Origin of the sequence: Crenobacter caeni, from assembly GCF_010435965.1 — a bacterium.
Classification (GTDB): Bacteria; Pseudomonadota; Gammaproteobacteria; order Burkholderiales; family Chromobacteriaceae; genus Craterilacuibacter; species Craterilacuibacter caeni.
Genome location: NZ_JAAGAA010000003.1, coordinates 1 through 56,312, shown reverse-complemented (window position 1 = coordinate 56,312; position 56,312 = coordinate 1). Strand labels below are relative to the sequence as shown.

51 protein-coding genes, 1 tRNA gene and 1 rRNA gene (1 of these 53 running past the window's edge) are annotated in these 56,312 nt (G+C 68.3%); 22 read left to right on the top strand and 31 right to left on the bottom strand.

Annotated elements, in window-relative coordinates:
- On the bottom strand, positions 1-776 hold the 5' portion of the coding sequence (locus tag GZH52_RS04050; RefSeq protein ID WP_163315224.1) for a serine/threonine-protein kinase. Its footprint begins 178 nt before the window's first position; only the first 776 of its 954 coding nucleotides appear in the window; it begins with the start codon at positions 774-776; the stop codon falls past the left edge of the window.
- An 87-nt stretch (positions 777-863) separates the two neighbouring features.
- Here GZH52_RS04050 and GZH52_RS04045 point away from each other — a divergent pair, with 87 nt between their 5' ends.
- Complete coding sequence (locus GZH52_RS04045; RefSeq protein ID WP_163315223.1) at positions 864-1,730, top strand: YicC/YloC family endoribonuclease; 867 nt, start codon at positions 864-866, stop codon at positions 1,728-1,730.
- Positions 1,731-2,040: 310 nt separating this feature from the next.
- Positions 2,041-3,249, top strand: coding sequence for a hypothetical protein (locus tag GZH52_RS04040; RefSeq protein ID WP_163315222.1), 1,209 nt, complete (start codon positions 2,041-2,043; stop codon positions 3,247-3,249).
- Between the two features lie 379 nt (positions 3,250-3,628).
- Here GZH52_RS04040 and GZH52_RS04035 read toward each other — a convergent pair whose 3' ends face one another.
- From GZH52_RS04035 to GZH52_RS03975, 13 genes are all read right to left on the bottom strand, one after another.
- Positions 3,629-4,486, bottom strand: coding sequence for an NAD(P)-dependent oxidoreductase (locus tag GZH52_RS04035; RefSeq protein WP_163315221.1), 858 nt, complete (start codon positions 4,484-4,486; stop codon positions 3,629-3,631).
- A 27-nt stretch (positions 4,487-4,513) separates the two neighbouring features.
- Positions 4,514-4,801: an EscU/YscU/HrcU family type III secretion system export apparatus switch protein gene (locus tag GZH52_RS04030; RefSeq protein ID WP_163315220.1), complete on the bottom strand. Its 288-nt coding sequence runs from the start codon at positions 4,799-4,801 to the stop codon at positions 4,514-4,516.
- Positions 4,798-5,856: a flagellar hook-length control protein FliK gene (locus GZH52_RS04025; protein WP_163315219.1), complete on the bottom strand. Its 1,059-nt coding sequence runs from the start codon at positions 5,854-5,856 to the stop codon at positions 4,798-4,800. Before GZH52_RS04025 ends, GZH52_RS04030 begins: the two co-directional genes overlap by 4 nt.
- Entirely contained in the window at positions 5,853-6,248 is a 396-nt protein-coding gene (locus tag GZH52_RS04020; RefSeq protein ID WP_163315218.1) for a DUF2802 domain-containing protein, read from the bottom strand. Before GZH52_RS04020 ends, GZH52_RS04025 begins: the two co-directional genes overlap by 4 nt.
- 29 nt (positions 6,249-6,277) lie before the next feature.
- Positions 6,278-6,601: a flagellar protein FliT gene (locus tag GZH52_RS04015; protein WP_163315217.1), complete on the bottom strand. Its 324-nt coding sequence runs from the start codon at positions 6,599-6,601 to the stop codon at positions 6,278-6,280.
- On the bottom strand, positions 6,588-6,998 hold the full coding sequence (gene fliS, locus GZH52_RS04010; protein WP_349290634.1) for a flagellar export chaperone FliS: 411 nt from the start codon (positions 6,996-6,998) through the stop codon (positions 6,588-6,590). The genes GZH52_RS04015 and fliS overlap by 14 nt, the downstream gene beginning before the upstream one ends.
- 22 nt (positions 6,999-7,020) lie before the next feature.
- Complete coding sequence (gene fliD, locus GZH52_RS04005) at positions 7,021-8,997, bottom strand: flagellar filament capping protein FliD (RefSeq protein ID WP_163315216.1); 1,977 nt, start codon at positions 8,995-8,997, stop codon at positions 7,021-7,023.
- Between the two features lie 93 nt (positions 8,998-9,090).
- Positions 9,091-9,501, bottom strand: a complete 411-nt coding sequence (locus tag GZH52_RS04000) for a flagellar protein FlaG (RefSeq protein WP_203525613.1) — start codon at positions 9,499-9,501, stop codon at positions 9,091-9,093.
- Between the two features lie 83 nt (positions 9,502-9,584).
- On the bottom strand, positions 9,585-11,060 hold the full coding sequence (locus tag GZH52_RS16975; protein ID WP_163315215.1) for a flagellin N-terminal helical domain-containing protein: 1,476 nt from the start codon (positions 11,058-11,060) through the stop codon (positions 9,585-9,587).
- 194 nt (positions 11,061-11,254) lie between these two features.
- Complete coding sequence (gene fliB, locus GZH52_RS03990) at positions 11,255-12,442, bottom strand: flagellin lysine-N-methylase (RefSeq protein ID WP_163315214.1); 1,188 nt, start codon at positions 12,440-12,442, stop codon at positions 11,255-11,257.
- 15 nt (positions 12,443-12,457) lie between these two features.
- Complete coding sequence (locus GZH52_RS03985; protein WP_163315213.1) at positions 12,458-13,216, bottom strand: S-methyl-5'-thioinosine phosphorylase; 759 nt, start codon at positions 13,214-13,216, stop codon at positions 12,458-12,460.
- 145 nt (positions 13,217-13,361) lie between these two features.
- Positions 13,362-13,790, bottom strand: a complete 429-nt coding sequence (gene ruvX, locus GZH52_RS03980; RefSeq protein WP_163315212.1) for a Holliday junction resolvase RuvX — start codon at positions 13,788-13,790, stop codon at positions 13,362-13,364.
- A complete protein-coding gene (locus GZH52_RS03975) occupies positions 13,783-14,343 on the bottom strand; it encodes a YqgE/AlgH family protein (protein ID WP_136552019.1) in 561 nt (186 codons plus the stop codon). The genes ruvX and GZH52_RS03975 overlap by 8 nt, the downstream gene beginning before the upstream one ends.
- A gap of 136 nt (positions 14,344-14,479) precedes the next feature.
- Between GZH52_RS03975 and smc the strand changes: the two genes are divergently transcribed.
- The 7 genes from smc (at position 14,480) to GZH52_RS03940 (ending at position 25,465) form a co-directional block, all read left to right on the top strand.
- Positions 14,480-17,962 carry a chromosome segregation protein SMC gene (smc, locus tag GZH52_RS03970; protein WP_163315211.1) on the top strand — a complete coding sequence of 1,161 codons (3,483 nt, stop codon included), beginning with the start codon at positions 14,480-14,482 and terminating at the stop codon, positions 17,960-17,962.
- 95 nt (positions 17,963-18,057) lie between these two features.
- Entirely contained in the window at positions 18,058-19,428 is a 1,371-nt protein-coding gene (locus tag GZH52_RS03965) for an MFS transporter (RefSeq protein WP_163315210.1), read from the top strand.
- Positions 19,428-20,153 carry an energy transducer TonB gene (locus GZH52_RS16970; protein ID WP_163315209.1) on the top strand — a complete coding sequence of 242 codons (726 nt, stop codon included), beginning with the start codon at positions 19,428-19,430 and terminating at the stop codon, positions 20,151-20,153. The genes GZH52_RS03965 and GZH52_RS16970 overlap by 1 nt, the downstream gene beginning before the upstream one ends.
- A gap of 93 nt (positions 20,154-20,246) precedes the next feature.
- Positions 20,247-21,404 (top strand): cell division protein ZipA C-terminal FtsZ-binding domain-containing protein, encoded by a 1,158-nt coding sequence (locus GZH52_RS03955; RefSeq protein ID WP_163315208.1) that lies wholly within the window; start codon positions 20,247-20,249, stop codon positions 21,402-21,404.
- Positions 21,405-21,464: 60 nt separating this feature from the next.
- Entirely contained in the window at positions 21,465-23,903 is a 2,439-nt protein-coding gene (ligA, locus tag GZH52_RS03950) for an NAD-dependent DNA ligase LigA (protein WP_163315207.1), read from the top strand.
- Positions 23,904-23,993: 90 nt separating this feature from the next.
- Positions 23,994-24,869 carry a UTP--glucose-1-phosphate uridylyltransferase GalU gene (gene galU, locus GZH52_RS03945; protein ID WP_163315206.1) on the top strand — a complete coding sequence of 292 codons (876 nt, stop codon included), beginning with the start codon at positions 23,994-23,996 and terminating at the stop codon, positions 24,867-24,869.
- 53 nt (positions 24,870-24,922) lie between these two features.
- The gene (locus GZH52_RS03940) at positions 24,923-25,465 is read left to right on the top strand and encodes a hypoxanthine-guanine phosphoribosyltransferase (protein WP_163315205.1); all 543 of its coding nucleotides are present in this window, start codon (positions 24,923-24,925) and stop codon (positions 25,463-25,465) included.
- A 68-nt stretch (positions 25,466-25,533) separates the two neighbouring features.
- On the opposite strand, the gene GZH52_RS03935 is transcribed toward GZH52_RS03940, so the two are convergent.
- The 8 genes from GZH52_RS03935 to GZH52_RS03900 form a co-directional block, all read right to left on the bottom strand.
- Positions 25,534-25,995: a DUF3592 domain-containing protein gene (locus GZH52_RS03935; RefSeq protein WP_163315204.1), complete on the bottom strand. Its 462-nt coding sequence runs from the start codon at positions 25,993-25,995 to the stop codon at positions 25,534-25,536.
- 1 nt (position 25,996) lies between these two features.
- Complete coding sequence (gene ylqF, locus GZH52_RS03930) at positions 25,997-26,932, bottom strand: ribosome biogenesis GTPase YlqF (RefSeq protein WP_163315203.1); 936 nt, start codon at positions 26,930-26,932, stop codon at positions 25,997-25,999.
- Between the two features lie 2 nt (positions 26,933-26,934).
- Positions 26,935-27,147, bottom strand: a complete 213-nt coding sequence (locus GZH52_RS03925; protein WP_163315202.1) for a DUF3820 family protein — start codon at positions 27,145-27,147, stop codon at positions 26,935-26,937.
- Positions 27,148-27,363: 216 nt separating this feature from the next.
- Positions 27,364-27,702 carry a DUF4870 family protein gene (locus tag GZH52_RS03920; RefSeq protein WP_163315201.1) on the bottom strand — a complete coding sequence of 113 codons (339 nt, stop codon included), beginning with the start codon at positions 27,700-27,702 and terminating at the stop codon, positions 27,364-27,366.
- 20 nt (positions 27,703-27,722) lie between these two features.
- A complete protein-coding gene (locus GZH52_RS03915; RefSeq protein WP_163315200.1) occupies positions 27,723-28,259 on the bottom strand; it encodes a hypothetical protein in 537 nt (178 codons plus the stop codon).
- Positions 28,260-28,562: 303 nt separating this feature from the next.
- Positions 28,563-30,185 (bottom strand): electron transfer flavoprotein-ubiquinone oxidoreductase, encoded by a 1,623-nt coding sequence (locus GZH52_RS03910; RefSeq protein ID WP_163315436.1) that lies wholly within the window; start codon positions 30,183-30,185, stop codon positions 28,563-28,565.
- 123 nt (positions 30,186-30,308) lie between these two features.
- The gene (locus GZH52_RS03905) at positions 30,309-31,499 is read right to left on the bottom strand and encodes a CaiB/BaiF CoA transferase family protein (RefSeq protein ID WP_163315199.1); all 1,191 of its coding nucleotides are present in this window, start codon (positions 31,497-31,499) and stop codon (positions 30,309-30,311) included.
- 10 nt (positions 31,500-31,509) lie between these two features.
- Positions 31,510-32,697: an acyl-CoA dehydrogenase gene (locus tag GZH52_RS03900; protein WP_163315198.1), complete on the bottom strand. Its 1,188-nt coding sequence runs from the start codon at positions 32,695-32,697 to the stop codon at positions 31,510-31,512.
- A 130-nt stretch (positions 32,698-32,827) separates the two neighbouring features.
- Here GZH52_RS03900 and GZH52_RS03895 point away from each other — a divergent pair, with 130 nt between their 5' ends.
- Positions 32,828-33,595, top strand: coding sequence for an IclR family transcriptional regulator (locus GZH52_RS03895; RefSeq protein ID WP_163315197.1), 768 nt, complete (start codon positions 32,828-32,830; stop codon positions 33,593-33,595).
- Between the two features lie 4 nt (positions 33,596-33,599).
- Here GZH52_RS03895 and GZH52_RS03890 read toward each other — a convergent pair whose 3' ends face one another.
- On the bottom strand, positions 33,600-34,049 hold the full coding sequence (locus GZH52_RS03890) for a CBS domain-containing protein (protein WP_163315196.1): 450 nt from the start codon (positions 34,047-34,049) through the stop codon (positions 33,600-33,602).
- Positions 34,050-34,137: 88 nt separating this feature from the next.
- Positions 34,138-35,010, bottom strand: a complete 873-nt coding sequence (argB, locus tag GZH52_RS03885; protein WP_163315195.1) for an acetylglutamate kinase — start codon at positions 35,008-35,010, stop codon at positions 34,138-34,140.
- A 134-nt stretch (positions 35,011-35,144) separates the two neighbouring features.
- Between argB and GZH52_RS03880 the strand changes: the two genes are divergently transcribed.
- The 7 genes from GZH52_RS03880 (at position 35,145) to GZH52_RS03850 (ending at position 45,676) form a co-directional block, all read left to right on the top strand.
- On the top strand, positions 35,145-35,813 hold the full coding sequence (locus GZH52_RS03880) for a TetR/AcrR family transcriptional regulator (RefSeq protein WP_163315194.1): 669 nt from the start codon (positions 35,145-35,147) through the stop codon (positions 35,811-35,813).
- Entirely contained in the window at positions 35,810-36,877 is a 1,068-nt protein-coding gene (locus tag GZH52_RS03875; protein ID WP_163315193.1) for an efflux RND transporter periplasmic adaptor subunit, read from the top strand. Before GZH52_RS03880 ends, GZH52_RS03875 begins: the two co-directional genes overlap by 4 nt.
- A gap of 9 nt (positions 36,878-36,886) precedes the next feature.
- Complete coding sequence (locus GZH52_RS03870; protein ID WP_163315192.1) at positions 36,887-39,943, top strand: efflux RND transporter permease subunit; 3,057 nt, start codon at positions 36,887-36,889, stop codon at positions 39,941-39,943.
- A 25-nt stretch (positions 39,944-39,968) separates the two neighbouring features.
- Complete coding sequence (locus GZH52_RS03865) at positions 39,969-41,285, top strand: TolC family outer membrane protein (protein WP_163315191.1); 1,317 nt, start codon at positions 39,969-39,971, stop codon at positions 41,283-41,285.
- A 266-nt stretch (positions 41,286-41,551) separates the two neighbouring features.
- Positions 41,552-42,820, top strand: coding sequence for a 4-aminobutyrate--2-oxoglutarate transaminase (gene gabT, locus GZH52_RS03860; protein ID WP_163315190.1), 1,269 nt, complete (start codon positions 41,552-41,554; stop codon positions 42,818-42,820).
- Between the two features lie 25 nt (positions 42,821-42,845).
- On the top strand, positions 42,846-44,306 hold the full coding sequence (gene gabD / locus GZH52_RS03855; RefSeq protein WP_163315189.1) for an NADP-dependent succinate-semialdehyde dehydrogenase: 1,461 nt from the start codon (positions 42,846-42,848) through the stop codon (positions 44,304-44,306).
- A gap of 77 nt (positions 44,307-44,383) precedes the next feature.
- Positions 44,384-45,676, top strand: a complete 1,293-nt coding sequence (locus GZH52_RS03850) for an NAD(P)/FAD-dependent oxidoreductase (protein ID WP_163315188.1) — start codon at positions 44,384-44,386, stop codon at positions 45,674-45,676.
- A gap of 1 nt (position 45,677) precedes the next feature.
- Here the strand turns inward: GZH52_RS03850 and GZH52_RS03845 are convergent, their stop codons facing one another.
- The 5 genes from GZH52_RS03845 to GZH52_RS03825 form a co-directional block, all read right to left on the bottom strand.
- On the bottom strand, positions 45,678-47,993 hold the full coding sequence (locus GZH52_RS03845; protein ID WP_163315187.1) for a diguanylate cyclase domain-containing protein: 2,316 nt from the start codon (positions 47,991-47,993) through the stop codon (positions 45,678-45,680).
- 70 nt (positions 47,994-48,063) lie between these two features.
- A complete protein-coding gene (locus GZH52_RS03840) occupies positions 48,064-49,500 on the bottom strand; it encodes a hypothetical protein (protein WP_163315186.1) in 1,437 nt (478 codons plus the stop codon).
- Between the two features lie 67 nt (positions 49,501-49,567).
- Positions 49,568-50,023 carry a GNAT family N-acetyltransferase gene (locus GZH52_RS03835; protein ID WP_203525612.1) on the bottom strand — a complete coding sequence of 152 codons (456 nt, stop codon included), beginning with the start codon at positions 50,021-50,023 and terminating at the stop codon, positions 49,568-49,570.
- Positions 50,017-50,415: a rhodanese-like domain-containing protein gene (locus tag GZH52_RS03830; RefSeq protein ID WP_163315185.1), complete on the bottom strand. Its 399-nt coding sequence runs from the start codon at positions 50,413-50,415 to the stop codon at positions 50,017-50,019. The genes GZH52_RS03835 and GZH52_RS03830 overlap by 7 nt, the downstream gene beginning before the upstream one ends.
- The gene (locus GZH52_RS03825) at positions 50,412-51,050 is read right to left on the bottom strand and encodes an FMN-binding negative transcriptional regulator (RefSeq protein WP_349290633.1); all 639 of its coding nucleotides are present in this window, start codon (positions 51,048-51,050) and stop codon (positions 50,412-50,414) included. Before GZH52_RS03825 ends, GZH52_RS03830 begins: the two co-directional genes overlap by 4 nt.
- 90 nt (positions 51,051-51,140) lie before the next feature.
- On the opposite strand from GZH52_RS03825, the gene pdxR reads away from it, so the two are divergent.
- The 5 genes from pdxR to GZH52_RS03800 all read left to right on the top strand — a co-directional run bounded on the left by pdxR (position 51,141) and on the right by GZH52_RS03800 (position 55,922).
- Positions 51,141-52,598, top strand: coding sequence for a MocR-like pyridoxine biosynthesis transcription factor PdxR (pdxR, locus tag GZH52_RS03820; protein ID WP_163315183.1), 1,458 nt, complete (start codon positions 51,141-51,143; stop codon positions 52,596-52,598).
- 111 nt (positions 52,599-52,709) lie between these two features.
- Positions 52,710-53,543 (top strand): phosphate ABC transporter substrate-binding protein, encoded by an 834-nt coding sequence (locus tag GZH52_RS03815; protein WP_163315182.1) that lies wholly within the window; start codon positions 52,710-52,712, stop codon positions 53,541-53,543.
- On the top strand, positions 53,543-54,379 hold the full coding sequence (locus tag GZH52_RS03810) for a PstC family ABC transporter permease (protein ID WP_163315181.1): 837 nt from the start codon (positions 53,543-53,545) through the stop codon (positions 54,377-54,379). The genes GZH52_RS03815 and GZH52_RS03810 overlap by 1 nt, the downstream gene beginning before the upstream one ends.
- Positions 54,376-55,236 (top strand): ABC transporter permease subunit, encoded by an 861-nt coding sequence (locus tag GZH52_RS03805; protein ID WP_163315180.1) that lies wholly within the window; start codon positions 54,376-54,378, stop codon positions 55,234-55,236. Before GZH52_RS03810 ends, GZH52_RS03805 begins: the two co-directional genes overlap by 4 nt.
- Positions 55,233-55,922: a phosphate ABC transporter ATP-binding protein gene (locus GZH52_RS03800; RefSeq protein ID WP_163315179.1), complete on the top strand. Its 690-nt coding sequence runs from the start codon at positions 55,233-55,235 to the stop codon at positions 55,920-55,922. The genes GZH52_RS03805 and GZH52_RS03800 overlap by 4 nt, the downstream gene beginning before the upstream one ends.
- Positions 55,923-56,072: 150 nt before the next feature.
- On the opposite strand, the gene GZH52_RS03795 is transcribed toward GZH52_RS03800, so the two are convergent.
- Positions 56,073-56,148: transfer RNA gene (locus GZH52_RS03795), tRNA-His, on the bottom strand.
- 42 nt (positions 56,149-56,190) lie between these two features.
- Positions 56,191-56,305 (bottom strand): 5S ribosomal RNA (gene rrf, locus GZH52_RS03790).
- Positions 56,306-56,312: the final 7 nt, after the last annotated feature.

Here is a 56,312-nt window from a genome sequence, read left to right as displayed (position 1 = left end):
AAGGAGTAGCGGGCCGCCGCCTCCGCCAGTGCGGGCGGCGCCGCGCCCGGCTCGCGCTGCTTCGCGGGCGGCGGCGCACCGATGCCCAGGCACGCGTACAGGCAGGCGCCGAGGCTGTAGATGTCGGTCCACGGGCCGAGCCGCGCGTCCGCTCGCGTCTGCTCGGGCGGCGCAAACGCCGGCGTGTACATCGACACTGCCTGGCCTTGCTGGCGCTGTGCGTTCTGCCGCGCCGCGCCGAAGTCGAGCAATACCGGCGAGCCGTTCCTGCGCAGGTAGATATTGGCGGGCTTGAGGTCCAGGTGCAGCAGGCGGCGGCTATGCACCTCGCGCAGGCCGCCGACCAGCTCGACGAACAGGCGGCGCAGGCGGGCCTCTTCGAGCGCGCCGCCGGCAAGTTCGATCTCGCGGGAGAGCGGCCGCCCTTCCGTGTAGTCCATCACCATGTACACGGTCTGGTTCGCGGCGAAAAAGTTGCGCACGCGCACCACATTGGGGTGCTGGATGTCGGCGAGCACCCTCGCCTCCTCGAAGAAGCACTTCTTGCCGACCCGGAAGGGCTCTGCGTCGAGCTCGCTGATGACCTCGACCTGCAGGTCGGCGTTGTGGCGGGCCATCGAGCCGGGCAGGTATTCCTTGATCGCCAGCTTGCGGTCGGCGTCGTCCAGTGCGAGGTAGACGCGACTGAATCCCCCCTGGCTCAGCTCGCGGACAATGGTGTACGCATCCAGCCGGTGTCCGGCCGGCAGTCCTGTCGTTTGCTTGGTTTGCGTCATCGCTGTTGTTATAGTGTGTTGGGCCCGGAGGCAGCCCAAGCCCTCCGGACCCGGTTCCTCTTTGTCACCCTAACCGGGAGCTCCCCCATGATTCTCAGCATGACCGGATTTGCGTCCGCCACCCGTGAATTCACCGGAGGTATGCTGGCGATGGAAATCCGCGCCGTCAACCACCGTTACCTCGACGTACAGATGCGCCTGCCGGAAGAGCTGCGCGTGATCGAGCCGCAACTGCGCGAAAAGATCGCCGCGCGCGCTTCGCGCGGCAAGCTCGAATGCCGGGTCAGCCTCAACCAGGCCGCCGACCAGGCGCCGACCCTCGAGCTCAACCGCGAACTCCTGCAGGGCCTGCTCGCGCTCAGCGCCGAGGCGCGCACGCTGGCGCCCAACGCCAAGGACCTGAGCCTGGGCGAGCTGATGCGCTGGCCGGGCGTGCTCAAGAGCAACGAGCTGCCGCCGGCCGTGCTGCAGCAGCTGTGCAGCGAATGCCTGGACAGCGTGCTCGCCGACTTCAACGCGAGCCGCCAGCGCGAAGGCGCCAAGCTCGCGCAGATCCTGACCGAACGGCTGGACGCGATGGAAAAGATCGTACGCGAGATCAAGCCGCGCCTGCCGCTGATCCTCGACGGCTACCTCGCCCGCCTCTCCGCGCGCCTCGCGGACGCGCTGGGCAGCGTCGACGACGACCGCATCAAGCAGGAGTTCGCCCTGTTCGCGCAGAAGATCGACGTCGACGAGGAGCTGACCCGCCTCACCACCCATATCGCCGAGGTGCGCCGCATTCTCAAGGCCGGCGGCCAGACCGGCAAGCGGCTGGACTTCCTGATGCAGGAACTCAACCGCGAAGCCAACACGCTGGGTTCCAAGTCGGTCTCCACCGAAACCACGCAGGCGTCGGTCGAGCTGAAGGTGCTGATCGAACAGATGCGCGAGCAGATCCAGAACATCGAGTAAACACCCCAGTTGCCACGATCTGCAAAGCCCCGTTCAACGGGGCTTTATTTTTTCAGCAATTACCTGAGGTCCCCGCCTGAGCGTAAACAGACGCACAGAAAATCGATCAGCCGGCACAGCATCCATGTGGGTGCTTGACCCTGTTGCCTGTTTTACACAAGAAAATAAAAAGACTTCGCTCCTGCAAATATCCACTCTATCGTTATGCCAAACGATTTTTTAGTACTACAAAAACCATCAAACCGCCCGCTGCCCAGCCAGTCCATCGTGACCGGCGCAGGCATCCGTGGACCAACAGTCAGGAGCCTCCATGAACCTTAAAGTCAAACCGCTCATTCCCCTGCTTGCCCTCACCCTCGCCGCCAGCCCCGCCTTGGCTGATCCAAACGCAGAACAAGTGCAGTTGCTGCAACTGCTGCAGGCCCTTAGCAAGCAGCAACAAATTGCGCCAGCCGCCATCCCTGCGAGCCCGGCCTCGGTCGAACTGCCGCCGATGTCGGAGCAGCAGCAGGCTAAACTGTACGCCTCATGGCCCAAAAGCCAGTCGGTGATGTTCTTCAAACGCTACCGGGACGGCTTCGCGTTCAATGGCACCCGGCATATCGACCCCGACGGCCAGATAGTCGCCTACCAGTTTGATTCGGTTACCGGCGACGTGGGTTACGTCGTTAAAAACGGAGACGATAGCGCACTGATCAAGGTGATGCGCGCCGGGGGCGAACCGGTTTCGCTGGCCTCCGGCGTACTCAGCGGCGACATCTGGAAATTCAAGACGGTCTCCGGCAAAACACTGGCCGGCGACAAAATCATTCCCCTGTCGCGCGGCTTCATGCTGGGACGGGAAAGTACCGGCTTCAGCTACCTGTTTGGCGAAGGGCTCAGAAGCATCGCCGCGCCGGACGGCTTTGATTTTGCCCGCTTCCAGAATGGCGACATGGCGTCGACCGGCTACCTGCTGCTGGAGCGGCGCCAGGATGACCAGCGCATCACCGGCGATCAGGATATCGACAGCCTGATCGGCACGGTCAAGTCGCTGGGCAGCCTGTTGGGCGTTACCAAAAAAGAAGACTACCTGCTGCTCAATACGCGGAACAACACGACGCTGCCGATCAATGTATCGATCGAGGACAAGAACGCCCATTTCTACAGCGGCTGTACGCCCAGCAAAATCAAGTATGTCAACCAGTGCAGGAATATGGCGAGTTTCGATTCGCTGTTCGATCAAAATGGCCGCCCCAACCAGACCCATTATTTCTGGCGCATCCAGTGGATGAATACGGCGGATGGCCCGCTGCTGGTGGCTCAGGAAAACGGCCTGCGCGACATCACGGTCACCCACCTCAAGACCACCCAGCGCGCCACCGTCCTCAACCGCACGCTGGGTATCGCCAGTTTCGAGACGAACATGAGCGAAAACGGCAAACTGCGCATTTCGGCACAAATGGGCTTCAGCCGAGAGACGGTCGACGACGCGTTCGCGAGCATGCAGGGCAAACTGACCGAGCAGCAGAAGATCTGACGCTGCGCTCATTGGCATTAAGCGAGCAGAGCCTCAGCCGCGCGAATCTCCGCAGCGGCACCTGCCACTGCCGGCAAGCCCCGCAGCGACTGAGCCGCCAAACAGAACGCCCGGCTGAGCCGGGCGGTTTGCTGAAGCGCCAAAGACCGGTGCTTGGCCGGGCTTGGAGCCCTAATCCCCACTGTACTGCTGTTGCAGGTAAGAGCCCGATTTGTGACTTTGGCCGGAGGTTGAACACCCGACCAGCGCGGTGAGAACCAGTGCGGCTGCCGTAATCGACAGCACGCGGCGCAGGGTAGACACGATGACTCCTTCTGTGTCTGCGGCCACACATGCGGCCTCGCTGAATATAGCCCCCCTTGCCGGCAGGGCTACGCGCTCAGCGCTCCTGCCACACCAGCCGCGCGATGGCAGAGGAATCGAGCTCGCCGTCGCCCGCTTGCACCAGCTCGTCGATCAGCGCCTTGACGCGGGTTGCCTCGGGCAGGGTGACGCCCAGTTCGCGCGCGGTGTCGAGCACGATGCCCATGTCCTTTTGGTGCAGCACCGCCTTGAAACCGGGCGCGTAGTTATCGTCTATCATGCGCTGCCCGTGCACCTCGAGCGCGCGGCTCTGCGCGAAGCCGCCGAGCAGCGCCTCGCGCACCGGTGCCGGGTCGACGCCGCAGGCGCGGGCAAGCTTGACGATCTCGGCCACCGCCGCGATGCCGGCGCCGACCGCGATCTGGTTGCACGCTTTGGCGACCTGTCCGGCGCCACTGTCGCCGATACGGGTGATGGTCTTGCCCATCGCCGCGAGCGCCGGGCGCGCGGTTTCCAGCGCATCCTCGCGGCCGCCGACCATGATGGTGAGGGTGCCGGCGATGGCGCCGGCCTCGCCGCCGGAGACTGGGCAGTCAAGAAACAGGACGCCACGTGCGGCCAGCTTGGCGGCGACGCGGCGCGCGCCGATCGGCGAGATGGTACTCATGTCGACGCACACCAAGCCCTCGCGGCCGTGTTCGGCAACGATGTCGGTGATGGCCTCGACGTCGGGGGTATCCGACACGTTGCTGACCAGCACGTCGACGCTGGCGGCGAGTTCGGCGACGCTGCCTGCCCAGTGGGCGCCGACGTCCAACAGCGGCTGCGCCGACTCGGGCCGCCGCGCCCATACCGTCACCTCGAAGCCTGCCTGCAGCAGATTCAGCACGCACGGCCGGCCCATGATGCCGAGCCCGATATATCCAACTTTCATTTCACCCCCAGCAAAGCAAAAACCACATCATACCTTGCCGCCCGCTGCGGCGGCCTGCTGCTCGAGGAAGTAGACGAAGGCTAAGAGTTCGGCGACGGCGCGGTAGAGGTCGGCCGGGATCTGCTCGTCGAGGTCGACCCGCATCAGCAGGCCGACCAGCTCGGGGGAATCGTGCACGAACACGCCGGCTTCGCGCGCGCGCTCGATGATACGCTCAGCCATCTGGCCGTATCCCTTGGCGACCACCTTGGGCGCGGCTGCGCCGTCGCGGTAGGTCAGCGCGACGGCCGAATTGCGCGGGCCGCGCGCGCTCACGGCGTGCCCTCCGCCGGCGCCGGACCATCCTGTGCCTGACTCTCGGCCTGATCCCCGGGCACCGCTTCGCGCAGGTTCAGCGCGGCCAATTGCAGGCCGGCGGCCGCCAGTGCCTCTTCCAGCCGCGCGCGGTGTTCGCTCGCCAGTTGCAGGGTCGCCGCGTCGGCGGCGAGCGACAGTTGCACCTGCTTGCCGACCAGGCGTAGGCGCGCACCCAGTTCGCCCAGCGCCGGCAGTTCGAGGTTGAGGCGGGTCGACCACGCTTGCTGTTCGTCGCTGCCGTCCGCCTCGCGCTCGGGGTCGGCCTCGCGCTCGATCTGCCACTGCGCCGGCTGCCCCGGCCATGCGTTGACCTGCACGTTGACGGTGCGCGTCTCCAGCGTGTCGAGCTGGCGGGCGACCAGCGCGCCCAGCTCGGCCGCCGCCTCGGCGCGGCCGGCCGGTTGCGCCTTCAGTTGTTCGCCCAGCTGCGCCTGCGGCTGCGACTGCAGCTTCTCCAGCGGCAGGCGCCCCTCAACCCACGCCTTCTGCGACGCCTCATAAAACACGCCGCTGTCCTTGACCGTCTGCGCGAGCTGCTCGCCGCGGCTGCCGGCTGCCGCCTGCGGGTCGGCGAGCAGGGTCGGCACGGCACGCGAGGCCCCGGCCTGCGGCGCCGCGCGCAATAGCGCGTTCATGTAGTGGGTCGCGTCGCTCAGGCGTACCGCAACCGAGGTGTTGGCGCTGCCTTCTTTCGCCTCGCCCGCCAGCGCGAAGGTGAGCTGCGGCGTAAGGGACGCCACGCGCAGTTGCAGCGTCTCGCCCTTGGCCGACAGTTGCGGCGGCAGCTGCAGGGTAAACAGGCCGTTCTTGATCAGTGCGAGCATGCGGCCTTCCGGTTGGCGCTCGAGCACACGCGCGCTGACCGTCTCGCCCAGCAGCAAGGGCGGCAACTTGGCCGGCACCTTGTCGACGCCGATTAACAGCCGGCTGGTATCTTTGAGCAGTTTGGCGTTGTCGACGCCGGACAGGGACGAGAGCGCGCGGCCGACCTGCGCGCCTAAGGCTGGAATCATGCGGTGGGGCTATTGCGGTAAAGGGAGACGATCAGCTCGGCCTCGCTGCGCGAAATGCCGCAGCGCTCGGCCACCTCGCCGGCCGACAGGCCGTGGCGGGCCAGCTCGATCGCCTGATTGTAGGGGGAACCGCCGCCCGACGGCTCGATGGGTGCCGGTACGTCGGCACGGCGCCGGGCCGGCGCGGGCGCCTGGCTAACCGCAGAGGGCTGGGCGCCCGCCTGCGCGTGCAGGTCTTTTTGCAGGCGGCTGATCTGCGCCTGCATCTGGTCGAAACGGTGTTCGTCGAGCGCGCGCAGGCTTTGCTGGCGGCGCAGCCAGAACACGCAAGGCAGCGCAAGCGCCGCGGTCCACAGCGCGAGCACGACAACCAGTTCAAGCCAACCCAACATGCTGCCCTCCTGCGCGCGCCGGTGCCGGGTCAGGCTCCCTTGCTGTAGGCGTCGAGCACCCGGTTTTGCGTACGCAACAATTGCATTTCAGCGGAAAGGACGTCCCGCTCGGCACGCAGCAGGCGGGAGGCTTCCATGATATTAGCCTGAACGGCCGACACTGTCTCACGCAGCGCCAGCCGCTCTTGCGCATCCAGTGCCAGCGTGGCCACCGGAGGCAGGCGCTCCTGCATGGCGGAGAGGCGCGCACCCAGCGAGAGCGCCTCGTCCCAGTACTGCGCACGCGCCGCCTGGCACGCCGCCTCGGACAGTGCCAGGCAATCGAGCCAGGCCTGTTGTTCAGCGCCCTGCATGCGCGGCCACCGGCTGCGGCTGGCCGATGCCGACCCACGCCTCGCGGATCTCGCCGAGCAAGGCCTCGACCTCGTCCAGCGCCGCCGCGTCGTTGTTCAGGTTGGCGTGCAAGAGGCGCGCCGTACAGTACTCGTAGAGCGCCGACAAATTGGCCGCCAGATCTCCCTGCTGCATGTCCAGCGCGTTGCGCAAGCCCTCGTCGACGATGGCGATCGCCTTGCCGATCAGGCGCCCCTTCTCGGCGACCTTGCCCTGCGCCATCTGCAGGCGCGCCAGCCGGATCGCCTGCAAGGCGCCGTCGAGCAGCATCTGCACCAGCTTGTGCGGGCTGGCCGACGCCACCTCGGTTTCCAGCGCCGAACTGCCGTACGCCTGCTGCATTCTGCGGCTAATCACTGCTTGCTCCTCGACTTCTTCGTTAATTGCCACCCGACAGGCCAGCCAGCTGCTGGGTCAGGAAATTGCTCATATTGTTGTACTGCGCCAAGAGCGCGTCCATCGCCGAGAACTGCGCGCGGTAGCGCTTCTCGGTCTCGATGAGCCGCCGCTCCAGTTGCTCCTGCTGGGTAGTCAAGCCCTTGGCCGATTCGCTCAGGCCGTTGCTGAACGCGTCGATCGCGCCGTCCTTCTTGACCAGGCCTTCCAGCGTCTGGTCGAGGTCGAACGCGAAGCCCTTGCTGAACGAGATGGTACCGCGGTTGCCGGTCATCCCGCCGCTGACGGAAATGGTCAGCCCTTCGACCGGGGAGCCGACCGCACCGGTAAGCTTGTTGCCGTCGCCCTTGGCCGGGTGGCCGCCGATGGTGCCGGCCACGCTGTCGCCGCCGGGGATGCCGGCGCCGGGCTTGAAACCGGCAAAGCCAAGGCCGGAGACCAGCTCGACCGACGATTCCTTGCCGGTCTTGGCCGACTGGATCGCCAGCTTGCCGCTATCCGGGTCGACGATCACCGACACCTTGCCGTCCTTGCCCAGCTTCTCGTTGATACCGGATTCGATCGCGTGCGCCAGTTCGGCTGCCGAGCCGTAAGTCTTCTCGGCCAGAGAAACCTTCACTTCCTTGCCGTCGACCTTGATCGTGAAGTCCTTGTTGCTCGCGTCCACCGTCAGCGAAGGCTTGCCTTCCGCCTCCTTGGTGCCGTTGAGCAACTGGGTGATCACCACCTCATAGTCACCCGGCTGCGTCTTGCTGCTGCCACCCACGTAGCTGATGCCGGCGTCCGTGGTCACCGCGTCGGTCGCGAAGAACTTGGCGATATCGTCGGCGTTCTTCTCCAGCGCCTTGTCGAGCACCTTTTCGTCGAGCTTCATGGTGCCATCGGCGTTGAAGGTCAGCCCGAACTCGGACGCCAGCGTAAACGCGCCGCCGTTGTCCGAGCTCTGGTTGAACGCCGTACGCACCTGGCTCTGGATGGCGCGGATGATGCTCGCGCCGTTGAGGATGCCGGCCGGGCGCGCCTCGCCCGGCTTGACCGTCGCGTCGAGGTTCACGCCGGACACGTCCTTCAGAGTCTTCATCAGGTCGTTGTAACCCTTGACCAGCCCTGCGAGCGACTCTTTGATGCCCGAGGTATCCTTGCTCACGCTCAGACGAGCGGGTTCCTCATCCTTGTGCAGCTTCTTGATGGTCAGCGTCACGCCGTCGATGGCGTCCGTCACCGTGTTGCTCTGCTTGGTCACCTCGATGCCGTCGAGCAGGAACCTGGCGTCCTTGGCCGCCTGCACCTCGGCCAGCATCGGCTTGCCGTCGGCAGCGAGCAGAGGTTTGCCGTCCTTGCCGTGCGTCGAAAGCTGGTTGAGTGCGTCGTCGCTCGCCTGCACCTTGATCGTGTTCTGCGTACCGGTATTTTTCGACGAATACACCAGCTTGTAGCCCGAGCCGTCGTTGACGATGCTGGCGTTCACGCCGACGTCCGCCTTGTTCACCGCGTCGCGGATATCCTCCAGCGTCGCGTTGGGCGGGATGGTCACGCTCTTGGGCGGCTTGCTGGGGTCGGCTGCGGACGAAAAGGTCAGCTTGCTTTCCGTGCCGCCGGTGATCGCCGACTTGGCACTGGTAAAGTTGCCCGACGCCAGCTTCTGCTCTTGCGCGAGCTGCAACACCTTCACCGAGAACGAGCCGGTCGGCGCCTTGCTGGACGCGGAAATGCCGACATGGTCTTCCGAACTGGTGGTGCCCTTGTACGACACGAACTTGCCGGCGTCCTGCAGCGCCTTCACCGCGCCCTGAAAGGCGGTCACCGCGCTCTTGACCTGGCCGACCGCCGAGATCTTCTGCTGCAGCAGCGCTTCCTTCTGCTGCAGTTGCAACAGCGGGCGTGACTCGATCGCCATCAGGTTCTTGATCAGCCCGTCGATATCCATCCCCGAGCCCAGTCCCCCCACGCTCAACGCCATACCCGCTCCTTCCACATCCGTTAACCGGCGCACCCTAGCACAAAATGGCGCGCCATCGCCTTGCGCGTCGGCAAGGCGGTGTGATTACCACGCCTACGCCTTGTCCCTGAACAGCACGCCGACGATCTTGTCCAGGCTCTGCGCGATTTTCAGCATTTCCTCCGACGGCATCTGGCGGATCACCTCGTCGGTAGACTTGTCGATCACCTTCACGACATCAATGCCGGTCTCCTCGTCGACGCTGAATTTCAGCTCGCTCGAGTAAGCGCTCACCAGCTTGTTCACCTTCTCGAGCGCCCCCTTCAGGTCGCGCTCTTCGGCGCCGCCCTTCAACTGGCGCCCAGCCTCGCCGCTACCCAGCGCCTGCACCGCCTGCGTCGGCACCGCGACAGTCGGCGCGCTGCTTTGCTGCGAGGGCAGCGCCTGCGCACGGCCACTGTTTTCCTGCTGCACCGGCGGCGCGTAACCGCCGCCTGCCGGACTAACCGGACCCATCGTCGTCATGGTGTTCTCCCTTACCAACAAAAACCCGGCGGGGTCGCCGCCGGGTCGTGGTCTGACTTATTGCTTCACCCCGCCGGCGGCGCTTAGCGCAGCAGCTGCAGCACCTGCTGCGGCAGCTGGTTGGCCTGCGCCAGCATGGCGGTACCGGCCTGCTGCAGCACCTGGTTGCGCGACATCTTGGCGGTTTCCGCCGCGAAGTCGGTGTCCAGAATGCGGCCGCGCGACGCGTTCAGGTTCTCCGCGCTCGACTGCAGGTTGGAGATGGTGCTGCTGAAGCGGTTTTGCACGGCACCGAGGTCGGCACGGCGGGCGTTCACGGTCGACAAGGCGGCGTCGAGCACCTTCAGGGCATTGTTGGCGCCGTCTGCCGTACTGAGATCGACGGCGTCCACTGCAGTCAGCTTGGCGTTGGCCGGAGCCACCACACCGGCCGTGGTACCCGCACCGGCGGCCAAGGTGAATGCCGAGGTCGAATCGAAGGAGATGGTGCCGCTGATCGTGGTCGAATCAGTAGCCGCACCTGAGGTCAGATCAATACCGGTCGAGTCGTTCGGGGTCTTGACCTTCACCGTCTTGGTGGTGGCGTCGGTGGTAAAGTTGTCGATCTTGATGTCGGCACCGTTCTTGTTCGACAGTTCCAGCTCGCCAGTCTTGCCAACCGTAGCAGAAATGCCGGTGGTCGCAGTCTGCGCGTTTACCGCCTCGGCCAACGCCTTGTAATCGCCGCCCACGGTGGCGGAAATGGTCACGGCCGTCGCGTTGTCACCCTTGAGTTCGAACGACACAGTACCCGCAGCGATGCCGGACAGCGATGCCTTGGTTTCCGCCGTCGCCGACACCCCGGTCGAGCCACTCGTAGCGTTGACCTTGGCCGCGATCGCCTTAGCGCTGTCGCCAGCGGCCACATCGATAGCAGCAGTCTGACCGTTACCGGACACCGCAAATTTGTCGGTAGCCAGTACGCCATTACCGCCGGTGGAGTCAGCTGCCGGAGCAGCGGCTTTACCCAGCTTGCTGGCTGCTGCGGTATTGGTGGTTGCCTGATAGTTGCCGATATCGGTACCGCGGATGCTGCCGACCGACACGTTGATGGTCTGCTGGGCATTGGCGCCGACCTGGAACTGGGCGTTGCTCATCGAACCATCAAGGATGTTCTTGCCGTTGAACTGGGTGGTATCGACCAGACGGTTCAGTTCTTCCTTCAACTGGTTCACTTCGGACTGGATTGCCTTGCGGTCGGACGCCGAGTTGGTGTCGTTGGCCGACTGCACCGCCAGTTCGCGCATGCGCTGCAGCATGTCGGACGCGGAGGTCATGCCGCCTTCGGCGGTCTGCGCCAGCGAGATGCCGTCGTTGGCGTTGCGGCGCGCCTGGTCGAGGCCACGGATCTGGCTGCTCATGCGCTCGGAGATGGCGAGGCCGGCGGCGTCGTCCTTGGCGCTGTTGATGCGCATGCCCGAAGAGAGTCGCTGCAGGGAAGTCGACAGGGCAGACTGGGAACCGGACAGGTTGCGCTGGGCGTTGAGCGAAGCGACGTTGGTGTTGATGGTCATCGACATGATGATGCTCCTTGACTAGGTTATCCATCAGGCCCGCCACCCCGACCCCATGCCGGTGTGCAGCCTTCACCAGCTTTATCGTCACCCCTTATCAACCCTTTAGGGCTTTTTTATATTTTTTTGCCCGACGCTGCTCGAGCGAGTGCCCACCGCCACCAAAGCCCTCCCCGGCAGCATCCCGTTCCCCGCATGGTTCAGGCCGGCAGCACCCGCAACCAGTGCTCGGGCTTGGCAAAGCCAACCTCCTCCAGCACGCGCACGCACCCGGTCAGGTAGGCCGGGTTATGCATCACCTCGCGGTAGTAATTGGCGAGCAGCTCGGCCTGTTCTGGCGCAACCAGTGCGCGGCCGCGCGCCAGCGCGAGCCCGGCCCACCAGAAACGCAGGCTCAGGTACTGGGTACACAGCAGCACGGTATTGGCGACCAGTGACGGCTCCGGCGCCAGCGGCGCGTAGCTGCCCAGCGCGTGGTTGTACAGCACCCGCGCCAGCACCTCGTCCATCTGCTCGTCCGCCAACGCGGATGCGGCCGGCACGCCGCTATCCCAACCGGCCGCGGCTTCGTCGACCAGTTCGCAATAGCGGCGCCGCGTCAGCGCCCAGCGCGTGCGCAGGCGACTGAGCGCGGCCAATAGTTGCAGGTGCAAGTCGTCGTCACGCTGCCACAAGGCAACCGCCTGCATGGCGTCGCCCGACGCCAGCAAGTGCTGCCACTCATCCAGCACGCGCTGGATCCCGACCTCGCGTGTGACACCCGCGGCCAAAGGAGCAAGCCGCGCCGCGTCGATCGCCTCGGCGATCAGCAGCAGCAAGCCCAGCCGCTGCCAGAGCGGGATGTCCTGACTGCCCAGCACGCCAAGGTAGAGCACCCTTGCATTTTCATTCAACGCATTTCCGGGGAGAGCATTCACCATATGCGGCCTTGCAATGCACGGCATGATGGTCAACTCCACCGCGCCGGCATCCTCGACCAGCAAGCGCGCCACCTCGGGGCACGACGGCGACGCGGTCTGCACGTACTGTCCGGCCGCTTCGATGGTGGTGCGCGGGTAGGTCGCACAGACAGCGGGCAACATCGCCTCGCCGCAGCGGGCGTGCAGCCGGCACAGCCCATCGTTACTAAAGAGCGGACAGCGCCCGTCGGCGCCGCCGACGGCCAGAAAGCCGAAATCGGCGCTGCCACTTTTGCCCTGGCCGCGCTTGAGCGCCTGCGCGATCAGCGGTTTCAGCTCTCGGTCAGGCAGGTTCTTCAGGCGCTGGTAGCTATCGTGTTCGACCGCGATATTCCAGCCGTAACAACAGGTATCCGGGCACGCCGGGCCCAGGCAGGAAAAACGGCTCAGGTAGGCGGGCACCAGCATATCGGCGTGCAGGTTTTGCATCGGGCTCTCCAATATTCAAGCGGTCGGGCAAGGCGCGGCGCTGGGACCCCGGCACACCGCCTCGATCAGCTGGCCGACGGTGTCCATGCCGGCCGACAGGCGCACCAGGTCAAAGGCGACGCTCTCCTGCGACGCGCCCTTGCCCGCCGCGTCGTTGACGACCAGGCACAGGTGCGCGTACGGCAGCTTCAGTTCGCGCGCGAGCGCGGCTTCGGGCATGCCGGTCATGCCGACCACGTCGCAACCGTCGCGCTCGAGGCGCGCGATCTCGGCGCGGGTCTCCAGCCGCGGGCCCTGGGTGACGCCGTAGGTGGCGCCGGTGGCGAGCGGCACGCCGAGCGCTTCAGCTGCGGCCAGCAAGCGCGCGCGCAGTTGCGGGCAGTACGGGCGGGTGAAGTCGGCGTGCACCACCGGCTGGTCGGGGCCGTCGAAGTAGGTGTGCTTGCGGCCCCAGGTGTAGTCGATGATGTCGTCCGGCAGCACCAGCGTGCCCGGCGCGAGGTCGGCGCGGATGCAGCCGACCGCGCCGACGGCGAGCACGCCCTGCACGCCTTGCGAATGCAGCGCCCACAGGTTGGCGCGGTAGTTGATCTCGTGCGGCGCGAACGAGTGGCCGTAGCCGTGGCGCGCCATGAACACCACGCCGGTGCCGCCGATGCGCCCGTAGGTCAGCGGGCACGACGGATCGCCGTACGGGGTGCGGATCACCTGACGGTGGGTGACTTCGAGGTTGGGCAGGTGGTTGAGCCCCCTGCCGCCGATAATGGCGAGCATCTGGCCTCCTGGCCGGCGAGCGGCGCTGCACGCGGGCCTAGCCCGCGCCGGATTTGAAACAGCCCCTATTGAAACACAGCAGCCACCCTCGGGTGGCTGCTATAGATCAAAAAGGTGAAAAGTGCCGGCGCGGCGGGCGCGCACGCTACAGCGGGACGCCGAGCCCGTCGAAAAACGACTGCAAAATCGCCTGTGCGGCGACCTGGTCGAGCACCGGCTTTTGCTTGCGCCCGCGCACGCCGGCTTCGCCCAGCATGCTCTCGGCGACCTGCGAGGTGTGCCGCTCGTCGACCATATACACCGGCAGGCCGTAGCGGCTCTTCAGCCGGTTGCCGAAGCGGGTGGCGAGGCGCGTCATCTCGTGCGGCGTGCCGTCGGCGTGGGTCGGCAGGCCGACCACCAGCGCGACCGGCTGCCAGTCGGTGATCAGCCGTGCGATCGCCGCGAAGCGCTCGTCGTTGACCACGGTGTCTATCGTCGCGTGCGGGTGGGCAATGCCGATCAGCGTCTCGCCCAGCGCGACGCCGATGCGCCGCTCGCCGAAGTCGAAGCCGAGTACCGAACCTTCAGGCATGGCCGACGTCCCCCGACAACAGCATGGGGTCGAAGCCCAATAGCGCGATCGCCGCGTCGTAGCGCGCGTCCGCCGGCAAGGAAAACAGCACCGCCGGGTCGGCGGCGACGGTCAGCCACGCGTTAGCGGCCAGCTCTTCCTCCAGTTGACCCTTCTCCCAGCCCGAGTAGCCGAGCGACACCAGCATGCGCTCGGGGCCGTTCGCTTCGGAGACGGCGACCAGCACGTCTTTCGAGGTGGTCAGCGCCAGTTCGTCGTCGACGACCAGGCTGGACTGCCACGAGCCGATCGGGCTGTGCAGCACGAAGCCGCGTTCGGTCTGCACCGGCCCGCCGAACAGCACCGGCTCGGCGGCGAGGCGGGTGTCGGGCAGCGGCAGTTCGAGCTGCTCAAAGAGCTGCGCCATCAGCACGCCGGAGGGTTTGTTGACGATCACCCCCATCGCTCCGTGCTCGCCATGGTCGCACAGGTAGATCAGCGAACGGGCAAACAGCGGGTCGACCATATTGGGCATGGCGATCAGGAAGTGGTGGGCAAGGTTTAGCGCGCTCATGTGCGCATTATGGGTACGCGGCGCACGCAAGGGCAAGGCCGGCCGGGCGGCGATCGCCGCTTGCGTCCAAGTTCGGCGCGCGCACGCGCTTGCCGTTAGAATCGGCGTTTTGACTCGCCGCCGCGAAAGAAACACCTTGCGCCTGACCCATATCAAGCTTGCCGGCTTCAAATCCTTCGTAGACCCGACCACCATTCCGGTGCCCGGCCAACTGGTCGCGGTGATCGGCCCCAACGGGTGCGGCAAGTCGAACGTGATCGACGCGGTGCGCTGGGTGCTCGGCGAGTCGAGCGCCAAGCAGCTGCGCGGCGAGTCGATGCAGGACGTGATCTTCAACGGCGCGACCACCCGCAAGCCGGTCAGCCGCGCGTCGGTAGAACTGGTGTTCGACAACGCCGACCACACCCTCGCCGGCAGCTGGGGGCAGTACGCCGAAGTCGCGATCAAGCGGGTGCTGACCCGCCAGGGCGAGTCGAGCTACTACATCAACGGCCAGCAGGTGCGCCGGCGCGACATCACCGACCTCTTCCTCGGCACCGGCGTCGGCGCGCGCGGCTACGCGGTAATTGAACAGGGCATGATCTCGCGCATCATCGAGGCGCGCCCGGAGGAGCTGCGCGCCTACCTGGAGGAAGCCGCCGGCGTGTCGCGCTACAAGGAGCGCCGCCGCGAGACCGAACACCGCCTGCGCGATACCCGCGACAACCTCGAGCGCATCGCCGACCTCGAGCAGGAACTCGCCCGCCAGGTCGAGCACCTGTCGGCGCAGGCCGAAGTCGCCGGCCGTTACCACGACTTGCGCCACGCGCTGACCGACAAGCAGAACCTGCTCGCGCTCGCCCGCCGCGAGGAAGCCGCCGCGCAGGAAGCCGCCGCGCGCACTGAGCTGGCGCGCATCGAGACCGAGGAAGCCGCGCAGGAGGCCGAGCAGACGCGCCTGGAGATTGCGCTCGACAGCAACCGCGAGGCGCACTTCGCCGCGGGCGAGGCGGTGCACGTCGCGCAGCAGGCGCTGTACGAGGCGAGCGCCCTGCTCTCCCGTCTGGAGGAGCAGCAGCGCCACCAGGGCGAGCAGCGCGCGCGCATCACACGCGAAACGCAGAAGCTGCAGGCCGAGCGCCAGCAACTGGCCGAAACGCGCACCGCACTCGCCGCCGATCAGGACGAGTGGCGGCACAGGCTGGAAGAGGCGCAGCTCGCCGAGGAAGAGGCGCAGCTCGCCGCCGAGGGGGGCGCCGACGCCCTGCCCGAGGCCGAGGCGCGCTTTGCCGCGGCCGACGCCGCGCTCACCCAGCTTGCCAGCCGAGAGGCTGCGCTCACCCGCGCGCGCGATCTGGCCGGGCAAAGCCAGCGCCACCACGCCGACACGCTCACGCGCCTGGCGGCGCGCCGCCGGGCGCTCGACGAGGAGCACGCGGCGCTCGCGCTGCCCGAGCCGGAGGCGGTCACCGCCGCGCAGGCCGCCGCCGACGCCGCGCGCGCGCATCTGGCGACCCAGCGCGCGCGCCTGGCCTCCGAAGAGGAGAAGCTCGCCGCGCTCGCCCGCGAAGCCGAACAGCTCGCACACGCGCTCGCCGACGCTAGCGCCCGCCACGCCCGCGCCGACGCCGAGGCGGGCGCGCTCGCAGCGCTGATCGCGCGCGAGGCGGCGGGCGACGCGCTGGAGACGGCGCTCTCGCAACACGCCTTGGGAGCCGCGCCGCAGCTGTGGCAGTCGCTGGAGGTCACCCCAAGCTGGCAACGCGCGGTGGAAGCGGCGCTGGGGCCGGCCAGGCTCGCCGCGCGCGCGGGCGCGCTGCCCGACTTTACGCCGCCGGCGCCGCTCGCCGTCGTCGACAGCGCAGCCGGCAGCGCGGCGGTAGCTCCTGCCGAGGCACTCGCTGCTCACGCGCAGGCCGACGCGCCGTTCGGCCCGGCGCTCACCGGCTGGCTTGCCGGGCTTTACTGCGCCGAATCTCTTGACGACGCGCTCGCGCGCCGGGGCGAACTCGCACCGGGCACCGCATGGATCACGCCGGAGGGCCACCGCGTCGACGCGGCGAGCGTGCACTACCACGGCGCCGACGTGGGCGGCTCGCTGCTCGAACGCAAGGCGGAACTTGCGGATGCGCGCGCGCGCGCCGACGCCTGCCTGCCCCAGATCGACACGCTCACCCGCCGGCGCGACGCGCTCGCGGCCGAACAGGGGCTGCGCGCCGAGGCGCTGCGTGCGCTCAAGGGCGCGCTGACCCGGCAGGAAGAGGCGCTCGCCAGCGCGAGCCTGGAGGCGGTACGCCTCGAACAGATGGCGCGCCAGGGCGCCGCGCGCGGCGACGCGATCGCGGCCGAGCGCGCGCGCATCGCAGACGAGACGCAGCACGCGCAAGGCTCGATCGACGAGGCCGCCATCGAGGCCGAAGAGGCTGCACTCGCGCTGGAAGACGTCACGCTTGCGCTGGAGGCCGCGCGCGAAGCGCGCGAGGCGGCCTCCCGCGCGCAGGAAGCCGTGCGCGGCCGCGCGCGCGAAGACGAGCGGCGCCTGCACGCATGCGCGCTCGCCTTGCAGGACGCCCGCCAGCGCTGTGCCGAGCTTGCGCGCCGCGCCGCGGAGGCGGCCGAGCGCGAAGAGGCGCTCGCCGAGCGGCTGCAGGCGCTGTTGGAAGAGGCCGAAACCGTCGAGGAGACCGTCGCGCCGGACGCCCTGTACGCGGCGCTCGCCGAGCGCGAGGCGCGCGAGGCGGCGCTCGCCAGTTGCCGCGACGCGCAGAACGCGCTCACCGCGCAGCAGCGGGAACTCGCCGCCACCAGCCACGCGCTCGCCACCCGCCTGCCCGAGCTGCGCGAGGCGCGCAGCCAGTGGCTGCTCAGGCACCAGGAAGCAAGGCTTAACGTCGAGCGCTACGCCGGGGAACTGGTGGAAGCCGGCGCTGACGAGGCGGCGCTGCGCGAGCAGCTCAGCGACGCGGTCAAGCCCGCCGCACTCGCCGCCGAGATCGCCCGCCTCGCCCGTGCCATCGAGGCGCTGGGCGCGGTCAACCTCGCCGCGCTGGAGGAACTGACCGAGGCGCGCAACCGCGGCGAGTATCTGGCCGCGCAGCGCACCGACCTCACGCAGGCGATGGCGACGCTGGAGGAGGCGATCGCGCGCATCGACGAGGAGACGCGCGGCCTGCTCTCCACCACCTACGCGGCGGTCAACACCAAGATGAGCGAGTTCTTCCCGACCCTGTTCGGCGGCGGCCGCGCCGAGCTGGTACTGACCGGCGACGACCTCCTGGACGCCGGCGTGCAGATCATCGCGCAGCCGCCGGGCAAGAAGAACAGCACCATTCATCTCTTGTCCGGCGGCGAGAAGGCATTGACCGCGATGAGCCTGGTGTTCGCGCTGTTCTCGCTGAACCCGGCGCCGTTCTGCCTGCTCGACGAGGTCGACGCGCCGCTGGACGACGCCAACACCGGCCGCTTCTGCGAACTGGTCAAGCAGATGTCGGCCAACACGCAGTTCCTCTATATCAGCCATAACCGGCTGACCATGGAAATGGCCGAACAGCTGGTTGGCGTGACTATGCAGGAGAAGGGGGTCAGCCGCATCGTCGCCGTCGACATCGTCGAGGCGCTCCGGCTGCGCGAAACCTCCTGACGCACAAGGCATACTTGATCTGCCGCAAGGCGGCCGCGCGGGCGATAGCCGGATAATCCGCCGCCCCGCTTCATGACATGGAGTAACAGACAGCAATGCCCGTCAGCATCCGGCGCTGGGAACCGGAAAACATCGTCTTCTGGCGCGCGCGCGGCGAACCGATCGCGCGGCGCAACCTCGTGCTGTCCATCCTCGCGCTGCACCTGAACTTCAATGTGTGGATGATGTGGAGCATGGTGGTCGTCAACCTGCCGGCGGTCGGCTTCGTGCTTTCCTCGCAGCAGCAGTTCCTGCTGGTCGCGATCCCGCCCTTGACCGGCGCACTGATGCGCATCGTCTATTCGTCGGTGTGGAGCTGGGTCGGCGGCGGCCGCTGGCTGGGCATCTCGACGCTGCTGCTGCTGATCCCGGCCGTCGGCGTCGCGCAGGTGGTGCAGGATTTGACCACCCCGTTCTGGCTACTGCTCGCCGTCGGCGCCAGTTGCGGCATCGGTGGCGGCGCGTCGAGCTCGCATCTCTCCAACACCGCGCTGTTCTTCCCGAAGTCGGTCAAGGGGCTGGCGATGGGGCTGAACGCCGGCATCGGCAACCTCGGCGTGTCGGTCGCCCAGCTGCTGATCCCGCTGGCGATCTCGCTGCCACTGTTCGGCGCGCTCGCAGGCGCGCCGCAGATCTGGGGCCAGGGCGCCGAAGTGCGCGAAGTGTGGCTGCAGAACGCGGGCTACCTGTGGGTGCTGCCCGTCATCGCGGTCGCCGTCCTCTGCTTCCTGTTCAGCCACGACCTGCCCAAGCTCAGACTGACCCCGCTTGACCAGTGGCGGATGATGAAGGACGTCGACACCTGGCGGATCTGCCTGCTCTACATGGGCGCGTACGGCACCTTCCTCGGCTTCGCCGCGGCGTTCCCGCTGTTGGCGCGCACGCTGTTTCCGCTGGAGGACGCGACCCCCTACCTGTTCGTCGGCCCGATGCTGGCGGCGCTGGTGCGCCCGTTCGGCGGCTGGCTGGGCGACCGCGTCGGCGGCGGCGTCACCGCGATCGCCTGCTTCGCCTCGATGATCGTGGCCACCCTGGGCCTCTTCGCCTGTTTGCCGACCGAAGAAAGCGTGGGCTCGTTCTGGGGCTTTCTCGCGCTGTGCCAGGTGCTGTTCATCGCCGCCGGCGTCGGCAACGGCGCGACCTACCAGCTCTCGCCCAAGGTGTTCCTGCTCAAGGCCGGCCGCAGCGCGGGCGATGACGTCGCCGAGGCGTACCGGCGCGGCACCCGCGACGGCACCGCGGCGATGAGCGTGAGCTCCATCTTCGCGGCGGCCGCCGGCTTCGCGATCCCCGAGACCTTCGGCACCATGCTGCACCTGACCGGCAGCTTCCTGCCCGCCTTCGGCGTGTTCCTGCTGTTCTACGCCGCGTGCACCTGGGTCGCGTGGCGCCACTACGCGCGCGCCGGGGCAAAGCTTCGTTGCTGATGAAACGCCTCGCCCGACGCTGGCCGCTGGCCGCCTCGCTGACCCTGCACGCACTGGCGGCCGCGGCGCTCGCAGGCGCCTTCGCCGTGGGCGCTCCCCCGCCGCGCCCCCTGAGCGTCAGCCTGCTGCCCGTGCCGGCGGCGCCGGCAGGCCAGGCTCCGGCCTCCCCAGCTGCTCGCCCCGCACCGCCCGCACAAGCGGCCCCGCCCCGGCCGCAGCCCGCCACGCTCCCCGCGCGGCCATCTGCGCCCAGACCGCACGCGGCAGCGCCCCCCAAGGCGCAGGCAAGCGTCGCACGCCCGGCCCCCGCCACTGAACGCCCGCCCACGCCTACGCCGGCCGCCGGCAGCGCGGCGGCAGCACCGGCAGATACGGGCAAGGCGCCCGCCGCGCCTGCCACGGGCGGGCCGGGCACTACTGCGGACGGCGCTGGCGCGGCGCGCCAGGGCGTCGACTGGCGCGCCGCGCTCGCCGCCAACCCCAAGCCCGTCTACCCGGAGCGCTCACGCGCGCTCGGCGAGCAGGGTCGCGTCGTGTTGCGCGTACGCGTCGGTGCCGACGGGCGCGCGCTCGAGGTGAGCGTGATACAAGGCAGCGGCTACCCCCGGCTGGACCGCGCGGCGCGCGAGGCGGTGGGGCGCTGGCGCTTCGTGCCGGCAAGGCAAGGCGGCGTCGCCGTCGAGGACAGCGTGGACGTGCCGATCCGCTTCGAGCAGGCCAATTGAGATGCATTGCGGCAAAAGGCACGCGGATTGCGTGCCCTGCTTTGGTATACTGGCGGACAATGTTTAATCTGCCGCATTGCGGATAGGGCTGGCATGAGCGAATTACAGATCGGCTTGCTGGTGCTGGGCGCCGCGTTTATCGCGCTGGTGCTGGGCTTCAACTTCTACCAGGAATGGCGCTTCAAGCAGAAGACACGCCAGGCTTTCGCGCGCGAGCACGACGACGTGCTGCTTGACGTGCCGAAAAACAACGTCCGCGACGGCGCGCGCCACGACAGGCTCGAGCCGGTGATCGACGACGACCCCCTGCCCTTGCCCGACCTCGACGAGCCCCTGGACATGCCGGCGGTGCAAGCGGTCCAGTCGGCGCAGCCGGTCGAATTCGACGCGCCCGAGCCTGAGGCCGAAGCCGAACTGGAAGCGTTCGACCACGACGACCATCAGGCGCTGGTCACCGCGATGCTCGACCCCTCGCTCGACTTCATCGCCGAGATCGTGTTCGAGCGCCCGTACGAGCTGGCCGCGCTGCCGCGCTTCGCGGTTGCCAAGCGCGTGCAGCTGATCGGCCGCACCGAGCGCGGCCTGTGGAAGCCGGCCGAGGCGCTGCCCGGCGTGCGCTACCGCCAGCTGAACGTCGGCCTGCAACTGGTCGACCGCAGCGGCGCGCTGTCCGAGGACGACCTGGCGAATTTCTGCGCGCAGGTGAACGAATACGCCACCGCGCACGGCGCCAAGGCAAGCTTCCCGCAGCACCAGCAGAAACTGGCGTGCGCGCGCGAACTCGACGCCTTCTGCGCCAACGTCGACATCCTGATCGGCATCAATATCGTCCCGGCCAGCCCGATCGAGGGCGCGCGCCTCAGGAGCTTCGCCGAGGCCTACGGCCTCGAGCTCGAACCGGACGGCGCCTTCCACTACCTGTCCGATTCGGGCAACACGCTCTATTCGCTGACCGCGGCCGACCAGAAGCCGTTCACCTACCATAACCTGATCGACCAGCGTTTTGCCGGGCTCACCCTGCTCTACGACGTGCCGCGCGTCGCCGGCGCCATCGACGTGTTCGACCGCGCGGTCGACTTCTGCCGCCAGCTCGCCGCCGAATTCGACGCAGCGCTGGTCGACGACAAGCGCCGGCCGCTGACCGCGCAGAGCCTCGCGCGCATCCGTGCGCAGCTGGTGCAGATTTACGGCAGCATGGACGACCGTGGCATCGCGCCGGGCAGCGTCGCCGCGCTGCGGCTGTTCGCCTGAGCCCTGTCGACCCACTACCCGACAGCCGGCAAGACGCCGGCTGTTTTTCTTGGAGACGCGATGACGCCCGACCGGAAAATTGCAGAACTCTCGGCGCTGATCGAACGCTACAACCGCGAGTATTACGTCGAGGACGCACCGACTGTCCCCGACGCGGAGTACGACCGCCTGCTGCGCGAACTCGAAGCGCTGGAAACCGCGCACCCCGAACTACGCGCGCCCGACTCGCCGACGCTCAGGGTCGGCGGCGCGCCGCTGGCCGCCTTCGAGCAGGTCGAGCACAAGGTGCCGATGCTCTCGCTCTCCAACCTGTTCTCCGACATGGACGCCGCCGACTTCGCCGCGCGCCACGCGGAACTGGTCGCCTTCGACGAACGCGTGCGCCGCGAACTGGGCGTGCCGCACGTAGGCTACGCGGTGATGCCGAAGTTCGACGGTCTCGCGGTCAGCCTCGTCTACGAGAACGGCGTGCTCGTGCGCGCGGCGACCCGCGGCGACGGTGCGACCGGCGAGAACGTCACCGACAACATCCGCACCATCCGCTCGCTGCCCTTGCGCCTGACGGGCACCCCGCCGGCACGCCTGGAAGTACGCGGCGAAGTGCTGATGCTGAAAAAAGACTTCGAGCGGCTGAACGCCGCGCAGCTGGCCGCCGGCGACAAGCCCTTCGCCAACCCGCGCAACGCCGCCGCCGGCAGCCTGCGCCAGCTCGACGCGCGGGTGACCGCGACCCGCCGGCTGTCGTTCTTCGCGTACGCGATCGCCGAAGTCGAAGGCGCGCCGTGGCCCGCCACCCACCAGGGCGAGATCGACTACCTGGTCGGCCTCGGCATCCCGGCGGTGCCGCCCGCGCTGCGGCCGGTGGTCGACGACGCGGCGGGGCTCGCCGCCTACTACGAGGCCATCCTCGCGCAGCGCGCGACACTGCCCTACGAGATCGACGGCGTGGTGTACAAGGTCAACCAGCGTGCGCAGCAGGACAAGCTGGGCTTCGTCGCGCGCGCGCCGCGCTTCGCCGCCGCGCACAAGTTCCCCGCCGAGGAGGCGCTGACCACCGTTGAGGCCATCGACGTGCAGGTCGGGCGCACCGGCGCGCTGACGCCGGTCGCCCGCCTCGCACCGGTCTTCGTCGGCGGCGTCACCGTCACCAACGCGACGCTGCACAACGAGGACGAGGTGCAGCGCAAGGACGTGCGCGTCGGCGACACCGTCGTCGTGCGCCGCGCCGGCGACGTGATCCCCGAGGTGGTCTCGGTGGTGCTCGCGCGCCGGCCGATGCGCGCGGTGCCCGGCGCCGACCTCTTTTCGCCGGCCGAAGTGGCCTTGCACGACGCGTGGCGCCTGCCTGGGCAGTGCCCGGTGTGCGGCTCGCACGTGGTGCGCGAAGAAGGCGAGGCCGTCGCGCGCTGCTCGGGCGGCTTCGCCTGCCAGGCGCAACGCGCGCAGGCGATCCGCCACTTCGCCGGGCGACGCATGATGGACATCGACGGCCTGGGCGAGCGCTATGTCGAGAAGCTGGTCGACTACGGCTACGTGCACCGCGTCGCCGACCTGTACCGGCTGACGCTGGCCGACCTCGTCGCGATGAAGCGCCGCGCCGACGCCGAAGACAGCGGCGAGCCCCAAGACGACAGCGCACCGCCGGAGGACCTGTTCGCCGCGATCGACGACAAGACGCCGACCCGCTGGGCCGAGAACCTGCTCGCCGGCATCGCGGCGAGCCGCCGGCCGCCACTCGCGCGGCTCTTGTTCGCGCTGGGCATCCGCCACGTTGGCGAGGCGACCGCCAAGACGCTCGCCGACTATCTGGGCCGCCTCGACTACGTGCGCCGCGCGCCGGCAGCACTGCTCGCCGCGCTGCCCGATATCGGCACGGTGGTCGCATCATCGCTGGCCGACTTCTTCGCCGAGCCGAACAACGAGGCGGCGATCGACGCGCTGTTGGAGGCCGGTGTCGCGCCGGCAGACGAGCACGTGCCATCAGCCGCGCTGGTGCCGCTACTCGCGCCCGAGCGCCTGCTCGCGCGCTTGGGCGTGCCGCGGCTGACCGAGACGCGCGCCGCGCAGCTGGCAAGCCAGGTCGGTACGCTGGCATCGCTCGCTGTTTTGGACCGGCGCGCGGTGATAGGCCTGCCCCTGCCGGCCGAGGTGGTCAACGCGCTGGCGGACTGGCTGGACGAGCCGGCCAACCGTGCAGCGTTGACATCACTCGCCACGCTCGCCGACGAGCTGGCAGACGCCGCCCCTCAGGGGGAAGACGGCGCGGCGCAACCGTTCGCCGGCCTCACCTTCGTGCTCACCGGCACCTTGCCGACGCTGACCCGCGATGAGGCCAAGACGATGATAGAGGCTGCCGGCGGCAAGGTCGCCGGCAGCGTGTCGAAGAAGACCGACTACCTGGTCGCCGGCGAGGCGGCCGGCAGCAAGCTCGACAAGGCGACCGCGCTCGGCGTCAAAGTGCTCGACGAGGCCGGGCTCAAGGCGCTGTTGGCGATCTGAACAAACCGCGCCGCGCCAGCGTGCCCCTCCCGGCCGCGCGGCAAAACCACTACAATGCGCAGCTTCTGCTGCCCTGCTCGAGGAGATTCGATGAAGAAGATCACCAAAGCCGTGTTCCCGGTCGCCGGGATGGGCACCCGCTTCCTGCCCGCGACCAAGGCCAGTCCGAAGGAGATGCTGCCCGTGGTCGACAAGCCGCTGATCCAGTACGCGGTAGAGGAAGCGGTCGCCGCCGGCATCACCGAGCTGATCTTCATCACCGGCCGCAACAAACGCTCGATCGAGGACCACTTCGACAAGGCGTACGAGCTGGAAACCGAGCTGGAAAACCGCAACAAGCAAAAGCTGCTCGACATCGTGCAGGGCATCCTGCCGCCGACGGTCAGCTGCATCTACATCCGCCAGGCCGAGGCGCTCGGCCTGGGCCACGCCGTGCTGTGCGCGCGCCCGGCGGTCGGCAACGAGCCGTTCGCAGTGATCCTCGCCGACGACTTGATGCACGGCGAACCCGGCGCGCTCGAACAGATGGTCAAGGTGTTCGACGAGACGCACAGTTCGGTGCTCGGCGTCGAGGAGGTGCCGCGCGCGCAGACCGGCGCCTACGGCATCGTCGAAGTGAGTGACGAGCGCGGCCACCAGCGGGTGACCAGCATCGTCGAGAAGCCGCACCCGGATGTCGCGCCGTCGACGCTCGCCGTGGTCGGCCGCTACATCCTGACCCCGCGCGTGTTCGACAAGCTGGTCGCGACGCAACCGGGCGCCGGCGGCGAGATCCAACTCACCGACGGCATCGCCGCGCTGATGAAGGACGAGGCGGTACTCGCGCTGCCGCTGCGCGGCACCCGCTACGACTGCGGCTCCAAGCTCGGTTACCTGAAGGCGACCGTCGACCTCGCGCTCGAACACCCCGAGGTCGGTGAGGCGTTCGCCGCCTTCCTCGCCAGCCGCGCGAGCGCACCCAAATAAACGAAGGGCGCCGTGCGTGCGCCCGTAACCCCTTCCTCCAAGGAGTCATCCCCATGCCCAATCTTGCCGAAGCGCAAGCCATCATCGAAAACTCCGACGTGCTGTTCAGCGCCGAGGAAGTCAGCGCCGCGGCCGACCGCATGGCTGCCGCGATCACCGAGAAGCTTTCCGGCGAATACCCGCTGGTGCTGTCGGTGATGGGCGGTGCCGTCGTGTTCACCGGCCAGCTGTTGCCGCGCCTGTTGTTCCCGCTCGACTTCGACTACGTACACGTGTCCCGCTACGGCGACAAGACGCACGGCGGCGAACTCGTCTGGCGCACCGCGCCGAAGGAAGACGTGAAGGACCGCGTCGTGCTGGTGCTCGACGACATCCTCGACGAGGGCCACACCATGGCTGCCATCCGCGACAAGGTGATGGAGATGGGCGCCAAGGCGTTCTACAGCGGCGTGTTCGCCAACAAGCTGATCGACCAGGCCAAGCCGATCACCGCCGACTTCGTCGGCATCGACGTGCCCAACCGCTACGTGTTCGGCTACGGCATGGACGTGCGCGGCATCTGGCGCAACCTGCCGGAAATCCGCGCGCTCAAGTAAGCCGCGCGACGCCGCCGACAAAAAAGCCGCCTGTGACCAACAGGCGGCTTTTTCATGGGTGGCTTGCGCTAGAGGATGCCGGTGAGCAGGCCGACACCGGCGCCGACAAAGGCAAGGCACAGCGCGAGCCCCGCCCACACCGTCCAGTGACGGCCGGCCTCGAGGCAGGCCTGCGCCGGGTTGGCCGGGTTCACGTAGACGCGTACCTGAGTGCCAGCCGGGTAGCGCGCGGCGCGCGCCTCGGCCTGCGTGAGGCTCTGCCCGTAGCCCGGATCTGGGAAGGCGACGGTTGCGCCCTGGTAGTCGCGTCCGCCGTAACGGTAGGTGTAACGGATCTCGGCCTTGTACTGCTCTTGGCGGCTCGCGTCGCCGCCGCCGGGGCGCAGCCGGGTGTCGACGCGGCTCCCGGTGACCTCACCCACCGCCTGCGGCCAAGCCTCGGCCGCGCGGCCGGTTTCGCCCAGCCGCCAAAGATAGGCGAATGCGGCGACACCGACGGCGATCAGCAGCAAGGGCATCAGCTTGAACACCTCAGCGCCCCTTGTTCTTCTTCGCCTCGTACTCGGCGATGCGCGCCTGCTTCTCGGCTGCGCGCTGCGCGGCCAATTCCTTGGCCTTCTTCACCCACGCCGTCCATTCGTCCGGACGCTCGAGGGTGATGCGGCCGATCACGCCATCGCGGAACTCGGTGAGCACGATCTCGGACGCCTTCTGCATGTTCGGGCGGCCGCCGCCGAACATCGCGCCGCGTTTCTTCGCGACCATCTCCAGCACCTCGAAGTCCTGCAGCGCCGAGATGTCGTCAAGCCGGTAGCGCGCGGTCAGCGCGTCCGCGTAGTGGCGCATCAGGTAGGCGATCAATTCGAGCGCGACCTCCTCCTCGTCCATCGCGTTGCGGCCGACCGCGCCGCTGGCGGCGAGGTTGTAGCCGCCCTCTTCGACCTCGATCTTCGGCCACAGCATGCCCGGCGTGTCGTAGAGTTCGACGTCGTCGGCCAACAGGATGCGCTGCTCGCCCTTGGTCACCCCCGGCATATTGCCGGTCTTGGCGATCTTGCGCCCGGTCATGGTGTTGATCAGCGTCGACTTGCCGACGTTGGGGATGCCGCAGATCATCACGCGGATCGGCTTTTCCAGGCCGCCGCGGTTGGGGACCAGCTCGCGGCAGGCGGCGACCAGACGCTGCGCGGGCGAGCGCTCGGACGCGTCCAGCCCCAGCGCGCGCGTGCCCGGCTTGGCGTTGTACCAGTCCAGCCACAGGCGGGTGACGTTCGGGTCGGCCAGATCCTGCTTGTTGAGGACCTTCAGCGTCGGCTTGCCGCGCGACAGTGCCTTGATCATCGGGTTGGCGCTGGACGCCGGCAGGCGGGCGTCGAGCATCTCGATCACCACGTCGATGCCCTTGAGGCGGGCGGCGACGTCCTTCTTGGCCTTGTTCATGTGGCCGGGGAACCATTGGATGGCCATATTCAGTGCTTTCTCAGTGGCCGCAGCAAGTCAGCGAGGCCGTTGTGTTTGATTTCCAGGGTCAGCGCCAGCAGGCGGCCGATCTCGCCCGGCGGAAAGCCCTTGCGGGCAAACCACGTCAGATACGCCAGCGGCAAATCGGCAATCACCATCCCCTTGTACTTGCCGTAGGGCATGGTACGGGTGGCGATCAGGGAGAGCAGTTCGGGATCCATGGCGGCCTGGGCAGGTGGGAGCCGCGATTGTGCCCGTGCGGGGGGCGGCTGTCACGCCGTCCTCTGTTGACCGGCGTCAAGCCCGGCGGGAACAGTGCGCCGCGCCTAGTCACAATCCCGTAAAATCATGAGTGAATTCCTCGGCTATTTGCCGAGTCACGCTTACAGGTTCGCGCAGAGCCCGCTCGGGCACCGTCACAGGCGGTGCCCGTTTTTTTACGGCATCGCGCGGCCGTCGTTCAGCGCGATAAAGCCGCGCAGCACGCGGTAGGCAAACCACAGCCAGACGGCGCCGAGTACCAGGTAGCCGACCAGGATCAGGCTGAGCACACCGCCCAGCACCGACCACGCGAGCGCCCACCAGAACGAGCGGATTTGCCAGCGGAAATGGCTCTCGTAGCGGGTGCCGCGCATCTCAGAGAGCTTCAGATAGTTGATGATCAGGCCGATCACCGCCGGCAGGCCGGTGAACAGGCTGATCGCCTGGATCGCGTACACCAGCAGCACCAGGTTGTTGAAACGCCGGTCGTCCGGCGATACCACTTCGTAGTCCATCGTTTTCCTTTGGTTGGGGGTCACAGGCCCAGCCGGGCGAACAAGGGCTGCGCGCGCAGGCGCACCAGCGAACGCATCAGCGCGCAGCGCTCGACCAGTGGCCGCGAAAGCGCGTCGGGCAACAGCGGCAGCCGGCTGTAGACGAGCAGTACGTCCTGCGCATCGGACAAGGGCGCGAGCTGCGCGGTCGGCAGGGAGAGGCCCAGCGCCTGGCCCAGCGCACGGATGCGCGCGTTGGCTTCGGCCAACAGCGGCAGCTCGGCAGCCGGCAGCGCGAGCGAGGCGAGTTCGAACAGCACGATGCGGGCGGCCAGCCAGTCGGCGGTGTCGGTCAGGCGGTCGGGCGTCCTCGAGCACGGCAACTGCCTGCGGGCCGCCAGCAGGATGGCCAACTGGCGCACTTCAGGCAGCAGCGACTCCGCCACGTCGACGCCCAGCGGCAGGCAAGCTTGCGGTACGCCACGGGACAGCGGCTCGGCGTCGGCGAGGACGCGCAGCGCCAGCAGCGCTGCCGGTGCCGGTACGGCCGATGCGCGGATATTCAGGACCTGCTCCATGCTCATGTTCTCCCTGGCCCCACTTTGCCTGGGCGGTCCGTGTGCCGGAGAGGACTGAAAGCACAAATGCCGCCTGGCTGCGGCGGCATTTGTCTGGATTTGGTGTTTTTCGGTCACGCAAGTCCGCAGGCGCCGCCATGATTGGAGCGGTACCAGTAATAGTAAGCGGCGTTGCTGAGGATCCGGGTAGTCATGCGTGTCATCCTGACAAGGCGGGTGCGCCTTGTCAAGCGTGGCGCGGGCAAGCTGTTGGCAGAAAACAAAAACCCGGCGCGGGGCCGGGCTCCTTGGGGCTACCAACACTTACATGTTCGGGTAGTTCGGCCCGCCACCGCCTTCCGGCGTCGTCCAGTTGATGTTCTGCGTCGGGTCCTTGATGTCGCAGGTCTTGCAGTGCACACAGTTCTGCGCGTTGATCTGCAGGCGCGGCTCAGCCTCATCCAGCCCGACGATCTCATACACGCCGGCCGGGCAGTAGCGCTGCTCGGGCGCCGCGTACTTGGCCAGGTTGACCTCGATCGGCACCGCGGCGTTCTTCAGCTTCAGGTGCGGCGGCTGGTCTTCGCTGTGGTTGACGTTCGAGATGAACACCGAGCTCAGCCGGTCGAAGGTCAGCTTGCCGTCCGGCTTCGGGTACGCAATCGGGCTGAACTCGTCGGCCGGGCGCAGGCATTCGTGGTCGCTGTGCTTGTGGCGCATCGTCCACGGAGCCTTGCCGCGGAACAGATAGGTGTCGAGCGCAGCGTACGCCATCGCGCCCCACAGCCCCCAGCGGAACGACGGGCGGATGTTGCGCGCGCGGTGCAGTTCGTCGAACAGCCAGCTCTTCTCGAACTTGCCCTGGTAGGCCTTCGCCTCCTTGCCTTCCTGGCCTTCGCAGCACAGCAGCTCGAACACCGAGTCGGCGGCCAGCATGCCCGACTTCATCGCGGTATGCGTGCCCTTGATCTTCGGCATGTTGAGGAAACCGGCGGTGTCGCCGACCAGCACGCCGCCCGGGAAGGTCAGCTTGGGCAGGCTCTGCAGGCCGCCTTCGGACAGCGCGCGCGCGCCGTACGACAGACGGCGGCCGCCTTCGAAGGTCTTGCGGATCGCCGGGTGGGTCTTGAAGCGCTGGAACTCCTCGAACGGCGACAGGTAGGGGTTCTGGTAGTCAAGGCCGAGCACGAAGCCGACCACCACCTGGTTGTTCTCCAGGTGGTAGAGGAAGGTGCCGCCGTAGGTGTCGTTCTTCAGCGGCCAGCCGACGGTGTGCACGATCTTGCCTGCCTCGTGCTGCTCGGGCGCGACTTCCCACAATTCCTTGATGCCGATGCCGTAGGTCTGCACGTCGCAGTCGCGGCGCAAGTCGAACCGGTCGAACAGCGTCTTGGTCAGCGAGCCGCGGCAGCCTTCGGCGAACACGGTCTGCTTGGCCCACAGCTCCATGCCCGGCTGCCAGGCGTCGGTCTTCTCGCCATCCTTGCCGATGCCCATGTCGCCGGTGGCCACGCCCTTGACCGCGCCGTCCTCGTCGTACAGCACTTCGGCCGCGGCAAAGCCCGGGTAGATCTCGACGCCGAGCTCTTCGGCCTGCTGGGCGAGCCAGCGGCAGACGTTGCCGAGGCTGACGATGTAGTTGCCCTCGTTGTGCATCTGCGGCGGCGTCGGCAGCTGCACCGACTCGGTCTCGGTCAGCAGCAGGAACTGGTCCTTCTTCGCCGCCGTATTGAGCGGCGCGCCGCGTTCCTTCCAGTCCGGGAACAGCTCTTCGAGCGCCCTGGGCTCGATCACCGCGCCGGACAGGATATGCGCGCCGACCTCGGAGCCTTTCTCCAGCAGGCAGACGCTCAGGTCCTGCCCGGTCTGCGCAGCAAGCTGCTTCAGACGGATGGCCGCGGCCAGGCCGGAAGGCCCGCCGCCGACGACCACCACGTCGTATTCCATATATTCGCGTTCCACCGCTTCTCCTTAACGCCCGCACAGGCTTTTTGCTTATTGCATAGCATTCTGCAATTTTTGATGCTGTGCGTCAAAATCAAACGAGCGTTTTACCGGTAGCGTTCACCCTCAGATTACGCCGTCGCGGCGCAGCCCTTCGATGTCGCGCTCGCCGTAGCCGAGCGCGGCGAGCACCTCGTCGCTGTGCTCGCCAAGCTTGGGCGGGCGGCGCCCGGCACGCACGCGCTCGCCGTCGATCACCAGCGGGCACGCGATCTGCGGCAGCGTGCCGCCCGCGCCGTCGTCAAACGCGAAGGACATGCCGCGCGCCACCGCTTGCGGGTCGGCGAACGCCTCGTCCACCGTATTGATCGGCCCGCACGGCACGCCGGCCTCATCCAAGAGGGCAAGCCACTCGTCGCGGCCGCGCGTGGCGAAGGCGTCCGCCAGCTGGGCCGTCAGTGCGTCGCGGTGCGCGACCCGATCCGGGTTGCGCGCGAAACGCGTGTCAGACGCGAGTTCGGGCCGGCCGATCACCGCGCACACCGCGGCGAACTGGCGGTCGTTGCCGCAGGCGAGGATGAAGTGGCCGTCGGCCGACGCGAACACCTGGTAGGGCACGATATTCGGGTGCGCGTTACCGAGGCGCGGCGGCACCGTGCGGCCGACCAGCCAGTTCATGCCGACGTTGGCGAGCATGGCGAGCGAGCAATCGAACAGCGCCATGTCGACATGTGCACCGCGCCCGCTTGTCGCGCGCTCGAGTAGCGCGGCCTGCACCGCGTTGGCCGCGTAAAGCCCGGTGAAGAGGTCGGTCACCGCCACCCCGACCTTGTGCGGCTCGCCGTCGGCCGGGCCGGTAATGCTCATCAGCCCGCTCATCCCCTGCACGATGTAGTCGTAACCGGGCGCGTCGGCGTACGGGCCGTCCTGGCCGAAGCCGGTGACCGAGCAGTAGACGAGGCGCGGGTTGACCGCCGACAGGCTGGCGTAGTCGAGGCCGTACTTGGCGAGGCCGCCGACCTTGTAGTTCTCGATCAGCACGTCGGCCTCCGCCACCAGTTGCCGCACGATGGCTTGCCCCTCGGCGCGGGTGATGTCGAGCGTCAGCGAACGCTTGCCGCGGTTGGTGGCCAGAAAGTACGCGGCGGTGCCGTTGTCGCTCGCCGGCGGCGCCCACTGGCGCGTGTCGTCGCCCTGCCCCGGGCGCTCGATCTTCACCACGTCGGCGCCGAGGTCGGCTAACAGCTGGCTGGCCCACGGGCCGGCCAGCACCCGGCTCAGGTCGACGACGCGGATTCCCTGCAAAGGCGCACGCATCGCCGCCTCCTTACGCGAACGCGGCGATGCCGGTGATCGCGCGGCCGAGGATCAGCGCGTGCACGTCGTGCGTGCCCTCGTAGGTGTTGACCGCCTCGAGGTTCATCGCGTGGCGGATCACGTGGAACTCGTCCGAGATGCCGTTGCCGCCGTGCATGTCGCGCGCGACGCGGGCGATCTCCAGCGCCTTGCCGCAATTGTTGCGCTTGATCAGCGAGATCATCTCCGGCGCGGCGCGCCCCACGTCCATCAGGCGGCCGACCTGCAGCGCGGCCTGCAGGCCCAGCGCGATCTCGGTCTGCATATTGGCGAGCTTGAGCTGCGGAATCTGGTTGGCGGCGAGCGGACGGCCGAACTGCTGGCGGTCGAGCTGGTAGTTGCGCGCGGCGTGGAAGCAGAACTCCGCCGCGCCCATCGCGCCCCACGCGATACCGTAGCGCGCCTTGTTCAGGCAGCCGAACGGCCCCTTCAGGCCGGTCACGCCCGGCAGCAGGTTCTCGTCCGGCACGAACACGTCGTCCATCACGATTTCGCCGGTGATCGACGCGCGCAGGCTGAACTTGCCCTCGATCTTCGGGGCGGTGAGGCCCGGCATGCCCTTCTCCAGCACGAAGCCGCGGATCTCGCCCGCGTCGTCCTTCGCCCACACCACCAGCACGTCGGCGATCGGGCTGTTGGTGATCCACAGCTTGCTGCCCTTCAGCAGATAACCCCCGTCGACCTTCCTCGCGCGGGTGCGCATCGAGCCCGGGTCGGAGCCCGCGTCCGGCTCGGTCAGCCCGAAGCAGCCGACCCACTCACCCGTAGCGAGCTTGGGCAGGTACTTGTCCTTCTGCGCGTCCGAGCCGTACGCCCAGATCGGGTGCATCACCAAGCTCGACTGCACACTCATCGCCGAGCGGTAGCCGGAGTCGACCCGCTCGACTTCGCGGGCGATCAGCCCGTAGGCAACGCTGGAGAGGCCGGCGCAGCCGTAGCCTTCGATGGTGCAACCGAGCAGGCCGAGCTCGCCCATCTCGCTGAGGATCTCGCGGTCGAAGCGCTCCTCGCGGTTGGCGGTCAAGACACGCGGCATCAGCCGCTCCTGGCAGTACGCGTGCGCGGCATCGCGCACCATGCGCTCCTCTTCGGTCAGCAGGGAGTCGAGCAGCAGCGGGTCTTCCCAATTGAACGGGGCACGAACGGTATTGGCAGCCATGATGGTTTCTCCGGGTCGAGTTGTTCCGCATTGCGGAATTTTGTTTTACATTGCAAAATAGACTAGCAACTCGATTCCGGCGTGTAAAGCACGCCTGCGCCCGACGGCGCCATAAACGGAAAGCAAGGACATGGAAAACGACAAGGACAGGCTGTTCGTCACCGCGCTCGCGCGGGGCTTGGCGGTACTCGCGGCGTTCAGGCCGGGCGAGGCCGCGCTCTCCAACCAGACGCTGGCGCAGCGCACCGGCCTGCCCAAATCGACGGTGTCGCGCCTGACCTACACCCTGCTGCAACTGGGTTATTTGCAGCAGGACGGCGACAGCGGCTTTTACCGGCTGGGGCTCGCCGTGCTCGCGCTGGGGTCGGCGGTGTTGTCCGGCTACGACATCCGCACCCGCGCGGCGCCCTTGATGCGCGCGCTGGCCAACGAGCAGGGGGTGTCGGTCAGCCTCGCGCTGCGCGACGGCACCGACATGGTGTACCTGGAGACCTGCCGCAGCCAGGCGCGGGTGACCGTGCAGCTGACCGTGGGCTCGCGCGTGCCGCTGGCGACCACCGCGATCGGCCGCGCCTGCTACGCGGGGCTGACCGACGCCGAGCGCGCGCAACTGGATCAAGATCTGACCGAACGCTACGGCGAGGCGTGGCCACCGCTGGCCGCCTCGCTCGTGGCTGCCCGTGCACAGTATCTGGCCGACGGCTTTTGCGAGTCGTTCGGCGAGTTTGAAGCGGAGGTGATGGCGGTGGCGGTACCGCTGCCGGCGCTGGCAGGCCATAGCAGCGGCATGAGCCTGAACGCAAGCGGCCCCAGCTTCAGCTGGGACGCCGAAAAGATGCGCATGGAAGTGGCGCCGGCACTGGCCGCGCTGCGCGCGGCGCTGGTGCCCGGCGCCTAGGTGCTTACGCCGCCTGCGGCGGCACGTTATTGATGTAATGGACCAGCTGTTCGATCACGAACTGCTGCTCGGCGATAGTCGCGCGTACCACGTCGCCGATCGAGATCACGCCCTCGACCTCGCCGCCGTCGATCACCGGCAGGTGGCGGATGCGCTTGTCGGTCATCAGCGCCATGCATTCGTCCAGCCGCTGGTCGGGGCCCACGCAGATCACCTTGCTGGTCATCACTTCGCTGACCTGTGTCGACGCGGACGAGCGGCCTTCGAGGATGATGCGCCGCGCGTAGTCGCGTTCGGAGAAGATGCCCTCGACGTGGCCCTCGCCCATCACCAGCACCGCGCCGACGTTTTCCTCGGCCATCACCCGCAAGGCCTGCAACACCGACACCTGCGGCGCGACGTACACCAGCTTGCCGCCTGCCTTGGCGGCTAGCAACTGCCTGACTGTCTGCATCTGACCCTCCCTTGTGGCACGCGCCGCCCCGGCGCATGTCATGAGTATAGACAGGCGCCGGCCAGCGCAAAGGGCAGGCAAACCGCTGCTAGGCGGCGAGGATCATGGTGCCGACCCCGGCGGCGGTCATGATCTCGAGCAGCAGCGCGTGCGGCACCCGCCCGTCGATGATGTGCACCGCGCCGACGCCGGACTTGGCCGCGTCGAGTGCCGAGGCGATCTTGGGCAGCATGCCGCCGTGGATGGTGCCGTCGGCGAACAGCTCGTCGACGCGCTGCGCGGTGAGCTTGGTCAGCAGCTGCCCTTCCTTGTCGAGCACCCCGGGCGTGTTGGTCATCAGGATCAGCTTCTCGGCGCCGAGCGTCTCGGCGAGCCTGCCGGCCACCAGGTCCGCGTTGATGTTGTACGCCTCGCCGTCCGGGCCGACGCCGATCGGCGCGATCACCGGGATGAAGTCGCGGGTGTCGAGCAGCGACACCAGCGACGGGTCGATCGCCTCGATCTCGCCGACCTGGCCGATGTCGATGGGCTCGTCGTCGGCCGAACTGAGGAAGAGCTTCTTGGCGCGGATGAAGTGGCCGTCCTTGCCGGTGAGACCAACCGCCTTGCCGCCGTGCTTGTTGATCAGCGACACGATCTCCTTGTTGACGAGGCCGCCCAGCACCATCTCGACGACGTCCATCGTCTCGGCGTCGGTCACCCGCATGCCCTGGATAAACTCGCCCTGCTTGCCGACGCGCTCGAGCAGCTGGTTGATCTGCGGGCCGCCGCCGTGCACGACCACCGGGTTCATGCCGACCAGCTTGAGCATCACCACGTCGCGCGCGAAGTCTTCCTTCAGCTTGTCGTCGGTCATCGCGTTGCCGCCGTACTTGATCACCAGCGTCTTACCGGCAAAACGGCGGATATACGGCAGTGCTTCGGACAGGATGGACGCCTTGTCGGCGGCTTCGATCGTCATATTTTTCTCCAGTGAGGTGTACGGATTTCCGCCATTTTAACCACTCGATTTAGTGAAATGACATTTATTAATTGCCAAGCAAATTTGTCTGGATTAAATTGCAGCGCACATTAATAAACACGGGTTCAGGAAGCATGGAAGCGCCCTCCCCACGCCGCTGGCAGCGCCGCAAGGACGAACGTACGGGCGAGATCATCGAGGCCGCGCTCGGGCTCTTTTGCGAAAAGGGCTTCAGCGCGACCAAGCTCGACGACATCGCGCGCGCCGCCGGCGTCACCAAGGGCACGCCCTACCTCTACTTCGACGGCAAGGAAGCGATCCTCAAGGCGGTGGTACGCGCGACGCTGATCGACCGCCTGGGCGAAATCGAGGCCGAGTGCCGCGAGGACCGCGGCAGCCGCACCGCGCTGATCCGTCGCCTGCTGCTCAAGTGGTGGGACGAGGTCGGCAGCACCGAATTGGCCGGCCTGTGCAAGCTGATGGTCGCCGAGGCGGCCAACTTCCCCGAGCTTGCGCGCTTCTACCACGACGAGGTGATCGTGCGCAGCCGCGCGCTGATGCGCGCGGTGCTGCAGGACGGCGTACGCGAAGGCGAGTTCCGGGCGATGCCCGACACCGACGCCGTGATCGACGCGCTGCAGGCGCCGCTGTTGATGAACATGATCTGGCAGCACTCGTTCGCCCGCTTCGACGAAAGTGGGGCAGGCGGCTACACCAAGCAGCGCCTGCAAACCACGCTGGACCTGGTCCTCGCCACCCTGACGGCGGCGGACAGCACACGACAAGGGAACCCCACCACATGAAGACCCCATGGACCGGCCTGATCGCCGTCTCGCTCGCGCTCGCCACCAGCGCATGCAACAAGGCCCCTGCCCCCGGCGAAGAGGTGCGCCCGGTGAAGACGGTGCAGGCGGGCAGCGCCGCGGCAGGCGCAAGCACCAGCTACCCGGGCGAGATCCGCGCCCGCCACGAGACCCGCCTCGCGTTCCGGGTGCCGGGCAAGGTTGTCGAGCGTTTCGTGAGCGCAGGCGAGCGCGTGAAGAAGGGGCAGCCGCTGGCGCGGCTGGACGCGACCGACTACGCGCTGGACGCCGGCGCCAAGGCCGCGCAGCTGGGCGCCGCGCGCGCGCAGCTCGCGCAGCAGGAGGCCGACCTCAAGCGCGCGCGCGAACTGCTCGCGCAGGCCTTCATCAGCCAGGCGCAGTACGACCGCCAGGTGGCCGCGCTCGACGCCGCGCGCGCACAGGCGAAATCGGCGCAGGCGCAGGCAAGCTTCGCCGGCAACCAGCAGGACTACGCGGTACTGCGCGCCGACGCCGACGGCATCGTCAGCGAGATCAGCGCCGAGCCGGGGCTGGTGGTCGCCGCCGGCACCCCCGTCGCGCGGCTCGCCGCCGACGGCGCCCGCGAGGTCGCCATCCAGTTGCCCGAGGACGCGATCGCCGGCGTGCGCGCGGCCAAGGCGCTTTCCGTGGTGCTGTGGAGCGGAGGCGATCGCTACCCGGCCAAGCTTCGCGAGATCGCCGGCGACGCCGACCCGGCAACGCGCACCTACGCCGCGCGCGTCAGCGTCGACGCGCCCGCCGGACGCCTGACGCTGGGGCAGACCGCGCGCGTCGAATTGCCCGCGCCGGCCGTCAGCGCCATCGCACTGCCCCTGACCGCCATCCTCGACACGGGCGGGCGCCACTACGTGTGGCTGGTCGACGCGAAGACGCAGACCGTCAAGCGGCGCGAAGTCGGCATTGCCGGCCTGGACAGCCAGCAGGCGACCGTCTCGCGCGGACTCGCCGGCGGCGAGACCGTGGTCACCGCCGGCGTGCACCTGTTGCGCGAAGGCCAGAAAGTCACCCTGCTCAAGCCCTAAGGGAACACGATGCGACTGAACCTTTCGGAATGGGCGCTGAAGAACCAGCCCCTGGTGCGCTACCTGTTGGTGGTGCTGCTGATCGCCGGCGCCTGGGCGTACGCGCAGCTCGGGCAGAAGGAAGACCCCGAATTCACCTTCAAGGCGATGATGGTGCGCGTGGTGTGGCCCGGCGCGACCGCGCTGGACGTCGAGGAGCAGGTCACCGACAAGCTCGAGCGCAAGCTGCAGGAGATGGGCGAGCTCGAGTACGTGAAGAGCTACAGCAAGCCCGGCGAGGCGCTGTTCATCCTCAACCTGCGCGAAGGCGTCGACCCGAAGAAGGTCAAGGACTACTGGTACCAGGTCAGGAAGAAGCTCGGCGACATCCGCCACACGCTGCCGCCCGACGTGCGCGGCCCCTACTTCAACGACGAGTTCGGCGACACCTTCGGCAATATGTACGCCTTCACCGGCGACGGCTTCAGCTACGAGGAGCTGAGGCGCGAAGTCGACAAGGCGCGCCGCGAGGTGCTGCGCGTACCCGACGTGGGCAAGGCCGAATTCGTCGGCGAGCAGGAGGAGCGGATCTGGGTCGACCTCGACAACGCGCGCCTCGCCACGCTCGGGCTAGACGCCCGCCTGATCTGGGCGGCGCTCGCCGAGCAGAACACGACGGCCGGCGCCGGCGTGTTCCACACCGCAGACGAGCGAGTGTGGGTGCGCCCCAGCGGCACCTACGACACGGTCGACGAAATCGAGAACACGCCTATCGCCGCCGGCGGCCGCGTGTTCCGCCTGGGGGACATCGCGGCTGTTTCCCGCGGCTACGCCGACCCGCCGGCGATGCGCATGCGCTTCAACGGCAAGCCGGCGATCGGCCTCGCGGTCAGCATGAAGGAAGGCGGCGACGTGCTGAAGTTCGGCGCCGCGCTGGCGAGCCAGATGGACGCGGTCGAGCGCGCGCTGCCGGTCGGCATCGCGGTCGACGCGATCTCCGACCAGCCCAAGGTGGTGAAGAACGCCGTCGGCGAATTCATGAAGGCGCTGATCGAGGCGGTGGTCATCGTGCTCGCGGTCAGCTTCTTCAGCCTAGGCTGGCGCACCGGCATCGTCGTCGCGCTATCGATCCCGCTGGTGCTGGCGATGACCTTCATCGCGATGTACTTCTTCAAGATCGACCTGCAGCGCATCTCGCTGGGCTCGCTGATCATCGCGCTGGGCCTGCTGGTCGACGACGCGATCATCGCGGTCGAGATGATGGCGCTCAAGCTCGAGCAGGGCTGGAACCGCTTCCAGGCGGCGACCTTCGCGTACACCAGCACCGCCTTCCCGATGCTCACCGGCACGCTGATCACCGCCGCGACCTTCCTGCCGGTCGGCTTCGCCAAGTCGAACGCCGGCGAGTACGTGTTCAGCCTGTTCTCGGTGGTCACCATCGCGCTGGTCCTTTCGTGGATCGTCGCCGTGGTGTTCACGCCCTACCTTGGCTACCTGTTGCTGCCAGAACGCGCGCACGCTCACGGCCACGACGACGTCTACCAGAAGCCTTTCTACCGCAGGTTCCGCCAGGCGGTCGTCTGGTGCCTCGACCACCGCAAGCTGGTGATCGCGGCCACCTTCGGCGCCTTCGTGCTGTCGGTCGGCGCGTTCAAGCTGTTTGTCGCGCAGCAGTTCTTCCCGGCGTCCAACCGCGTCGAGCTGATGGTCGACATGTGGCTGCCGCAGGGCGCGAGCTACGCGGCGACCGAGCGCGAGGCTAAGAAGCTCGAGGCGAAGCTCGCCGGCGAGACCGGCATCACCAGCATGACCACCTACGTCGGAGCCGGCAGCCCGCGCTTTTTCCTGTCGCTCGACCAGCAGCAGCAGCACCCCAACTTCGCGCAGCTGATGATCATGACGCGCGACCAGGAAAGCCGCGAGGCGGTGCGCGCCCGGATCCGCACGCTGTTCGACACCGACTTCCCGCTGGTGCGCGGCCGCGTCACCCGCCTGGAGAACGGCCCGCCGGTCGGCTACCCGGTGCAGTTCCGCGTGATGGGGCCGGACCACGACGAAGTGCGCGCCATCGCGAGCAGGGTGGAAGACACCCTGCGTGCCCACCCCGGCACGCGCCAGGTCAACAACGACTGGGGCGAGCAGATCAAGTCGCTGAAGGTGAGCATCGACCAGGACAAGGCGCGCGTACTCGGCGTCTCCAACCAGAACCTGGCCCGCCAGCTGCAGCTCTTGATCTCGGGCGCGCAGCTCACCGAGTTGCGCGAAGGCGACCGCACCGTCGCGGTGATGGCCAGACTTAACAAAGGTGAACAACTGGACGTCGGCAAGCTCGGCCAATTGATGGTACAAACGGCCAGTGGCCGCTACGTGCCGGTCTCCCAGCTGGGCAAGGTCGAATACGTGCCCGAGGAGAGCATCGTGTGGCGGCGCAACCGGCTGCCGACCGTCACCGTGCGCGCCGACGCCGTCGACGGTGTGCAGGCCTCCGACATCTCGCGCGCGCTGTGGCCCAAGCTGCAGGACATGCAGAAGACGCTGCCGCTGGGCTACCACATCGAGCTGGGCGGTTCGCTCGAGGCGAGCCAGAAATCGCAGCAGGCGATCGGCCAGGTGGTACCGCTGATGGTGGTGGTCGTGCTGACGCTGTTGATGCTGCAGCTGAAGAGCTTCCAGCGCACGCTGATGGTGGTACTGACCGCGCCTCTGGGGCTGATCGGGGTGACCATGGCGCTGATCGCGTTCGCCGCGCCGTTCGGCTTCGTCGCCATGCTCGGCGTGATCGCGCTCTCCGGCATGATCATGCGCAACTCGGTGATCCTGGTCGACCAGATCGAGAGCGACATCGGCGACGGCATCGACCCGTTCGAGGCGGTGGTCGGCTCGACGGTGCGCCGTTTCCGGCCGATCATGCTGACCGCGCTGGCGGCGATCCTCGCGATGATCCCGCTGACCCGCAGCACGTTCTGGGGGCCGATGGCGGTGGCGATCATGGGGGGCCTGCTGGTCGCGACCGTGCTGACCCTGCTGTTTTTGCCGGCGCTCTACGCGCAATGGTTCCGCGTGCGCCGACCGGCGGCCGCGGCCTGAACCTGACAGACAAGAAAGACCAAGCATGAACCGCATCGCACCAACGCTCGCCGTCCTCGCCGCCGCCTGCCTGGCTCCCGCCGCGCACGCGTTCGACCTGTACGAGGCGTGGGCCGCCGCCCGCCAGTACGACGCGAATTTTGCCGCGCAAAAGGCCGAGCGCGACGCTGGCCTGCAAAAGCGCGAACAGGGCCTCGCCGGGCTGCTGCCGCAGGTGAACGCCGGGGCCAGTTACACGCGCAGCAACGATATCGAGCCTGCGAAGATCTCGCCTGCGGGCAGCTACGGCAGCCACGGCTGGCAGGCGTCGCTCAGCCAGCCGCTGTTCGACGTCGGCGCGTGGACCGGCTACCAGAAGGGCAAGCTCACCAGCCGCCTGGCCGACACCCGCTTTGACGCGGCCACCCAGACGCTGATCCTCGACGTCGCCCGCGCCTACTTCGGCGTGCTGCTGGCGCAGGACACCGTCGCGTCGGTGCAGGCGGCCAAGAAGGCGTTCGCCAAACAGCTCGAGCAGGCGAAGAAGTCGTTCGACGTCGGCACCTCGACCATCCTCGACACCTACGAGGCGCAGGCACGCTTCAACGCGGCGACCGCGCGCGAGATCGCCGCGCTCTCCGAGCTCGAGGTGCGCCGCAACGCGCTCAAAACCCTGACCGGGCTCGACGCGCAGGCCATCGCGCCGCTCAAGGGCAAGGTCGCGCTCGCGCCGCCGACGCCGGACACCGTCGAACCGTGGATAGAGCGCGCGCTCGCGCAGAACCCGTCCGTCACCGCCGCGGCGCAGCAGCTTGCGCTCGCCGAGCAGGACGTGACTGCCGCGCGCGGCCAGCACCTGCCCAAGCTCGCGCTGTCGGCTGCCTACCAGGACCGCACGACCAATAACCCCAACTCGGTGCTGCAGCAGGTCGACGACAGCCGTGGCAGCTCGGTCGGCGTGACGCTGAGCATGCCGCTTTACGCCGGCGGCGGCATCAACTCAAAAGTCGCCGAGTCGGTCGCGCTGCGCGAGCAGGCGAGCGAGACGCTGGAGGCAACCCGCCGCAAGGTGCGCGAGAACGTGCGCGCGGCCTTCCTCGGCGTCGCCAACGGCGCCGCGCTGGTCGACGCCAACGAGCGGCTGCTGGTCTCGGCGAAGAACCAGCTGGACGCAACAAGGCTGGGCCGCGAAGTCGGCGTGCGCACCATCCTCGATTTGCTCTCCGCCGAGCAGTCTTACTACGAGGCCGAGCGCACGCTCGCCGAGTCGCGCTACAACTACCTGACCGCCCAGCTGCAACTGGCGCTCGCCGCGGGCGAACTCTCCGAAACCACGCTGCGCAGCGTCAACCGCTACTTCTGAGTCACGGGGCGGCGCCTGCTGGGCGCCGCCTTGCTGCATCCCGGGGCAGGCCCCTGCCCTCCTGACGCCCTTGCCGGCTGCCGTTGTCACCGGTACATCACTGTCCCCTCGCCGTTCTGTCGCCATTTCGCCAACACCCTCGCGCGGGGTGTTTAATTTATCGATATGCCTGTAGCAAGTCGCTAAACAGCCGATTAGAATGATCCGGCGGACTGTCCGACAATCCGGACGCTCACAGCGACAGAACAACGAAGACGAGGCAAACCATGACCGACAGCAAAGACCTTCTCGAACGCAAGGCCCAGGCCACCCCGCGCGGCGTGGGCGTGATGTGCAACTTCTTCGCCGAGCGCGCGAAGAATGCCGAGCTGTGGGACAGCGAGGGCCGCCGCTACATCGACTTTGCCGGCGGCATCGGCGTGCTCAATACCGGCCACCTGCACGACAAGGTGCAGCGCGCGGTCGCCGAGCAACTGAACAAGTTCAGCCACACCTGCTACCAGGTGGTGCCGTACGAGAGCTATATCCGCGTCGCCGAGAAGATCAACACGCGCGCGCCGGGCGACTTCGCCAAGAAGACCGCCTTCTTCACCACCGGCGCCGAAGCCGTCGAGAACGCGATCAAGATCGCGCGCGCGGCGACCGGCCGCTCGGGCGTGATCGCCTTCGGCGGCGGCTTCCACGGCCGCACCATGATGGGCATGGCGCTGACCGGCAAGGTCGCGCCGTACAAGATCGGCTTCGGCCCGTTCCCGGCCGAGGTTTTCCACGCGGTCTTCCCGAACGCGCTGTACGGCGTGTCCATCGAGGATTCGATCGCCAGCATCGAGAAGCTGTTCAAGTGCGACATCGAGCCCTCCCGCGTCGCCGCGATCATTTACGAGCCGGTACAGGGTGAAGGCGGCTTCTACACCGCGCCAGCCGAGTGGGTCGCCGCGATCCGCAAGCTGTGCGACGCCCACGGCATCCTGATGATCGCCGACGAGGTGCAGGCCGGCTTCGCGCGTACCGGCAAGTTCTTCGCCAGCGAACACTACGGCGTCGCCCCCGACCTGATCACCACCGCCAAGTCGCTGGCCGGCGGCTTCCCGCTCTCCGCGGTGGTCGGCCGTGCCGACGTGATGGACGCGCCGGCGCCGGGCGGCCTGGGCGGCACCTACGCCGGCAGCCCGCTCGCGCTGGCCGCCGCCGACGCGGTGATCGACGCGATCGAGGAAGAGAAGCTGCTCGAGCGCGCCGAGCGCCTGGGCGCGGCGCTCAAGGAAAAACTCACCGCCATGAAGAAGGTCGTGCCGCAGATCGCCGACGTGCGCGGCCCCGGCGCGATGGTCGCCGTCGAGTTCAACAAGGCCGACGGCAGCGGCCCGGACGCCGACTTTGCCAAGAAGGTGCAGGCGCACGCCTTGGCTAACGGGCTGATCCTGCTCACCTGCGGCGTCAACTACAACGTGGTGCGTTTCCTGTTCCCGCTGACCATCGAAGACGAAATCTTCGCCGAGGCGCTGTCCAAGCTGGAAGCCGCCCTGCTCGCCTGAGCCCACGCCGACAAGGAAGCCCGACATGTTGCAACTGAAAGACCCGACCCTGCTTCGCGAGCAGTGCTATCTGGCCGGCCAGTGGGTCGACGCCGACAACGGCGAGACGATCCCGGTACACAACCCGGCCACCGGCGAGCTGATCGGCACCGTGCCGAAGATGGGCCGTGCCGAGGCCGAACGCGCCGTCGCCGCGGCGGCCGACGCGTTCAAGCTGTGGAAGAAGAAGACCGCCAAGGAACGCGCGCAGGTGCTGCGCCGCTGGTTCGACCTGATGATGGCCAACCAGGAAGACCTCGCCGTCATCCTGACGGCCGAACAGGGCAAGCCGCTGGCGGAAGCGCGCGGCGAGATCGCCTACGGCGCGTCCTACATCGAGTGGTACGGCGAGGAAGCCAAGCGCGTCTACGGCGACACCATCCCCGGCCCCGGCCTAGATCGCCGCATCCTGGTCAATCGCGAGCCGATCGGCGTCACCGCCGCGATCACGCCGTGGAACTTCCCGAACGCGATGATCACCCGCAAGGCCGCGCCGGCGCTGGCCGCCGGTTGCCCGATGGTGGTGCGCCCGGCCTCGCAGACGCCGTTCTCGGCGCTGGCGATCGCCGTGCTCGCCGAGCGCGCCGGCGTGCCCGCCGGCGTGTTCTCGGTGATCACCGGCGGCTCGACCGAAATCGGCGGTGTGCTCACCGGCTCGGACACCGTCAAGAAGTTCAGCTTCACCGGCTCGACCGAGGTCGGCCGCCTGCTGACCGCGCAGTGCGCGGCGACCATCAAGAAGGTGTCGATGGAGCTGGGCGGCAACGCGCCGTTTATCGTGTTCGACGACGCCGACCTCGACGCGGCGGTCGAAGGGGCGATGATCTCCAAGTACCGCAACGCCGGCCAGACCTGCGTGTGCGCGAACCGCATCCTGGTGCAGGACGGCGTGTACGACGCCTTCGTCGAGAAGTTCGCCGCCGCGGTCGCCAAACTCAAGGTCGGCAACGGCATGGACGACGGCGTCAACCAGGGCCCGATGATCGACGCCAAGGCGGTCGCCAAGGTCGAAGAACACATCGCCGACGCGCTGGCCAAAGGCGGCACGCTGGTGAGCGGTGGCCATCGCCACGCGCTGGGCGGCTCCTTCTTCGAGCCGACCATCATCCGCGACGTCACCCCGGCGATGAAGGTCGCCCGCGAGGAGACCTTCGGCCCGCTGGCGCCGGTGTTCCGCTTCAAGAGCGAAGAAGAGGCGCTCTCGATGGCCAACGACACCGAATTCGGCCTCGCCTCGTACTTCTACGCGCGAGACATCGGCCGCATCTTCCGCGTCAGCGAAGGGCTGGAGTACGGCATGGTCGCCGCCAACACCGGCATCCTGTCCAATGAGATGGCGCCCTTCGGCGGCATCAAGCAGTCCGGCCTCGGCCGCGAAGGTTCCAAGTACGGCATCGAGGACTACCTCGAGATCAAGTACGTGCTGATCGGCGGCGTCGACCGCTAAACGCCCGCCCGGGCGCAAGCGAGGGGCCGCCTGCGGGCGGCCCTTTGCACACCATAACAACAAGCAAGGGAACAGCCATGCACAAGGAAGATTTCAGCCGCCACGCGCCGTCCTACTACGCCGCCAGCGCCAACCCGAGCCCCGAGCGCCCTGCCCTCGCGGGCAAGGTCCGTGCCGACGTATGCGTGATCGGCGCAGGGTTTACCGGTATCTCGACCGCGCTGCACCTAGCCGAAGCCGGCTACAAGGTGGTCGTGCTTGAAGCCGCGCGGGTCGGCTGGGGCGCGTCGGGGCGCAACGGCGGGCAGATCGTCAACAGCTACAGCCGCGACATCGACGTGATCGAGGCGCGCCACGGCAAGGAAGCCGCCGCACGGCTGGGGGCGATGGCCTTCGAGGGCGGTCGCATCATCCGCGAGCGCATCGCGCGCTACGGCATCCAGTGCGACCTGAAAGACGGCAACGTGTTCGCCGCGTTCACCCAGAAGCAGCTGGACGAACTCTCTGCCAAGAAGGCGCTGTGGGAGCGTTACGGCCACACCGGCATCCGCATGGTCGACAAGGCCGGCATGCGCGGCATCGTCGACAGCGACGCGTACTGCGGCGCGCTGCTCGATACCTGGGGTGGCCACCTGCACCCCTTGAACCTGGTACTGGGCGAGGCGGCCGCATTCGAGTCGCTAGGCGGCGTGATCTGCGAAACGAGCCCGGTCACCGCCCTCGTCGAGGGCGAGAAGGTGCGCGTGCGTACCGCCCACGGTGAAGTCGAGGCCGACTTCGCGGTCGTCGCCGGCAACGCCTATCTGGGCAACCTGATCCCCAGGCTCGCCGAGAAGACGCTGCCCTGCGGCACGCAGGTGGTCACCACCGCGCCGCTGGACCCGGCGCTCGCGCGCAGCCTGCTGCCGGGCGACAACTGCGTCGAGGACTGCAACTTTCTGCTCGACTACTACCGGCTGACCGCCGATAACCGCCTGCTGTACGGCGGCGGCACCGTGTACGGCGCGCGCGACCCGGGCGAAATCGAGTCGCTGATCCGCCCCAAGCTGGAGAAGACCTTCCCGCAGCTTGCGGGCGTCAAGATCGACTACACCTGGACCGGCAACTTCTCGCTGACGCTCAGCCGCCTGCCGCAGGCCGGCCGCATCGGCCGCAACGTCTACTACTCGCAGGGCTGCTCGGGCCACGGCGTCACCTACACCCACCTGGCCGGCCGCCTGCTGTCCGAGGCGATCCGCGGCCAGAACGAGCGCTTCGACGCGTTCGCCGCGCTGCCGCACTACCCGTTCCCGGGCGGGCGCTTGCTGCGCGTGCCGATGCTGACGCTGGGCGCGTGGTGGTACGGCGTGCGCGACAAGGTCGGCGTCTGAGTCAGACCGCCAGTTCGACGCGGTCGCGGCCGGCGTGCTTGGCGCGGTAGCACGCCGCGTCGGCCCGCGCGAGGGCCGTGGCCGCGTCGTCGTCCGCCGACAGCGCGGTCACCCCGGCACTCGCGCTCAGGCCGAGCGCCGAGCCGTCGGCTGCAGCCACCCGCAGGCGGGTAATTTCCGTGCCGATCCGCTCGAGCAGCTGCTGCGCGGCGTCCGGCGGGCAGCCGGGCAACAGCAGGGCAAACTCGTCCCCGCCCAGCCGGGCGACGGTGTCGCCCTCGCGCACCCGCTGCGCCAGCAACTGGCCCACCTGCTGCAACATCAGGTCGCCCGCCGCGTGTCCGCCCCGGTCGTTGACCGCCTTGAAGCCGTCCAGGTCGAGCACCGCCAGCGCGGCACGGACAGTGCCGGCCTGCAGCGCCTGGTGCAGCGCTGCCTCCAGCCCCCGGCGGTTGAAAAGCCCGGTCAGCGGATCGTGCAGCGCCTGGTAGCGGTGGCTGGCCTCGCGTGCGCGCCGCTCGGTGTCGTCGTGCAGCACGTAGACGCGGTAACCCTGCATCGCCCCTTGCGCGCATACCGACGACAGCGTCAGCGTCACCGCGCGCCGGCTGCCGCTCGCCGTCTCCAGGTCCAGCTCCAGCGTCTTGCGCCCCTCGGCCTCGAGCACGCGGGCGCCGATCGGCAAACCGCTCTCCGGCGCGAGCAGGCCGACCACGGCCCCCAGCCGCCGCCCGAGCGCGCCGGCGCCGCGCACGCCGAGCATGCGCTGGGCCGGCGCGTTCAGGTATTCGACCTCGTCGCGGTGATTGGTCAGCACCACCGCGTCGGCGATCGATTCGAGGATCGCCGCCTGCCGCTCGCGCTCGCCCTGCAATGCCTGGAATTCTGCGTCCTGCCGGGTGATGTCGAGTAGCACGACCAGACAGCACGCGGCGTCCAGCGCGACGACGCTCGCCTCGAGCAGCCGCTCGCCGCCCGGGGTGCGAAAACGCGCGCGCAACTGGGTGACGCCGGCACTTTCGCCCGCGTCGGCGAGCGCGCGCAGGATGCGTGCGCAATCGTCGCCGTGCGCGTTGTGCAGCCAGCGCCCGTCAGTTGCGCCAAGCAGGGTGTGCGCCATCTGGTTCATATAGCGCGGTGCCCCCGAACGGCTGCACACCAGCACGCCCAGCGGCGAAGCTTCGTTGAGCGCCCTGAAGAACGCCTCGCGCTCGGCCGCGTCAGCTTCGCTCGCCTCGCGCGCCGCCAGCGCACGGTTGTATGCGCGGGCCAGGTGGGCCAGTTCGCGTACGCCGTCCTCGGCCAGCGGCACATGGCCGTCGCCCGCCTGCGCACGCTCAAGCTGCGCCTCGATCGCGTCCAGCGGGCGCAACAGGCGGCGCATCAGCCACCACGCCAAGGGCGGCACCAGCAAGAGCCAGACCAGCCCCAGCCCCAGCAGGGTTCGCGTGAGCGCGAGCAGCGGCGCGTCCGCTTCGCTGGCCGGCAAGGCGCCGCCGAGCACCCAGCCAGCGGCCTGCAGCGGGCGGTAGGCAGTGATGCCCTCGCCGCCGTCGGGCAGGCCCTCGCGGCCGACGCTGGCCACGCCCCCGGCGAGGGCGCGCGCGAGCGACGGCAACTCGCCGGCAAGCTGGAACGAACGGTCGATCAGCGTCGGCGCCGGATGGTAGATGAAGCGTCCGCTCTGCTTCGACAGCAGCACGATATAGCCCTGCTCGCCGATGCGGATCCCGGCCAGTTCGCCGAACATTTCCTGCGAAAACAGCTCGAGCGAGCCCGCGAGCATGCCGGCGAACTCGCCGTCCGGCCCGAGGATGGGCGCGGTGACGACCAAGAGGCGCCGCCCGGTCTTGGCGAGGAAAGGATCGGAGATCTGCGGCCTGAGCGTGTCGCGGGTCAGCCGGAAGTAGTCGCGCTCGGCGACGCTGACGCCGACCCGGCCGGGCTGGCTCGGGTAGTCGGCGATGATGTTGCCATGGCGGTCGTAGAGGATGGCCGCCGAAAACGGCCCCTTGAAATGGCTGAAGCGCGTGACCAGCGATGCCGCTTCGCGCGGCAGTTGCTCCGCGTCCACCGTCAGCTGCGCCGCCCCCTCGGAAACCAGCCGCAGGCGCTGGCGCAGGCGGTCGTCGAAGTCGGTCGCCGTGCGCTCGACCAGCGCCGCGACCTGCGCGCGCTGCATGGCTTCGAGCGCGCCGCGCGACTCAAGATAATAGGCGCCGATCAGCACGGCGCTGAGCAGCCAGCCGAATACCGCGCAAAAGAGCGCCGCCCTGAACTTGAGCGAGCGCGTGTCGACAAGCCGCAGGACGCGCACCTGGCAATCCTCTACAAATAGAATTGCCGGAGAAAATATACCAAATTAATAGAATTGCCCAGCAGCAGGCTCAATGCCAGCGCGTCTGCTGCTCGGTCAGCGCGATGCCCGCCTCCTGCATGCACTCGGCGAGGTCCTGCCAGCACGCCTGGCGGTCGGACGCGACGTCTGGCACCACCAGCCACGGCGTGCGCGCGATCGCCTCGCCGCCACGCGCCTTGAGCGCGATCTCGTAGCCTTGCAGTTCGGGCTGGTACTCGGCGACGGCCTCGAGGTCGCGCAGGTGCGCAAGCCCCGCCGCGGCGACGGCGACGGTCAGCCCCAGCCGCTTGCGGTTCCACGCGCGCACGCCGGCCTCCAGCGCCTCCCAGATCGGCAAGGGCGCGAACAGCTCGGCCTCGCCGTACTCCATCTCGTTGCTGATCGCCTGCTGCACCAGCGGCATGGTCGCGTCCAGCGCCTTGCGCGCCTTCTGGCGCACCGCTTGCGCATCGAGCACGCCGCGCTCGACGATGAACGGGATCCACGCGATCACCAGCTGCGCGTCGCCCGTCTGGTTGGCCGCCTCGAAGGTCGCGCGCGCGGCCTCCGGGTCTTCCGGCGCGATGTCGCAGCCGGCGTCCATGATGGGCGCGAGGTGGATCAGGCTCTGGCAGGCGCGCTCGTTGAGCATGTCGAGGGTGAACAGCGTCGGCGACATCCACAGGATCGCCTTCTCCGGCACCTCGAGCGCGTCGGCCAGCGCGACCTCGACCCGCTCCATCAGCGGGAAGTGCCACCACACGCCGCCCTTAGCACGCGAGAACGCGATCGGCATCGCCCACAGCTCGAACGACGCGAAGCTGCCGTCCTTGCGGATCACCTCGGGGTTGGCGATCAGCTTGCGCGCGGTGTCGACCAGCTGCGCACGCGCGGCGGCCTCGCCCTGCAGCCCGAGCTGCGCCTCGGTGAACACCGCCTGGTCGCCGCCTTGCAGCGCGAGCTGCACGCTGGCGGCCAGCTGCACGCGCGCCATCGGCTGCGCCGCCGCCTCGCGCGCCTTCGCCATCAGGTCCTGGATCGCCGCCTGGCGCTCGGCCGGCGGCAGGGGCTCGGTCGGCACCACGCGCATCTCGCGCGCCGGCGGGTTGGTGTCGCGCTCCTGGTACGCCTGGTTCAGGCGGTCGTATACGGTGATCGCCTCGTCGCAGATGCGCTGCAGTTGCGCGGCAGTCGGCGGCTCGTCCCAGAAGTTGAAGTCGAACAGGCGGAAGCCCTTGTTGCACACGTAGACGGTGATGTTCTCCTCGTCGTCGAACAGCACCGCACTCGCGTACGCCTCGTTGTCGCGGCCGGCAAACGGCGTGTCGTCGTGGCCGACCAGGCGACAGATGAACGCCGGCTCCTCGGTATGCACGATGTACTCGCAGGGCTCGAGCCCCTTGTCGTCCACCGCGTCGCCAAAGATGAAGCGGCTGGGGATGAAGGGGTCGCCCTTGATGCGTGCGTTGCGGGGATGCGGTTTCATGGCGTTCCGGATGATGGCTGGCGTCGTTGCTGAGCCGGTCATTGTACCGCGCGCACGCGCGCCGGTGTTAGCCGAGCGGCCGCACGAAGTGGAACGACTGGATGGTGAAGCCCTCGCGGAAATAGAAACGGTGTGCGTCGGTGCGCCAGGTGCCCGAGTCGAGCGAGAAATACCCGCAACCCTGCCGTGCAGCCTCGGCTTCGCACGCGGCAAGCAAAGCCTTGCCCACCCCCTGCGAGCGGTGCGCCTCGCCCGTCACCAGGTCGTCCAGATACAGCCGCCGCCCCTGGTAGGTGTTCTCGTACACTCGCCACAGCGCGACGCCCTGCACCTGGTCTGCGTCATCCAGCGCGACAAACATCCGCGCGCCACCGGCAAACACCCGCGCCATCATCGCCCGGTACGCGGCCGGCTCGTCCGGCAGATTGGGGCGCAGCTGGCGGTGCACCGGCAGCGCTGCCGCGAGCAGGTCCTCGCGCAGCAGGCGGCCGGCCTCGTCGTGCAAAGCCACCACCGTCAGCATGTGGCCTCCCCCGCGCAGCCGCACGCGGCGGCGTCGCTACTGCCCTTGCTCGTCGCGTAACCATCGCGTTTCCACCAGTCGAGCCCGCCTTGCAACTCCTTGACCCTGAAGCCGAGCCGGGAGAGCGCCAGCGCGGTCTTGGTCGACGCGTTGCAGCCGATGCCGTCGCAAAAAGCGACCAGCAGCACGTCGCGCGGCAGGTGCGCGGTCGACGCCGCGTCTATCGTGCGGTGCGGCAGGTTGACCGCGCCGGGCAGGGTCTCGGCAGCAAACGCCGCAGCCGAGCGGCCGTCGATGAGCAGCAGCGGCTCGCCGCGCGTAAGCGCGCTGTATACGTCGTAGCTGTCGGTCTCGTACTCGAGTTTGGCGAGGTAAAAGTCTTCCGCCTTCATGATCTCTCTCCCTGGTCTGCTTCGATCCTGTTCATGGCCGCGGCGATGGCGGCCGACGCGGCCTCACCGCGCGCGGCGAGCCCCTGCCGGACGCCGGCCCGCTCGGCCACGCTGCGGTTCTGGCTCAATTTGTCCTTGCCCTCAAGCGCACTGATCGCGATTTCGATACCAACCACCACCCCCAGCATCGCGGCGATATAGTCGGCCGGCGCGTCGTCCACCCGCCAGTTGGCGCCGAGCACCCCTTCCTGCGCGTCCGTCAACACCTCCATCTGCGCGCGCAACCACGCAGCGTCGTCGACGACACGCAAGCGGCCGTGCGCGTGCACGACGCGATAATTCCAGGTCGGCACCACCCGCCCGTGCTCGGCCTTGCCGGGCAGCCAGCCCGGCGACACGTAAGCGTCGCCTGCGCTGAAGATCGCCAGCACCCCGGCGCCATCGCAGGCGGACAGCGGATTGACCCGTGCGACATGGCCGCGCAACACGCCCGCTTCCGCGTCCGGCCACAGCACGACGGCGTCGGCGGCGAGCGCACCGCCGTCCTGCCGCACCAGGTGGGCGAGCGGGTGCGCGCGCATCAGCGCGTAGCAATGCGCGGGGTCGTTGGCGGCAAACAAAGGCGGGCAATACACGCGAGGCTCCTGGGCAGATGATTCCCGCTTATCATAGGGCTGCAAGTGGCCCATGATCAGAGCCACTTGTCCGCACAAGGAATGGACCACTTGCACGCAGACTGGCTGACCGAGGCGCTGCTCGCCGAACACTGCCGCGGCGCACAAGCGCTCGCACATGCGCTGCGCCGCTGGATCGCGGCCGGCCGCCTGCCGCACGGCGCCCGCCTGCCGTCCAGCCGCGCACTCGCGGGCGAACTGGGCGTCGCCCGCGGCAGCGTCAGCGCCGCGTACGAGCAACTGGTCGCCGAGGGCTACCTCGCCGCCCGCCACGGCAGCGGTACCTACGTCAGTGCGCCGACGCTGATCAGCACGGCCACCGAGGCGCCCACCGCCAACCCGCGCGGGCTGTCCGCGCGCGGCCACGCGCTGGTTGCGGCGAGCCGGCTGCCGAACGGGCTGACCGGCGCCTTCGCGCCGGGCGTGCCGGAAATCGCGCGCTTCCCGCACGCGACCTGGCAGCGCCTGGTCGGGCAGGCGCAGCGCAAGGCCGGCCTCGAGCTCTTCGCGTACCGACAGGACGGCGGACACCCGCTGCTGCGCGAGGCGCTGGCCGACTACCTGACGCTGTCGCGCGGCGTGCGCTGCGACGCTGCCCAGATCCTGATCGTGCCCGGCGCGCAAGCCGCGCTCGAATTGACCGCGCGCCTCTTGGCCGAGCCGGGCGACACCGTATGGGTCGAGGAGCCCGGCTACGGCGGCGCGCACGCGGCGTTCGACGCGGCCGCGCTGTCCATGCAACCGAAGCCTGTCGACGAACACGGCCTGTCGCCGGATGCCGCACCGGACCTCCCCTCGCCGCGGCTGATCTACCTGACCCCGTCGCACCAGTACCCGGGCGGTGTGGTGATGCCGGTCACCCGCCGCCTCGAACTGCTCGAGACGGCCGCGCGCCACGATGCTTGGCTGATCGAGGACGACTACGACAGCGAGTTCCGCTACAGCTCGGCGCCGATCCCGGCACTGCAGGGGCTCGACAAGCAGGGGCGGGTGATCTACGTCGGCACCTTTAGCAAGGTGCTGTACCCGGCGCTGCGCCTGGGCTACCTGGTGCTGCCTGACGCGCTGGTCGACCCGTTCCGCCGTGCGGCGGCACGCCTCTACCGCGAAGGGCACTACCCCGAGCAGGCCGCGCTGGCGCGCTTTATCGGCGACGGCCACTTCGCCCGCCATATCCGCGCGATGCGCGAACTCTACCGGCAGCGCCAGGCGCTGCTGCGCGCGGTGCTCGCGCGCGAACTGGGCGACGCACTGCCGCTGTCCGCCGGCGAAGCGGGCCTGCACCTGATCGCCCGCCTGCCGGACAACTTCGACGAAGACGCGCTCGAGCGCAGCGCCGCAAGCGAGGGGCTGTGGCTGCGCACCTGGCAGCGCCACTGCCTGACCCCGACCGGCACACGGGCGCTGGTACTCGGCTACGCCGGCGTCGAGGATCGGGCGCTCGCGCACGCCGCCACGCGGTTGGCCCGCCTGCTGCAGGCCTCCGACGGCTTCGCCGTCCGGCGCTGATCCTCGTCAAATCCCATTCGATCAGCGCGGCCATTCAGGTGTGCGCACGCTATAATTCGCGGCTTTTGCGCCGCCTTTAGCCGGCGCACCACCCCAGACGAGGTTTTCCCCATGAACAAGCACCGCATCGCGGCCGCCTTTGCCGGCCTGGTCACCCTCTTTGCCGCCACCCACGCCGGCGCCGCCGACATCGACGCCTTCAAGGGCTTGTCCGGCAAGCTCGACGTCGCCGGTGGCACTGCGCATATCCCTGTCGTGCAGGACGTCGCCCGCCACGTCGCCAAAGCCAACCCCAACGTGCGCATCTCGGTCAGCGGCGGCGGCAGCGGCGTCGGCATCCAGAAGGTCGGCGCCGGCCTCGTCGACATCGGCAGCACCGGCCGCGCGCCGAGCGCCGAAGAAGTCGCCAAGTACAATCTGAAGCCCTTCCAGTTCGCGCTCGACGGCGTCGCCGTCGCCGTCCACCCGGCCAACCCGGTCAAGAACCTCAGCCGCGTGCAACTGGCCGACATCTTCAGCGGCCGCGTCGACAACTGGAAAACCTTCGGCGGTGCCGACCAGCGCATCCATCTGTACAGCCGCGACGAGGCGAGCGCGACCCGCGAGGTGTTCGTCGACAAGGTGCTCGGCAAGGGCCAGTCGCCGGCGGCGAACGCGACGGTGGTCGCGTCCAACGGCGCGATCAAGACGGCGATCGCCCGCGACAAGGGCGCGATCGGCTACCTGGGCCTCGGCTACGTCGACGCGAGCGTGAAGCCGGTCGCCATCGACGGCCACGCGCCCAGCCAGGAAAACGCCAAGTCCGGCGCCTACCCGATCGTGCGCGGCCTCTACTTCAATACCCGCGGCGAACCCAACGCGCTCGCGTCGGCCTTTTACCGCTACCTGAAAACCGGCGAAGGCCAGTCGCTGATCCGCGCGCACGGCTACATCCCGGCCTTCTGATGCGCACGCGCCTGTCCGGGGCGCTGCTGCTAGCCGCGGCCCAGGTCTCGACGCTGTGGGTCGTGCTCACCCTGCTGCTGTTCGCGTGGCTGGGCCGCCCGCTGTGGCAGGACCCGGCCGCGCTCGCCTCGCTCGCGGGGTTCAGCTGGAACCCGGCTGCCGGCCAGTACGGGCTGGGCGCGATGTTCGCCGGCACCCTCTTGCTGTCGTCCGGCGCGCTCGCGCTCGCCTTCCCGCTCGGCCTCCTGTGCGTGCTGTTCGTGCTCGCGCTGGGGCCGCGCGTGCTCGCGCAGCTGCTACGCCAGGTGCTCACGCTGATGGCCGGCGTGCCGACCGTCGTCTACGCCTTCGTCGCCGTCTGGCTGCTGGTGCCCTGGCTGCGCGACAGCGCCGGCGTCGGCATGGGCTTCTCGTGGCTGGCGGCATCACTCACTTTGGGGCTGATGCTGGTGCCGACCGTCGCGCTGCCGCTGATCGGCGTGCTCGCACCTGCCGACGCGTCGCTTGCGCCGGTCTGCGACGCGCTGGGGATCAGCCGGGCGCAGCGCCTGTTGTGGGTCACCCTGCCCGCACACAGGCCGCTGATGCTGTCGGTACTGCTGGTCGCGGCCGGCCGCGCCGCCGGCGACACGCTGATCGCGCTGATGCTGTCGGGCAACGCACCGTGGCTGCCGCACTCGCCGGCCGATCCCTTGCGCGTGCTCAGCGCGCATATCGCGCTGTCGCTGGCGACCGACACCGAAAGCACCGCGTACGCGGCGGTCTACGCGAGCAGCCTGTTGCTGCTGGCGTGGGTCAGCCTCAGCCACCTCCTCTCGCGCAGGCTCGTCCGATGACGCGCCGCCTGATCGAACGCGCGGTCATCGCTGCCAGCTGGCTGGCCGCACTGCTGCTGTTCGCCCTGTTCGCGACCATGCTGGCCTTTCTCGCCGTACACGCCGCGCCGGCGCTGGATGGCGACCTGCTGTTCGGCGACGCCGACCCGTGGCGCGCAATGATCGGGGAGGAGATGGTGTGGGACGGGCTGTGGCCCGCGCTGGTTGGCAGTACGCTGCTGACGCTGGTCGCGCTCGCCATCGCGCTGCCGCTGGGCGTCGCCGCCGGCATCGCGCAGGCCGAGTTCGACTCGCCGGCGCTGCGCGCGTCGCGCGCGATGACCGACCTGCTCTCGGGCATGCCGTCCATCGTGCTGGGCCTGAGCGGCTTCATGCTGATCGTGCTCCTGCGCGGCGTGTGGCCAGATGCCAACGTCTCCCTGCTGCTCGCCGCCTGCTGCATCGCGCTGTTGATCCTGCCCTACCCGACCGTCGCCACACGGCAGGCGCTGTTGCGCCTGCCCGCCACGCTCAGGCTCGCCTGCGACGCGCTGGGGATGAGCCGGATGCAAGCGATCTTTCACGTCTACCTGCCCGAATGCCGGCAGGGGATAGGCGCCGGTGCCGTGCTCGCCTGCGGACGCGCGCTGGAGGACGTCGCGGTGATCCTGCTCACCGGCGCGGTCGCCAGCTTCGGCGTGCCGCGCAGCGTATTCGACCCGTTCGAGGCGCTGCCCTTCTTCATCATGGTGACCGCCAGCGAGTACCGCGACGAGCAGCAGCTCGCGCGCGCCTTCGCCGCCGCCCTGCTGCTGCTCGGTCTCTCCGCGCTCTTGTTCACCCTCGCCCGTCGCCTGCAAGGAAAATCCGTCCGATGAACGCGATCGAATGCGAAAAGCTGTCGCTTAGCGTCGGTCAGCACACGCTGCTCGACAACATCAGCCTGCACCTCCCCGCCCACCGGCTCAGCGTGCTGCTCGGCCCGTCCGGCTCGGGCAAGACCAGCTTTCTGCGCTGCCTGAACCGCCTGCACGACACGGTCCCCGGCGCCCGCGTCAGCGGCCGTGTCCGCGTGCGGGTGGACACCGGCTGGCTGGACCCGTACGCGCCCGGCACCGACCCGGTGGCGCTGCGCCGCCACGTCGGCATGGTGTTCCAGCACCCGCAACTGCTGCCCGGCTCGATCCGCCGCAATATCGAATTGCCGCTGACGCTGGTGCACGCGCTGCCGCGTGCAGCCGTAGCCCGCCGTGTGGAAACTGCGCTGCGCGACGCCTGCCTGTGGGACGAGGTGCACGACCGGCTGGATGCTCCGGCAAGCACGCTGTCCGGCGGCCAGCAGCAACGGCTGTGCCTCGCCCGCGCGCTGGCCCTGCAGCCGCAAATCCTGCTGCTCGACGAGCCGACCGCGTCGCTCGACGGCGAGGCGGGCGGCAAGCTCGAAGCGGCACTGATCGCCCTCAAGGCGAAGCATACCCTGGTAATGGTCAGCCACAACCCGGCGCAGGCCGAACGCATCGCCGACCATATCGTCCGCTTCGCAGCGGGACGGTTGGCCGCATAAAGCCACGCACACCGAACGCGCAAAAGCCCTGGCCGGAAAACGGTCAGGGCTTTTCTTTGCAGACAGCAATCGCGACGCCACCGAGTAGCGGAATGTGCGCACAGAATGCAAAAAGCCCTGATTTCTTCTGAAATCAGGGCTAATTCGCGATGGGGTGGATAATGGGACTCGAACCCACGACAACCGGAATCACAATCCGGGACTCTACCAACTGAGCTATATCCACCACCGAAACCACGCTTGCCTAAGCAAGCGGATGGTAAGGGGCGTCTGGCGGTGTCCTACTTTCACATGGCGAATGCCACACTATCATCGGCGCTAAGGTGTTTCACGGTCCTGTTCGGGATGGGAAGGCGTGGGACCACCTCGCTATGGCCACCAGACATTAAC

Bases quoted from the DNA above. Each gene is read 5' to 3' on its own strand.
- GZH52_RS04045 (WP_163315223.1), top strand. From the start codon at position 864: ATGATTCTCAGCATGACCGGATTTGCGTCCGCCACCCGTGAATTCACC.
- GZH52_RS04040 (WP_163315222.1), top strand. From the start codon at position 2,041: ATGAACCTTAAAGTCAAACCGCTCATTCCCCTGCTTGCCCTCACCCTC.
- GZH52_RS04035 (WP_163315221.1), bottom strand. From the start codon at position 4,486: ATGAAAGTTGGATATATCGGGCTCGGCATCATGGGCCGGCCGTGCGTG.
- GZH52_RS04025 (WP_163315219.1), bottom strand. From the start codon at position 5,856: ATGATTCCAGCCTTAGGCGCGCAGGTCGGCCGCGCGCTCTCGTCCCTG.
- GZH52_RS04020 (WP_163315218.1), bottom strand. From the start codon at position 6,248: ATGTTGGGTTGGCTTGAACTGGTTGTCGTGCTCGCGCTGTGGACCGCG.
- GZH52_RS04015 (WP_163315217.1), bottom strand. From the start codon at position 6,601: ATGCAGGGCGCTGAACAACAGGCCTGGCTCGATTGCCTGGCACTGTCC.
- fliD (WP_163315216.1), bottom strand. From the start codon at position 8,997: ATGGCGTTGAGCGTGGGGGGACTGGGCTCGGGGATGGATATCGACGGG.
- GZH52_RS04000 (WP_203525613.1), bottom strand. From the start codon at position 9,501: ATGACGACGATGGGTCCGGTTAGTCCGGCAGGCGGCGGTTACGCGCCG.
- GZH52_RS16975 (WP_163315215.1), bottom strand. From the start codon at position 11,060: ATGTCGATGACCATCAACACCAACGTCGCTTCGCTCAACGCCCAGCGC.
- fliB (WP_163315214.1), bottom strand. From the start codon at position 12,442: ATGCAAAACCTGCACGCCGATATGCTGGTGCCCGCCTACCTGAGCCGT.
- GZH52_RS03985 (WP_163315213.1), bottom strand. From the start codon at position 13,216: ATGCTCGCCATTATCGGCGGCAGGGGGCTCAACCACCTGCCCAACCTC.
- ruvX (WP_163315212.1), bottom strand. From the start codon at position 13,790: ATGCCTGAAGGTTCGGTACTCGGCTTCGACTTCGGCGAGCGGCGCATC.
- GZH52_RS03975 (WP_136552019.1), bottom strand. From the start codon at position 14,343: ATGAGCGCGCTAAACCTTGCCCACCACTTCCTGATCGCCATGCCCAAT.
- GZH52_RS03965 (WP_163315210.1), top strand. From the start codon at position 18,058: ATGCCCGTCAGCATCCGGCGCTGGGAACCGGAAAACATCGTCTTCTGG.
- GZH52_RS16970 (WP_163315209.1), top strand. From the start codon at position 19,428: ATGAAACGCCTCGCCCGACGCTGGCCGCTGGCCGCCTCGCTGACCCTG.
- GZH52_RS03955 (WP_163315208.1), top strand. From the start codon at position 20,247: ATGAGCGAATTACAGATCGGCTTGCTGGTGCTGGGCGCCGCGTTTATC.
- ligA (WP_163315207.1), top strand. From the start codon at position 21,465: ATGACGCCCGACCGGAAAATTGCAGAACTCTCGGCGCTGATCGAACGC.
- galU (WP_163315206.1), top strand. From the start codon at position 23,994: ATGAAGAAGATCACCAAAGCCGTGTTCCCGGTCGCCGGGATGGGCACC.
- GZH52_RS03940 (WP_163315205.1), top strand. From the start codon at position 24,923: ATGCCCAATCTTGCCGAAGCGCAAGCCATCATCGAAAACTCCGACGTG.
- ylqF (WP_163315203.1), bottom strand. From the start codon at position 26,932: ATGGCCATCCAATGGTTCCCCGGCCACATGAACAAGGCCAAGAAGGAC.
- GZH52_RS03925 (WP_163315202.1), bottom strand. From the start codon at position 27,147: ATGGATCCCGAACTGCTCTCCCTGATCGCCACCCGTACCATGCCCTAC.
- GZH52_RS03920 (WP_163315201.1), bottom strand. From the start codon at position 27,702: ATGGACTACGAAGTGGTATCGCCGGACGACCGGCGTTTCAACAACCTG.
- GZH52_RS03915 (WP_163315200.1), bottom strand. From the start codon at position 28,259: ATGGAGCAGGTCCTGAATATCCGCGCATCGGCCGTACCGGCACCGGCA.
- GZH52_RS03910 (WP_163315436.1), bottom strand. From the start codon at position 30,185: ATGGAATACGACGTGGTGGTCGTCGGCGGCGGGCCTTCCGGCCTGGCC.
- GZH52_RS03905 (WP_163315199.1), bottom strand. From the start codon at position 31,499: ATGCGTGCGCCTTTGCAGGGAATCCGCGTCGTCGACCTGAGCCGGGTG.
- GZH52_RS03900 (WP_163315198.1), bottom strand. From the start codon at position 32,697: ATGGCTGCCAATACCGTTCGTGCCCCGTTCAATTGGGAAGACCCGCTG.
- GZH52_RS03895 (WP_163315197.1), top strand. From the start codon at position 32,828: ATGGAAAACGACAAGGACAGGCTGTTCGTCACCGCGCTCGCGCGGGGC.
- GZH52_RS03890 (WP_163315196.1), bottom strand. From the start codon at position 34,049: ATGCAGACAGTCAGGCAGTTGCTAGCCGCCAAGGCAGGCGGCAAGCTG.
- argB (WP_163315195.1), bottom strand. From the start codon at position 35,010: ATGACGATCGAAGCCGCCGACAAGGCGTCCATCCTGTCCGAAGCACTG.
- GZH52_RS03880 (WP_163315194.1), top strand. From the start codon at position 35,145: ATGGAAGCGCCCTCCCCACGCCGCTGGCAGCGCCGCAAGGACGAACGT.
- GZH52_RS03875 (WP_163315193.1), top strand. From the start codon at position 35,810: ATGAAGACCCCATGGACCGGCCTGATCGCCGTCTCGCTCGCGCTCGCC.
- GZH52_RS03870 (WP_163315192.1), top strand. From the start codon at position 36,887: ATGCGACTGAACCTTTCGGAATGGGCGCTGAAGAACCAGCCCCTGGTG.
- GZH52_RS03865 (WP_163315191.1), top strand. From the start codon at position 39,969: ATGAACCGCATCGCACCAACGCTCGCCGTCCTCGCCGCCGCCTGCCTG.
- gabT (WP_163315190.1), top strand. From the start codon at position 41,552: ATGACCGACAGCAAAGACCTTCTCGAACGCAAGGCCCAGGCCACCCCG.
- gabD (WP_163315189.1), top strand. From the start codon at position 42,846: ATGTTGCAACTGAAAGACCCGACCCTGCTTCGCGAGCAGTGCTATCTG.
- GZH52_RS03850 (WP_163315188.1), top strand. From the start codon at position 44,384: ATGCACAAGGAAGATTTCAGCCGCCACGCGCCGTCCTACTACGCCGCC.
- GZH52_RS03840 (WP_163315186.1), bottom strand. From the start codon at position 49,500: ATGAAACCGCATCCCCGCAACGCACGCATCAAGGGCGACCCCTTCATC.
- GZH52_RS03835 (WP_203525612.1), bottom strand. From the start codon at position 50,023: ATGCTGACGGTGGTGGCTTTGCACGACGAGGCCGGCCGCCTGCTGCGC.
- GZH52_RS03830 (WP_163315185.1), bottom strand. From the start codon at position 50,415: ATGAAGGCGGAAGACTTTTACCTCGCCAAACTCGAGTACGAGACCGAC.
- GZH52_RS03815 (WP_163315182.1), top strand. From the start codon at position 52,710: ATGAACAAGCACCGCATCGCGGCCGCCTTTGCCGGCCTGGTCACCCTC.
- GZH52_RS03810 (WP_163315181.1), top strand. From the start codon at position 53,543: ATGCGCACGCGCCTGTCCGGGGCGCTGCTGCTAGCCGCGGCCCAGGTC.
- GZH52_RS03805 (WP_163315180.1), top strand. From the start codon at position 54,376: ATGACGCGCCGCCTGATCGAACGCGCGGTCATCGCTGCCAGCTGGCTG.
- GZH52_RS03800 (WP_163315179.1), top strand. From the start codon at position 55,233: ATGAACGCGATCGAATGCGAAAAGCTGTCGCTTAGCGTCGGTCAGCAC.